General features: G+C 45.3%; 38 protein-coding genes (1 of these 38 cut by a window edge). 19 read left to right on the forward strand and 19 right to left on the reverse strand.

Going from position 1 to position 57,671, the window contains the following annotated elements; translation table 11 throughout:
- Nucleotides 1-446, reverse strand: the 5' portion of a protein-coding gene (locus L6421_RS00470; protein WP_237262011.1) for an ArsR/SmtB family transcription factor. Its footprint begins 205 nt before the window's first position; the window shows 446 of its 651 coding nt (coding positions 1-446); its start codon is at nt 444-446; its stop codon lies beyond the left edge, outside the window.
- Nucleotides 447-470: 24 nt separating this feature from the next.
- The gene (locus L6421_RS00475; protein WP_237262012.1) at nt 471-1,373 is read right to left on the reverse strand and encodes an alpha/beta hydrolase; all 903 of its coding nucleotides are present in this window, start codon (nt 1,371-1,373) and stop codon (nt 471-473) included.
- Nucleotides 1,374-1,500: 127 nt separating this feature from the next.
- Between L6421_RS00475 and L6421_RS00480 the strand changes: the two genes are divergently transcribed.
- The 7 genes from L6421_RS00480 (at nt 1,501) to L6421_RS00510 (ending at nt 10,460) form a co-directional block, all read left to right on the forward strand.
- Nucleotides 1,501-2,787, forward strand: coding sequence for an MFS transporter (locus L6421_RS00480; RefSeq protein ID WP_237262013.1), 1,287 nt, complete (start codon nt 1,501-1,503; stop codon nt 2,785-2,787).
- 162 nt (nt 2,788-2,949) lie between these two features.
- Nucleotides 2,950-3,924 (forward strand): AAA family ATPase, encoded by a 975-nt coding sequence (locus tag L6421_RS00485; RefSeq protein ID WP_237262014.1) that lies wholly within the window; start codon nt 2,950-2,952, stop codon nt 3,922-3,924.
- 43 nt (nt 3,925-3,967) lie between these two features.
- Nucleotides 3,968-5,044 carry a DUF58 domain-containing protein gene (locus tag L6421_RS00490; RefSeq protein ID WP_237262015.1) on the forward strand — a complete coding sequence of 359 codons (1,077 nt, stop codon included), beginning with the start codon at nt 3,968-3,970 and terminating at the stop codon, nt 5,042-5,044.
- Nucleotides 5,037-5,606: a hypothetical protein gene (locus L6421_RS00495; RefSeq protein WP_237262016.1), complete on the forward strand. Its 570-nt coding sequence runs from the start codon at nt 5,037-5,039 to the stop codon at nt 5,604-5,606. Before L6421_RS00490 ends, L6421_RS00495 begins: the two co-directional genes overlap by 8 nt.
- The gene (locus L6421_RS00500; RefSeq protein ID WP_237262017.1) at nt 5,606-6,769 is read left to right on the forward strand and encodes a vWA domain-containing protein; all 1,164 of its coding nucleotides are present in this window, start codon (nt 5,606-5,608) and stop codon (nt 6,767-6,769) included. The genes L6421_RS00495 and L6421_RS00500 overlap by 1 nt, the downstream gene beginning before the upstream one ends.
- Nucleotides 6,766-8,886: a vWA domain-containing protein gene (locus L6421_RS00505; protein ID WP_237262018.1), complete on the forward strand. Its 2,121-nt coding sequence runs from the start codon at nt 6,766-6,768 to the stop codon at nt 8,884-8,886. The genes L6421_RS00500 and L6421_RS00505 overlap by 4 nt, the downstream gene beginning before the upstream one ends.
- Entirely contained in the window at nt 8,880-10,460 is a 1,581-nt protein-coding gene (locus L6421_RS00510; RefSeq protein WP_237262019.1) for a hypothetical protein, read from the forward strand. Before L6421_RS00505 ends, L6421_RS00510 begins: the two co-directional genes overlap by 7 nt.
- 107 nt (nt 10,461-10,567) lie before the next feature.
- Here the strand turns inward: L6421_RS00510 and L6421_RS00515 are convergent, their stop codons facing one another.
- From L6421_RS00515 to L6421_RS00535, 5 genes are all read right to left on the reverse strand, one after another.
- Nucleotides 10,568-10,828, reverse strand: a complete 261-nt coding sequence (locus L6421_RS00515) for a hypothetical protein (protein WP_237262020.1) — start codon at nt 10,826-10,828, stop codon at nt 10,568-10,570.
- Nucleotides 10,829-10,958: 130 nt separating this feature from the next.
- A complete protein-coding gene (gene trxC, locus L6421_RS00520) occupies nt 10,959-11,387 on the reverse strand; it encodes a thioredoxin TrxC (protein WP_237264508.1) in 429 nt (142 codons plus the stop codon).
- 66 nt (nt 11,388-11,453) lie between these two features.
- Entirely contained in the window at nt 11,454-11,918 is a 465-nt protein-coding gene (locus L6421_RS00525) for a hypothetical protein (protein WP_237262021.1), read from the reverse strand.
- Nucleotides 11,919-12,376: 458 nt separating this feature from the next.
- Complete coding sequence (locus L6421_RS00530) at nt 12,377-13,981, reverse strand: dynamin family protein (RefSeq protein ID WP_237262022.1); 1,605 nt, start codon at nt 13,979-13,981, stop codon at nt 12,377-12,379.
- A 231-nt stretch (nt 13,982-14,212) separates the two neighbouring features.
- Nucleotides 14,213-14,554 carry a hypothetical protein gene (locus L6421_RS00535; RefSeq protein WP_237262023.1) on the reverse strand — a complete coding sequence of 114 codons (342 nt, stop codon included), beginning with the start codon at nt 14,552-14,554 and terminating at the stop codon, nt 14,213-14,215.
- Between the two features lie 324 nt (nt 14,555-14,878).
- Here L6421_RS00535 and L6421_RS00540 point away from each other — a divergent pair, with 324 nt between their 5' ends.
- Both L6421_RS00540 and L6421_RS00545 read left to right on the forward strand, forming a co-directional pair.
- Entirely contained in the window at nt 14,879-30,727 is a 15,849-nt protein-coding gene (locus L6421_RS00540) for a retention module-containing protein (RefSeq protein WP_237262024.1), read from the forward strand.
- Between the two features lie 124 nt (nt 30,728-30,851).
- On the forward strand, nt 30,852-32,219 hold the full coding sequence (locus tag L6421_RS00545; protein WP_237262025.1) for a Sel1-like repeat-containing protein kinase family protein: 1,368 nt from the start codon (nt 30,852-30,854) through the stop codon (nt 32,217-32,219).
- Nucleotides 32,220-32,389: 170 nt separating this feature from the next.
- Here L6421_RS00545 and L6421_RS00550 read toward each other — a convergent pair whose 3' ends face one another.
- Nucleotides 32,390-32,797, reverse strand: a complete 408-nt coding sequence (locus tag L6421_RS00550; RefSeq protein WP_237262026.1) for a hypothetical protein — start codon at nt 32,795-32,797, stop codon at nt 32,390-32,392.
- A gap of 172 nt (nt 32,798-32,969) precedes the next feature.
- On the opposite strand from L6421_RS00550, the gene L6421_RS00555 reads away from it, so the two are divergent.
- Both L6421_RS00555 and L6421_RS00560 read left to right on the forward strand, forming a co-directional pair.
- The gene (locus tag L6421_RS00555; RefSeq protein WP_237262027.1) at nt 32,970-33,488 is read left to right on the forward strand and encodes an adenine phosphoribosyltransferase; all 519 of its coding nucleotides are present in this window, start codon (nt 32,970-32,972) and stop codon (nt 33,486-33,488) included.
- Nucleotides 33,489-33,511: 23 nt separating this feature from the next.
- Nucleotides 33,512-34,891, forward strand: coding sequence for a GGDEF domain-containing protein (locus L6421_RS00560; RefSeq protein ID WP_237262028.1), 1,380 nt, complete (start codon nt 33,512-33,514; stop codon nt 34,889-34,891).
- A 79-nt stretch (nt 34,892-34,970) separates the two neighbouring features.
- Here the strand turns inward: L6421_RS00560 and L6421_RS00565 are convergent, their stop codons facing one another.
- The 3 genes from L6421_RS00565 to L6421_RS00575 form a co-directional block, all read right to left on the reverse strand.
- A complete protein-coding gene (locus tag L6421_RS00565) occupies nt 34,971-35,690 on the reverse strand; it encodes a pseudouridine synthase (protein WP_237262029.1) in 720 nt (239 codons plus the stop codon).
- Between the two features lie 148 nt (nt 35,691-35,838).
- A complete protein-coding gene (argH, locus tag L6421_RS00570; protein ID WP_237262030.1) occupies nt 35,839-37,233 on the reverse strand; it encodes an argininosuccinate lyase in 1,395 nt (464 codons plus the stop codon).
- 78 nt (nt 37,234-37,311) lie between these two features.
- Nucleotides 37,312-37,851 carry a thioredoxin family protein gene (locus L6421_RS00575; protein ID WP_237262031.1) on the reverse strand — a complete coding sequence of 180 codons (540 nt, stop codon included), beginning with the start codon at nt 37,849-37,851 and terminating at the stop codon, nt 37,312-37,314.
- Between the two features lie 332 nt (nt 37,852-38,183).
- Here L6421_RS00575 and hemC point away from each other — a divergent pair, with 332 nt between their 5' ends.
- The 4 genes from hemC to L6421_RS00595 are packed head-to-tail and all read left to right on the forward strand — an operon-like array spanning nt 38,184 to nt 42,696.
- Nucleotides 38,184-39,128, forward strand: coding sequence for a hydroxymethylbilane synthase (hemC, locus tag L6421_RS00580; protein ID WP_237262032.1), 945 nt, complete (start codon nt 38,184-38,186; stop codon nt 39,126-39,128).
- A gap of 25 nt (nt 39,129-39,153) precedes the next feature.
- Entirely contained in the window at nt 39,154-39,996 is an 843-nt protein-coding gene (locus L6421_RS00585) for a uroporphyrinogen-III synthase (protein ID WP_237262033.1), read from the forward strand.
- Nucleotides 39,997-40,004: 8 nt separating this feature from the next.
- Entirely contained in the window at nt 40,005-41,483 is a 1,479-nt protein-coding gene (locus tag L6421_RS00590) for a hypothetical protein (RefSeq protein WP_237262034.1), read from the forward strand.
- Between the two features lie 37 nt (nt 41,484-41,520).
- Nucleotides 41,521-42,696 carry a heme biosynthesis HemY N-terminal domain-containing protein gene (locus L6421_RS00595; RefSeq protein WP_237262035.1) on the forward strand — a complete coding sequence of 392 codons (1,176 nt, stop codon included), beginning with the start codon at nt 41,521-41,523 and terminating at the stop codon, nt 42,694-42,696.
- A gap of 315 nt (nt 42,697-43,011) precedes the next feature.
- Here the strand turns inward: L6421_RS00595 and L6421_RS00600 are convergent, their stop codons facing one another.
- The 3 genes from L6421_RS00600 to xthA all read right to left on the reverse strand — a co-directional run bounded on the left by L6421_RS00600 (nt 43,012) and on the right by xthA (nt 46,037).
- Nucleotides 43,012-44,364 carry a GGDEF domain-containing protein gene (locus L6421_RS00600; RefSeq protein WP_237262036.1) on the reverse strand — a complete coding sequence of 451 codons (1,353 nt, stop codon included), beginning with the start codon at nt 44,362-44,364 and terminating at the stop codon, nt 43,012-43,014.
- 152 nt (nt 44,365-44,516) lie between these two features.
- Nucleotides 44,517-45,206 carry an FAD-binding oxidoreductase gene (locus L6421_RS00605; RefSeq protein ID WP_237262037.1) on the reverse strand — a complete coding sequence of 230 codons (690 nt, stop codon included), beginning with the start codon at nt 45,204-45,206 and terminating at the stop codon, nt 44,517-44,519.
- Between the two features lie 9 nt (nt 45,207-45,215).
- Entirely contained in the window at nt 45,216-46,037 is an 822-nt protein-coding gene (gene xthA, locus L6421_RS00610) for an exodeoxyribonuclease III (protein WP_237262038.1), read from the reverse strand.
- A 389-nt stretch (nt 46,038-46,426) separates the two neighbouring features.
- Between xthA and purU the strand changes: the two genes are divergently transcribed.
- The gene (gene purU / locus L6421_RS00615) at nt 46,427-47,284 is read left to right on the forward strand and encodes a formyltetrahydrofolate deformylase (protein WP_237262039.1); all 858 of its coding nucleotides are present in this window, start codon (nt 46,427-46,429) and stop codon (nt 47,282-47,284) included.
- A 117-nt stretch (nt 47,285-47,401) separates the two neighbouring features.
- Here the strand turns inward: purU and L6421_RS00620 are convergent, their stop codons facing one another.
- The 4 genes from L6421_RS00620 to msrB form a co-directional block, all read right to left on the reverse strand.
- Nucleotides 47,402-49,663, reverse strand: a complete 2,262-nt coding sequence (locus L6421_RS00620) for a tRNA(Met) cytidine acetyltransferase TmcA (RefSeq protein ID WP_237262040.1) — start codon at nt 49,661-49,663, stop codon at nt 47,402-47,404.
- Between the two features lie 38 nt (nt 49,664-49,701).
- Nucleotides 49,702-51,708 carry an EAL domain-containing protein gene (locus L6421_RS00625; protein ID WP_237262041.1) on the reverse strand — a complete coding sequence of 669 codons (2,007 nt, stop codon included), beginning with the start codon at nt 51,706-51,708 and terminating at the stop codon, nt 49,702-49,704.
- A 22-nt stretch (nt 51,709-51,730) separates the two neighbouring features.
- Nucleotides 51,731-52,654: a sulfurtransferase gene (locus L6421_RS00630; protein WP_237262042.1), complete on the reverse strand. Its 924-nt coding sequence runs from the start codon at nt 52,652-52,654 to the stop codon at nt 51,731-51,733.
- 149 nt (nt 52,655-52,803) lie between these two features.
- Nucleotides 52,804-53,223, reverse strand: coding sequence for a peptide-methionine (R)-S-oxide reductase MsrB (gene msrB / locus L6421_RS00635; protein WP_237262043.1), 420 nt, complete (start codon nt 53,221-53,223; stop codon nt 52,804-52,806).
- A gap of 103 nt (nt 53,224-53,326) precedes the next feature.
- On the opposite strand from msrB, the gene mnmC reads away from it, so the two are divergent.
- The 3 genes from mnmC to L6421_RS00650 all read left to right on the forward strand — a co-directional run bounded on the left by mnmC (nt 53,327) and on the right by L6421_RS00650 (nt 56,711).
- Nucleotides 53,327-55,369: a bifunctional tRNA (5-methylaminomethyl-2-thiouridine)(34)-methyltransferase MnmC2/FAD-dependent 5-carboxymethylaminomethyl-2-thiouridine(34) oxidoreductase MnmC1 gene (gene mnmC, locus L6421_RS00640; protein ID WP_237262044.1), complete on the forward strand. Its 2,043-nt coding sequence runs from the start codon at nt 53,327-53,329 to the stop codon at nt 55,367-55,369.
- A gap of 185 nt (nt 55,370-55,554) precedes the next feature.
- Nucleotides 55,555-56,451 (forward strand): hypothetical protein, encoded by an 897-nt coding sequence (locus L6421_RS00645; protein WP_237262045.1) that lies wholly within the window; start codon nt 55,555-55,557, stop codon nt 56,449-56,451.
- A gap of 26 nt (nt 56,452-56,477) precedes the next feature.
- Nucleotides 56,478-56,711, forward strand: a complete 234-nt coding sequence (locus tag L6421_RS00650) for a hypothetical protein (RefSeq protein ID WP_237262046.1) — start codon at nt 56,478-56,480, stop codon at nt 56,709-56,711.
- A gap of 72 nt (nt 56,712-56,783) precedes the next feature.
- Here the strand turns inward: L6421_RS00650 and thiD are convergent, their stop codons facing one another.
- Entirely contained in the window at nt 56,784-57,662 is an 879-nt protein-coding gene (gene thiD, locus L6421_RS00655; RefSeq protein ID WP_237262047.1) for a bifunctional hydroxymethylpyrimidine kinase/phosphomethylpyrimidine kinase, read from the reverse strand.
- Between the last annotated feature and the right edge of the window lie 9 nt (nt 57,663-57,671).

Here is a 57,671-nt window from a genome sequence, read left to right on the forward strand (position 1 = left end):
TGTCCTGCCAAATATTCATCTTGTGGACGGACATCCAGCAACTGTACCTGGTCGGTTTTTAGTGCCCGTTTGAGTTCTTTAGGGTTAAAAGGCATGAGGGGTGCGCGCGGCCCCAACTCTTGATTGAGAATATTGGCAACTTCGGTCATTTGGTTTTCAGCAATTTGGCGCATCGCTTGAATAAGCGGGATGATAGCGGTATCGCTAAGCTGATAAATGCGTTGCGCACCTTGCACTTGATTGATTACCAGGCCTGCTTGTTTTAACTGTTGTAAATGTTTAGAAACATTAGCCACACTTAATTGCAGTTTGCTGCTGATGGTGTCGACCTGTGAAGGCGATTGCGCCAAAATGTCTAAAATCAACAAACGATTGGCATGACCCAGTGATTTACCTATTTGCGCAAGTTGCTCAAATAGGCAGATTTTTAGGTTTGTGTCACTCATCTTGATACCAGGCCTGGTGGATATTTATTGGCGAATAAAGTTGACGGCGTTTTCAACCAAATCTTCAGAGAATAAGTCTAAAAAGAAGTGGTCGGAATCTTCAACGACATAAGTACTGACGTTATCATTGTGTACGTTCTCCATCTTTTTCGCTAAATCCGCAACGACCGTGTCGGCTGAACCGATAATGACGAGTGTTGGCTTAACGGCTTTTTTAAGCAGAGTGGGTGTATCCATGCGATTATCATCACGGTAATAGCTTACAAACGCTTCGGCACTTACATTGGTGTCTTTACAGTAGATGAAGTTGATGTTTTCCATTTTGGTATCGCCTTTACCCGCTTTGACCAGTGCGCTGGCCTTATCAAATAAAGGGGCCAACTCCTGATGATATTTCTTTTCATAGTCGGCGTATTCAGCTTGTTTTGACCAGGTTTGCGGGGCAATCAATACCACGTTCTTAATCATATCGCTGTCATGTTCAACGCTATACCAAGCGGTTTGGTTGCCTCCTCGCGAGTGCCCCATCAGGGTCACAGACTTTGCGCCTTGCGATTTTAGCCAATCCAGCCAAAAACCAATCTCCAACATGGCGTCATCGTGCTGATGGGTTTGGTCGATATTGCAATCGATCTCGCCGTGGCGGTTATTCACATCCAGGCTTAGGTTGGGCGCGACAGAGCTAATGCCGTTGTCGGCCAATAGCTTTTGGATGCTGCGGTAGGTTTCACGACCATTGTGAGTGGTGGTGCCGTGGGTTAATAAAACCACTTCATCGGCTAAGGTCTTACCTTCGGCCAATACCACATTGGCATTTACGGTTAGTCCGTTGAAGCTTTGCTTAACTTCTTTTGCCTGTGCTGAAAATGACATAAAAATCATGCAGATAGTAATCAGCAAAGGTTGATTGGCAAGTTTACGTAACATGTTATTCTCCAACTGTTTTTATTAGGTGTTTAAACGTTATTTTACCGCTATTTTATTGAGTAATTGTTGACAATGATAGGTTGTTTTCAATACCATTCAACCATTTGGTTGAATAAGAGAGATAGCAATGCCTTCCTCGATTGTAGAAAACGCCCAAATTTCACACGGTATCAAAGTAAATCGTCAGCAAATCATTCATCAGTTAGTTCAAGTTTTCTTGGTTGGCTGCATGATTGGTTTAACGCGAACCGTTTTACCAGGCCTGGCCAGTGCAGAGTTTGGGCTGGCACAACAACAGTTTGTGTTGTTAACGACTTTTGTTGTGGTTTTTGGATTGGTGAAAGCAGCCATGAATTTATTTGCAGGACGTTTATCAGAACGTTTTGGTCGCCGACCTGTATTGATAGCCGGTTGGTTGGTGGCGCTTCCGATACCGTTTATTCTCTATTGGGCTCCTAACTGGTATTGGATTATTGTCGCAACGGTATTTCTAGGTTTGAACCAAGGTTTAAGCTGGTCAATGGCGTTAAATAGCAAGTTGGATTTAGCTAAGGCTTCCCAGCGTGGTCTGGTCAATGGGTTGAATGAATTTTCCGGCTATGCGGCGGTAGGGATTGCTGGGCTGGTTTCCGCGAGTTTGGCGGTGACATTAGGTGCTCGTGAAGCCTTGTTTGTTTTGAGTTTGGCGGTCATGTTGTTAGGTTTGTATTTGGCGATATGTCATATTGAGGAGACCAAGTCATGGTCGGATGAGCACGCTAAACAAGCAGAGCAAGGTATAGCTGTGCCACGGAAAAATGGTGAAAAATCAGAAAGCCCAGCCAAAAGTTTCAAGCAGTTATTTGCCTTTGCAACATGGCAAGATAAGCCTTTGGTGGCTCTTAACCAAGCAGGCCTGGTAGAAAAGTTTGTGGATGCGCTGATTTGGGTGTTATTGCCCGTTTATCTTTTGGCGCAGAATATTTCACTGGTAGAGGCGAGTGCGATAATTACCATCTATGGTGTGGTTTGGGGTGGAACCCAATTGATTACCGGGCCGCTTTCCGACAAGATTGGCCGTAAGGCTTTGATTGTTGGCGGCATGTGGATTTGCGGTATCGGAAGTTATGCCTTGATTCAAACCAATACGATTTGGATTTGGAGCCTTGAGGCCGCTTTGATTGGTGTAGGTATGGCAATGCTTTATCCAACCTTAGGAGCGGCGGTTGCGGACAACAGCTCAGCGCATGAACGCGCCTCTTTATTGGGTGTGTACCGATTTTGGCGTGATTTTGGGTATGCGATAGGTGCGTTGTTAATGGGCTTGGTGGCTCAATATACGGGACAAATTGAAAGTGCATTTGAACTGGTTGCCGTGTCAATGTTGTTATCAGGCCTACTGGTTGTATTATGGGTGCCAAGTAAAAGGCCGTAAAACTAAGTGGATTGATTTCATAACGCGGATTTATGACAGATTTGGTTTTATGAAAAATATGCCTATTTAGGCATTAAGCGATAGAATAAAAAAGATAAAGATTATAAGTAAGCTTACGTTGACTGATTGGTGGTTGGCAATAGCGTTTTAGGAAGAAAGATTATGTCTATTCAAGCAGAGTTCCAAACATTAAAACAGCACTTACAGACAGTGATTGTTGGTCAAGAAGCCCTATTAGATAAGATGCTCATTGCCTTATTGACTGGTGGACATGTTTTGCTTGAGGGGCCTCCAGGTTTGGCTAAGACCACCGCGGTTAAAACCTTGGCAACGGGTGTGCATGCCAGTTTTCAGCGCATTCAATTCACGCCGGACTTAATGCCGGGTGATGTGATGGGTTCTGATGTTTTAGATGTGAACACCGGGGCGTTGAGTTTTGTTAAAGGACCGATTTTCAATGAGATTGTTTTGGCGGATGAAATCAACCGTGCGCCCCCCAAGGTTCAGTCGGCGTTATTGGAAGCGATGGCCGAAAAACAAGTCACCGCAGGCGGACAAACCCGTGCTTTGCCAGAGATGTTTTTGGTGATGGCCACCCAGAACCCATTGGAGCAGAGTGGAACTTATCCACTGCCCGAGGCGCAGTTAGACCGTTTCATGTTGCATGTGGTGTTGGATTATCCCGATGAAGCCGAAGAGTTGGAGATCTTACGCCGTGACAGAGCCCATCATTTTGGTGAAGATAAAGACGCTTTCAACGCCTTTTTAACCCCAGAGAAAGTCATTCATGCCCGCCACTCAGTAGCCGAACAATATGTGTCCGAATCGGTAGAGCGTTATATGGTGGCACTGATTGCGGCAACACGTAAATTGGGTGAACTGGATAGCGTTATGCAAGGTGTTTTGGAGGTGGGTGCGTCACCTCGCGCTTCGATTGCCCTGTTACATGCCGCTAGTGCTTATGCTTGGTTGCAAGGTCGTGATTTTGTTACGCCTGATGATGTCATCACCTTGCTGCCTGATGTATTACGTCACCGTTTGATTGTCAGTTTTAGCGGCCGAGCGCAAAAGTGGACGCCAGATTCGATTATTCAAAAACTGATTGAATTGGTGCCTGTGCCAATGCTTGAGCAATAGCCAAAAGGCATTGTTTAGGTTGATGGATTGGTAATACATTAAGATGCAACTATTCAAACTGATAAGTCATTTTGTTGCTCTCGTTTGGCGGAAAGTTCGCCAATGGTTGGCTTTGTCTGGCGATATTACACCTTCTATTGGCCAGAGGCTTTACCAACCGATTTTATCGTCTGCCGAAATCACCGACTTTGCCGAGCAACTTGCCCAAGCCAGCAGTAAGGTTTCACCCAACTTAAAGCAGAGTGAGGCTTTAAGGCAGGGTGAGCAAACCTCTCAATTTATGGGGGCCGGTTTAGAGTATGAGGAGAGCCGACCTTATCAACCGGGCGATGAAATTAGACGCATTAACTGGCGCTTAATGGCGCGTACCGGCAAGGCGTACACCAAGCTTTTTCAGGAAGAACGCCAAGAAAACTGGTTTATTTTGGTCGATCATCGAGCCAGTATGCGTTTTGGTACCCGTAAACGTTTAAAGGCGACCCAGGCTGCAAGGGTGGCGGGTTATTATGCCTGGATAGCCCAACAAATGGGCATTCCGGTCGCAACAGGACGGCTGGCAGAAGATTTTGAGCAGTCACGCATTTTTGAAGGTAAATCGCTTTATTCGCATGTCATGGAGTTTGTCAGCAAACCTTGTCCGCCAGCAAACAATGATTCACGGATTGAACCGTCGTTGAACGATCTGTTAGTCAGTTTAACCGCTCAGTTACAACCTGGTTCGAGATTGATTTTGATCAGTGATTTTCATGATGTTGATCAGCGTACCACCGAGGTGTTGACCGCACTGCAAAGCCGCGTGGCCATTAAAGCGGTATGGGTAAAAGATATTGCGGAAACCCAACTGCCGGCGATTGAAGGTTTGCAGCTACAATCCACGGTGAACCAACAAGTTTATGCGATTGCCGATGCCGAGCAAAGGTCAAACTACCAGGCCTGGTCAATTCAATACCAAACAGAAATTCAGCACGCCATGAATCAAGCGGCGGTTGGGGTTTATTCGGTATACGCACATGAATCTTTAGCAGAGATGATGCTGTCGTTAAGTGTTGCAAACAAAAACAACTTGTTTGATAAGGCTTCACAAAAGGTCTCAGAAAATGCGGGGGTGTCTTATGGTTAATGAGCAGTTGACCTTGCCTGAAGCGGCTGATTTGGTGTTATACGATATCGAATTACCGGTTTCTCCCGATTTTGATTGGTTAAGTCTTTTGCAAACCAGTGCTTATTGGCTGGTCGTTTTATTGGTTTTGATGGCTTTGATTGCCTTATGGGTGATGTTTACAACACGTCATCAAGCTTTCGCCAAACAGAGCCTCTTGTTGCATTTTTTATTGGTACGTCGCCAATTGGCTAAACTGCAGAAAGCTACTACGGAGAACCCAGAGGACAAGGCAGCGCATCAGGCAATCTCTGACGCGGAAATCAAGGGTTTCTATCAGCTCTCACAGCGTTTAATGTATGTTGCACAATTACTCGGCCTGCAAGATAAGTCGCCAATAACATCATTGCAGCGTCAAGCTAATGTCGTGGCGTTTTCAGAACAATCTGTTTCACGTGAAACTTATGCGATGAGCCTTACAGAGACCGAAAAGTTTTTGCATAGCCATTTGAATGCTAAAAAATTGGTGGGTTATTATCTGGGTCAGTTAAGTCAGCTAAGGCTTTTTAAGGGTAAGGTTTAATGGAAGTTTGGTTATTGAGTCTCTTTAATTTAGCAGGCCTGGTAGCGGATTCTGAAACAGCCAGTTTGGCTTTTGAATCGCCTATATGGTTGTGGCTGATGGTGCTTTGGCCCATGTTTTGGTGGTTAAGCGGTCGTTTTCATGCCAATAATGATTTAAGCGAAATCCATAGCGCCCGTCAGCTGCGAGTGAAACATGCCTTAATTCATAAGGCACAGCGAGCCAAACCCGCGCAAAATGCGTCGATTTTCTCTGTTAGGTCAATGGTCTTCAACCTGTTACGAGGTTTGGCGATTAGCCTGATTGCCATCGCACTCGCTCAGCCGATTCAAAAGTTGCCTACGCCTTCTGAACCCGATAGCAAAACGGTACGTGATATCGTGTTTGTGGTTGAAAGCTCGGCCTCTTTTTTACTGCCTGATTATGAGATGAACGGTCAAACCGAAACCCGGATGAACGTGGTTAAACAGGTGTTGGATAGCTTTATTGCCAAACTGGAGGGCAACCGCTTTAGCTTGGCCATTTATGCAGATAGTGCTTATACCATGTTGCCATTAACCTCAGACCAAACATTGGCGCGTTTGAGTTTAAAGCGCCTACAACCCTATTTAGCCGGGCGCACCGATACCGCGATGGGTGAGGCGTTAGGATTGGCGCTCAAGCAAACCGACTTCTCCACCGGCGTGACCAAAGCCAGTGCCGACACCTTAAAGCGGGTATTGGTGTTGATTAGCGATGGTTTAAGCCAGCCAAGCAAGATTGAGCTGACCGAAGCGGTGAATTATGCACAGCTTTTACAAGTACCGATTTATACCATTGGGGTGGGCGCGAGCAGTGAAAAAGCCGATAAAAGGCTTTATACCGGCTTGCTTTATCAACCGCTGGAAGCAGAGTCATTAAAGACCATTGCCCAACAAACGGGAGGGCAATATTATCAAGTAGGCAGCGGAGCTGAGATTTCAGCCGTGTTGGATAAAATCAACCAGGCAGAAGGGGTGCCTTATGTCAAACCGCCAAGCCCTCCGCAAAAACAGGATTTATCCCCTTATCCATTGATGGCAGGCCTGTTGATCTTGGGCTTGTATTGGTTATTAAGTCTTATTTGGACTGGCGATGTGCTCAGAAAAACCAAACAAGGCAAGCTTTTTAAGGGGGCGGCATGATTGACGCTTTGTTAAATGACGCTTTAATGTGGCGCGCGCCGATTTGGCTTTGGGGGCTTTTATTACCTCTTTTGATTTGGTTTATTCAAGCGTTGTTACGTTGCCGCCAAAAGCAGGGATATGCCGATGCACATTTATGGCCTTGGGTGGCTACTCAGTCATCTTCTACTAAGCCATTATCCAATCCAACTGCCAAAAACACGACCAGGCCTGGTGACTCAAAGACACCTTTGAGTAAGTGGTTATGGATTGTCATCAAGCCGTTTAAAGCCTTGAACGCAAGTCGTTTGTTGGTTGTTGCCTGGCTCTGTTTTGTCATTGCCTTGGCAGGACCTCGCAGCTTAGACAGCCAGTTTGACACCCAAACTCGCAGTGGTGTCGATGTAATGATCGACTTTGATTTATCCGAGTCGATGACGGCTGAGGATGTGAAGCCCAACCGTTTTTTATTTGCCAAGTCGATTGCTCAGACGTTGGTTTCCGAACTTGAGAACAATGACCGGGTCGCATTGAATGTGTTTGCCTTCCAACCGCATACGGTTTTGCCATTAACCTATGATAAACAGGTCTTCAATCATGCCTTAAACTTGATTGAACCAGGCATGTTGCCAACCCAAGGTAGCTGGTTGGAGCTGGCGTTAATTGGAGCTTTAAACACCTTAACCCAGAGCGGTCGGGGCGCAAAAGTCTTGGTGGTGTTTACCGATGGCGCCCCACCTTTTTGGAAGCCAATGGAATTACCCAAGGTGGTTCAGTCGCTGGAGGTTACCCGTTCTCAAAAGCAGAGCGATACCGGGGTGAAGGTCATCTTTGTCGGGGTTGGCACAACACGCCCAGCAACCATTCCTGATAAAACCCATGATTCTGGGCATCTGCATGTCAATGGCTTGTTGGTGCAAAGCCGTGTGGAAGAGAGTCAGTTGCTCAAATTAGCACAGCAGACCGAAGGGGTTTATTTACGTGCCAGTACGGATCAAGGTTTTATGGAAAAACTGCTAGCCGAAATTGAACAAAGTGCGGCCAGTTATCAAGATAAAACTGTTAAACAGGTGTGGGTGAATTACGCCCAACCTTTTAGGGTAATGGGGATAATCAGTTTGTTGTTGGCGTTTTATTTTTGGCAAATTGGTTTGGGGCTTTTGCAAGGTAGCAGAAAAATGCGCAACAAGTTCATGGCTTCAACCTCAACCACCAATATGCTGTTAATGCTGGTTGTTCCGTTTCTGATTGTTGGCAGTTTATCGATGTGGCCACAAACCTCAATGGCACAAGAGGTTAACAATAGCTTACATGACGCTTATGCGGCCTTTAATGATGAATCTTATGAGTTGGCAGAAACGCTCTATGATGCCAGCCCAAATTATCTGGGGTGGTTTGGCGCGGGTGCTTCAGCTTATAAATCGGGTGATTTAGAAGCCGCTGTCCTGTATTTTAGACAGGCCGCCTGGCAAGCGCCTAATGATCAAGATAGAGCCAAGGCGCTCTATAATTTAGGCAACAGTTATTATCAAGCCAATCTTTTGCCACAGGCCATCGAGTCTTATCAGCAAGCCATGCTGTATCTACCGCCGACTCAATCGGTAACGCAAGCAACAAATCAAATAGCAGAACTATCCACTTACGCCAAAGCCCAACATAATTTGCAGCTGGCTCAGCAGCGTCATCAATTGGAAATACAAGCCAAACAGGGTAAATCAAAACCTGAAGACAAAGACCAGGGTAAAGGCTCTAAAGGCGACAGTGAGGGCGCTTTTTATGGTGGGCAGAAAACGGGCGACTCGGATTCAAAAGAACCCGGTTTTGGCGCTGATGGCGATGCCCTGAGTGGCAATAAAAGCGGAAAGTTATTGAAAATACCCGATGTAGACGATTTGACGGATTTTCGCCTTAACCCAAGCATTGCCAAATTGCGGTTGAATACGGTGGCTCAGCAAGCGGGGGGCAATAAGGTGTTACAAGCACAAGTCAATCAGCAAAGAGCGGAGCAGTTTGAACATCAATTGCAAAAATTGCAAGACGACCAGAAACAGCTTTTAAAAAGGCTGTTTGAGCGTGAAGAAGGTTTTCATGCCGCGCAAGAGAAAGCGCATGTTATTCCAGGAGCGCAACCATGGTAAACACGATGAGGACTTTGGGTTGTAGGTTATTGGCGTTGTTTTTGGTCACGTTTTTTGTCAGTCCGGCCATGGCGTTTGATGCCGAAGTGACCAGGCCTGGTGATTTGGCTAAAGCTGAAGCAACACAAGAGAGTTCACCGATAACGGTGAGGATTCGACCGACCAATGTGCAGCTTGGCGAGCCGGTTTCTCTCGTGATCGAGGGTGAGAAAATCGGTCAGTCGACCGCGTTATTGGATTGGAGCAATCTTAAGCAAGATTTTGTGATCAATGGGGTTGACCAGCACTCATACCTTTTAAGGTTGACGCTGTATCCGCTTAAAGAGGGTGATTTAGTGATTGCCGAGCAAAATGCCGGTAGGGTGCATATCCCGAGAACGGTCATTCAGGTTCAAGCTAATCCACAAGTGAGTATTCAATGGCAAAAGCCTAAAGCCGAATTGTTCAGCACACAACAAGGGGTGTGGCAAGCCAAGGTGGCGGTAGATAATCCGGCGTTCTTAGTGGAAATGCAACCGTCTTCGGAGTCGGAAAATAACGAAATCATTACACATCTGTTAAGTTCGTTAAGTCATCCGCAACTCCATATGGTGAGTTATGAGATGCCGAGTGTTTCAAAGCGACAAACGGTACTTATCAACTCGCCTGTGGTTGAAGTGAAAAACACCAGTAATCGACGTTGGAAGTTTTTCGATTCTCCACAAACCGTGCAGATTAAACCCTTGCCGATTTTTTTACCGATGTCGGCTGCCGTCGGTGAGATCGACTGGAAGATAACACCTTTAAGGCGGTTTTACCAAGTGGGTGATTTGTATTATTGGCACTGGCAATTAACCGGCCAAGGAGTGACCGAGGATTATCTTAAATCCACGGCTTATCAGTTGATTGGTCAGTTAACGCACAATGATCAGCTTGCTTGGCTGGCAGAGTCGATGCAAGCCACACAAATGAGTGATGATAAAGGTATGTTGACGCAGTTGGATGTGCAGATACCGTTTCGGATCAAACAACCAGGCCTGGTTGATTTTCCTGAGCTTGTTTTGCGCAGTTTTAATCCCGACCAGGCCAAGGTGTCGCAACAGACTTTTGCGGTGGCGAGCGTGGTGGTTGTACCAGGCTGGCTGGTATGGATTTTCAACTGGTTGATTTTGTTGCTTGGCATCGTTTCAGGCTATTTTATACTGCTACTTGTTAAGCAGTATTGGTTGAATATCCAGTTGCGTAGACAATTGAAAGAGGCGCAAACCAGTGAGCACGTTTTGCAGGCGATTTTGTCTTGGCAATCGAAACACCTATTGGGTTTAAGTATGACTGGGCAAACCAATCAGATTCAGTCATTGAGACAATTTGAACAGTGGTATCAACAACTTTATGGCGATTCGCCGATATTATCGACGTTAATCGACGAGTTGAATGCCATGCTTTACTCAAAATCGAGTCAAGAGGCGTCGTTTTCAAGCATCAGAAATAATGCCCAGGCCTGGGCATATTCACTTTCCATCATCAAAGGCTCACAACTGGCTTTCAAACGAGTCTTAAGAAAGGTCATGCAAGCCTTAAGGCTTAACCGATAAAACGGCCGTTCAATCCAGAATATAGCCTGCTGTAGAACGGGTTTTGCGTTCCGGATAAGAATTACCAGGCCCGGTGACTTTAAAAATCTTCGTGGCTGATTTTGCTATTATTTTGAACGGTAGGTTTCATCAAACGGTTTGATGATGCGTTGGTATTTTTTCCAAACCAACACTAGGGCATAGACTAAAGAACCCAGTAGAATCGCCAAACCAAGGTAAGCGATACCGGTTGAAAAGGCGTTCTCTCTGAACAAGAACGGAATCATTAAAATCACGCCTAAGATAAAGCCCATTGAGATGGTTTTTAATGCTACTTTAATGATGCCCTGCATAAGTAAATGTTTGTGTTCTGGTGAACCTAATTCCATGCTGTTCTCGCTGTAATGTATAGAGGTTGTTTGATTATACGTTTGTTAGGTTTCTTAGATGGGAAAAATCGATGTAACGGGCGATATGTTTGAATACATCGCCCGATTTTCTGAAGCTTGGCGGCTTGGTCTAGTTTGGCAGGTTTTGCTCAAGCCAGCGGCTAAAATTACCATAATCCATTGCGCCAGACATTCTGGTTAACTCTTTGCCAGACTGGAACACCGCCAGTGTCGGAATAGAGCGAATGCCAAATTGAGCGGCGATTTGCTGTTCGTTTTCGGTGTTGATTTTAATAAAACGTGCTCTAGGCTCAAAGTTAGCTGCGGCTTGCGCAAAGGTTGGGGCAAATCCCTGACAAGGCCCACACCAAGGCGCCCAAAAATCCACTACAAGTGGTTGGTCGCTTTTATTTAAAGCTCTTTGGAATTGTTGGCCGTTCATCTCTATTGGTTTGCCAGGGAAAAGTTCGCCTTTGCATTTGCCACAAGTGGCTTGTTTGGAGAGTTTTTCATCTGGTACACGGTTAAGACCCGCGCAGTGTGGACACATAATAATCATCACTTACTTCCCATTGTTTATGTCGGTAATTCTAAAAATATGGGGGTGTTTCAGGCGTTTTCAAGTCTAGTTTTCATCAAGCCAGCTAGGCTTGGGACTTTCGCGTTTACCTGCATCAAACCCTTCGTTAACAAAGCCATGCAGGGTTTCGTCATGGCAGTGAATCAACTCTACTATTTTGGGATCATCGCTGGTCAGGGTCGCTTCTACACCGTTTTCTATATTACGGTATTCCATTTTGATTTGGTCTTTGTATTCAAATAAAGCGGAAAATAGAGGATCCCAAGAACGGATCGCCCTGCCCATGCCAAAGCGTTTTTCCATGCCGATAACATGTTCTTGAATGATTTTAGCCAACTTGGGAGATGCCGAAGTGGTGCGGCTACAAATCCCGTTGGGAAGTTTTTCCGTAGTGCGCTCTAGTTCAGAATGATGTTCGAGTAGATGGCTGAACAGGGCTTGGTCTTTTTTGTGTTGTTCATCACTGCCGTGTCCGTGTTTGTAATTGCGGTGCTGGGATTTGCTTTCCATAAAATACTCCATATACGGTCAAGGTATTTTAAATAAGTTTGCTTGAATTGTCGTGGTGGAGCCGTGTGCAAAATTGAGTTTGCGCAACTATCAAGCAAAAAAAAACGCGGTATTGGTCGATACCGCGCTTTTCAAGCTGAGGAGCATTAAAAACCCTTTTTTAAAACAGGGAGAGTTTTTGAGGCTTTTAAGACTAAGGAGTAACTCAAATAAATTGATTAGGTTTATTCAAGTTACTGAAGAGTTTAATACTCAGCTTAACTTTGAGCAATAGGTAAAAGTTGAGGAAGTATTGAAAGAGTATGGATAACTAATATGGGTATTAGAATATTTTATACACCTATAGGCTAAAGCCTTATTTTATGTAAGGGTAATTGATTTAATTCATTATTATCAATAAGTTAAAACAGAATGAGTCAAGTATGGTTTTGAACACCATCCTGCTTTGCGTATGAAGGTTATTTTTCAGAAACAACCGTTTTAGAGTCATGCTTTGTTGTCATGGATGCCTCAGTGGTGTTTGTAGCAAGGATTTCAGGTTGAATTTTTTGATTAGTATCGTCTGATTGAATATCGCTGGCTTGGCTTTTTGGGGCGCTCTGCTGAAATTCGACCGGTGTTGTTTCGGGGATATCAATCTCAGCGGTTGTCGTTTCCTGCTTACCTGAAGGGTTTGCAAATTGGTCGTTTAACTTCTGAATGGCTCTTTTACTGGCCGCCACGACTTGGGTTAGTTTGCGACGATTTCGGTTGCTCCAACCTCTCGGCTCTTTAGAGAACATGCGCCGCCAAAAGCGTGTATTGTGACGAAGGGCATTGGCTAATTGGGGATCGTTTTTTTCAATGCGTGCCGCATCCCATTCAGAAAGTTTGGCGCGTAAGAACCAATGGGTGCTGAAAATGATGACCACAGCTACAGCGCTGAAGCCCGCACCATAGATAATCGATTCTTGCATGAGTTGAGCGATTTTCCATTCCAATATAGGTGTATCAAAAGCGCCAAATGTATTAAGGGCAAACAGCAGAGCGAAAAACAGGGTAGCAAACACAGCTATGTCTGCAGTAATGACTTTTCTGCGCCATGAGCGGACGGCATCCTTTATTAGTGGTATTTTGGTTTCATGAATCTCTTCTACAAGGTTTTCCATTGCATTGGCGATGCGGTAGGTACGTTCGATGCTGACTTTATCAATACGTTGTTGAATGCGCTGCATATCCAAATCTTTTTTACGTTTAAAGCGTTCCGCTTTGGCGTCATCATCGAAATCATTGGCAGAAGCTTCGTTATAGATGGCATAGAAATTTCCACCCACCAAGCCTTGACTGGAAATCGCGCGTTGCCATGAACCAATCACCTCTTCAGGGTTATCTTCTTGCGCGGCGGTATCAATTTGATTGAGAATGTAAAGAACCTTGTCAGAATCCTTACGGCCAATGGTGGTCGCAACCAAATGTTGTAATGTATCGCGCATTGCACCTGGCTCAGGGTGACGAGCGTCAAAAAACACCAATACCAAATCAGACATTTCAATAATGTGATTGGTAATCCTAAGGGTTGAGTCTCTCTGCGAATCCGCATCAAAGCCAGGAGAATCAATTAAGATTTTGCCTTTTAACACCTCTGCATTGGTGGTTTTGAGTTGCAGGTATTTATCAATACGACTGCCTTCACCGGTTTCGACCTTCTCAATCTCTTTGCTTATTCCAAAAAAAGGAAAGCGCGGGTCAGAATCCAATGCTAGGCCTGGTAGAGTGGTCACCTCATCGTTCTCACCATAACAAAGAACGGTAAATTTATCGTCAACGGCTTGATTACCGGTGGTTTGAATCTTTTTACCTGTGTAGCCGTTAATAAACGTCGACTTACCTGCCGAAAAGGTACCCAGTACCGAAATAAGCGGCCACCACGAGATTTGCGTTGCATAAGATTGTTCTTTCGTTAACAACCCAGTTTTGTAACCCACTTTATCAAGCTCTTTGTAGGTATTGATGATGTCTAAAAGAACCGGGTTCTCTTCTTTAAGGTGTTGTTGCAATTTAAGATAGCGCTCTTTTGGTGTCATGTTTTCGCTTCCTTAGTGGTGATTAGATGGGCTTGCTTAACACTGGGTTGAACCGTGCATGGGTTGAGCATAGGAGGAGTTTGGATATTTTATCTTGGCATTATTAAGATGGTTGGATATTGCGTTGGATCCAACTTCATATAACATCATCCATGCTAGGTCGCTATCAATCGATTTCAATTACGCCGCCACGGCTTGACGTAGGTTTAACCAGGCCTGGTTAAATCCAAGCTATTCTTTAGTGGAAATAGTCGATTGATTTGATAAAAAATTGCTTTGAGCCTGCAAGTTGGAGGCATAGGTTAAACCGTTTGTGGTTTCGTTGGCTTCGTTTGCGCTATTTTCAACCGCTTCAGTATTGTTGATGGTTTGCTGACGGCTTAAGGATAAATAATCGGTTACCGGATTTTCGGTGCTTGTCGTTAATGTCACCGATGTATCTAGCTTGGAAGGCGTGCGCAAGCTTTCAGAGGATCGTTCATTGGTCTTAGATTCAATTTTAGAATTATTGTTGCTTTGTTGGTTTTGCATTGATAGTGCGGCTGAAGCAAGATTAGGGTTAATTGTAGACATAATAAACTCCTGCAAAACATCTTAACTAAAAGAAAAATCAATTATTGATGATTCAATTATAGGATAAATGAAGGGCAAAAAACCGATTTATAAATCAAATTCAAAGAAAGAGAGTTTGTTTCAATAAGTTTAAAGGATTTATGACACTACATTTAGTGAATTTCTATAATCCTAATCTATATTTAGTGGGTTATAAATTGTTAACTAAAAAAAGATTATTGTATTGTCCTTGGGTACAGTAGGCGTGCTTGAACCTCAAGCGTATGATACGTTTAAATAGAGTTTTAATAGCTTGATATTCAATGCAAAAATTGGAGTGCCAAAATGTCTACAATCGTCGGTGAAGTTTCAAAGTTAGAAGGTGTTGTTCGTGCCATAAATCCAGCGACAGGTGAAAGTCGTGTTCTACAAGCTGGGGATGAGGTATTCGCAGGAGAGGTTATTCAAACCTCCGGTAAGGGTGGCATCGTTATCGATATGGCCAATGGTACGCTTTTAACACTTGGACGCGACACGCAAATGCGTTTGGATGACGACGTGGCTGGACAAGCGAACATGGTCGATTCTGGAACAGAAGGCGCTGTAGATATCGCAGCACTTCAGCAAGCGGTATTGGAAGGAAACTTCGACGCACTTGAAGCCACTGCAGCCGGTGATGCTTTAGTCTTTGGTAGCGCCTCGGATGGCGGTGTTTTTGTCGAACGTATAGCAAGCACAGGCCAAGTGACTTCAGGTTTTGATACGACGACAGAAAATCAAACATTCACTGATGTGACACGTTATACCGGTGAAGAGATCGCTCCTGGTGTTACTCCTGCTACACCTGTTATCCCAACCATCAGCGTAGCGGATGCCGGAACGATCAATGAAGGTTCGGATGCAAGCTTCATCGTAACGTTAAGCAACCCGATGGAAGCGGCACACGACATCAGCTTAAGCACCACATTAGGTACCGCCGAAGCGAACGACATCGGTGCGATGACTGTCAGCTACAACGACGGCGTCAACGACATCGTCATCCCCCAAAACACAGATGGCAGCTACACGGTTCCTGCAGGGGTTACCTCATTGACGGTTGACGTTGCCACGACTCAAGACGATGTATACGAAGGACCTGAAACCTTCAGCTTAACCGCGGGTTCAACGTTGGTTGGCAGCGACACGGGCAGTGCGACGATTGTCGATGACGGCACAGGCACACCGCCTCCAGGCACACCAGTAGACAACGACATCCCAACCATCAGCGTAGCGGATGCCGGAACGATCAATGAAGGTTCGGATGCAAGCTTCATCGTAACGTTAAGCAACCCGATGGAAGCGGCACACGACATCAGCTTAAGCACCACATTAGGTACCGCCGAAGCGAACGACATCGGTGCGATGACTGTCAGCTACAACGACGGCGTCAACGACATCGTCATCACCCAAAACACAGATGGCAGCTACACGGTTCCTGCAGGGGTTACCTCATTGACGGTTGACGTTGCCACGACTCAAGACGATGTATACGAAGGACCTGAAACCTTCAGCTTAACCGCGGGTTCAGCGTTGGTTGGCAGTGATACAGGCAGTGCGACGATTGTCGATGACGGCACAGGTACACCACCTCCAGGCACGCCAGTAGACAACGACATCCCAACCATCAGCGTAGCGGATGCTGGAACGATCAATGAAGGTTCGGATGCAAGCTTCATCGTAACGTTAAGCAACCCGATGGAAGCGGCACACGACATCAGCTTAAGCACCACATTAGGTACCGCCGAAGCGAACGACATCGGTGCGATGACTGTCAGCTACAACGACGGCGTCAACGACATCGTCATCCCCCAAAACACAGATGGCAGCTACACGGTTCCTGCAGGGGTTACCTCATTGACGGTTGACGTTGCCACGACTCAAGACGATGTATACGAAGGACCTGAAACCTTCAGCTTAACCGCGGGTTCAGCGTTGGTTGGCAGTGATACAGGCAGTGCGACGATTGTCGATGACGGCACAGGTACACCACCTCCAGGCACGCCAGTAGACAACGACATCCCAACCATCAGCGTAGCGGATGCTGGAACGATCAATGAAGGTTCGGATGCAAGCTTCATCGTAACGTTAAGCAACCCGATGGAAGCGGCACACGACATCAGCTTAAGCACCACATTAGGTACCGCCGAAGCGAACGACATCGGTGCGATGACTGTCAGCTACAACGACGGCGTCAACGACATCGTCATCCCCCAAAACACAGATGGCAGCTACACGGTTCCTGCAGGGGTTACCTCATTGACGGTTGACGTTGCCACGACTCAAGACGATGTATACGAAGGACCTGAAACCTTCAGCTTAACCGCGGGTTCAACGTTGGTTGGCAGCGACACGGGCAGTGCGACGATTGTCGATGACGGCACAGGCACACCGCCTCCAGGCACACCAGTAGACAACGACATCCCAACCATCAGCGTAGCGGATGCCGGAACGATCAATGAAGGTTCGGATGCAAGCTTCATCGTAACGTTAAGCAACCCGATGGAAGCGGCACACGACATCAGCTTAAGCACCACATTAGGTACCGCCGAAGCGAACGACATCGGTGCGATGACTGTCAGCTACAACGACGGCGTCAACGACATCGTCATCACCCAAAACACAGATGGCAGCTACACGGTTCCTGCAGGGGTTACCTCATTGACGGTTGACGTTGCCACGACTCAAGACGATGTATACGAAGGACCTGAAACCTTCAGCTTAACCGCGGGTTCAGCGTTGGTTGGCAGTGATACAGGCAGTGCGACGATTGTCGATGACGGCACAGGTACACCACCTCCAGGCACGCCAGTAGACAACGACATCCCAACCATCAGCGTAGCGGATGCTGGAACGATCAATGAAGGTTCGGATGCAAGCTTCATCGTAACGTTAAGCAACCCGATGGAAGCGGCACACGACATCAGCTTAAGCACCACATTAGGTACCGCCGAAGCGAACGACATCGGTGCGATGACTGTCAGCTACAACGACGGCGTCAACGACATCGTCATCCCCCAAAACACAGATGGCAGCTACACGGTTCCTGCAGGGGTTACCTCATTGACGGTTGACGTTGCCACGACTCAAGACGATGTATACGAAGGACCTGAAACCTTCAGCTTAACCGCGGGTTCAGCGTTGGTTGGCAGTGATACAGGCAGTGCGACGATTGTCGATGACGGCACAGGTACACCACCTCCAGGCACGCCAGTAGACAACGACATCCCAACCATCAGCGTAGCGGATGCCGGAACGATCAATGAAGGTTCGGATGCAAGCTTCATCGTAACGTTAAGCAACCCGATGGAAGCGGCACACGACATCAGCTTAAGCACCACATTAGGTACCGCCGAAGCGAACGACATCGGTGCGATGACTGTCAGCTACAACGACGGCGTCAACGACATCGTCATCACCCAAAACACAGATGGCAGCTACACGGTTCCTGCAGGGGTTACCTCATTGACGGTTGACGTTGCCACGACTCAAGACGATGTATACGAAGGACCTGAAACCTTCAGCTTAACCGCGGGTTCAACGTTGGTTGGCAGTGACACGGGCAGTGCGACGATTGTCGATGACGGCACAGGCACACCGCCTCCAGGCACGCCAGTAGACAACGACATCCCAACCATCAGCGTAGCGGATGCCGGAACGATCAATGAAGGTTCGGATGCAAGCTTCATCGTAACGTTAAGCAACCCGATGGAAGCGGCACACGACATCAGCTTAAGCACCACATTAGGTACCGCCGAAGCGAACGACATCGGTGCGATGACTGTCAGCTACAACGACGGCGTCAACGACATCGTCATCACCCAAAACACAGATGGCAGCTACACGGTTCCTGCAGGGGTTACCTCATTGACGGTTGACGTTGTAACGACTCAAGACGATGTATACGAAGGACCTGAAACCTTCAGCTTAACCGCGGGTTCAACGTTGGTTGGCAGCGACACGGGCAGTGCGACGATTGTCGATGACGGCACAGGCACACCGCCTCCAGGCACACCAGTAGACAACGACATCCCAACCATCAGCGTAGCGGATGCCGGAACGATCAATGAAGGTTCGGATGCAAGCTTCATCGTAACGTTAAGCAACCCGATGGAAGCGGCACACGACATCAGCTTAAGCACCACATTAGGTACCGCCGAAGCGAACGACATCGGTGCGATGACTGTCAGCTACAACGACGGCGTCAACGACATCGTCATCCCCCAAAACACAGATGGCAGCTACACGGTTCCTGCAGGGGTTACCTCATTGACGGTTGACGTTGTAACGACTCAAGACGATGTATACGAAGGACCTGAAACCTTCAGCTTAACCGCGGGTTCAGCGTTGGTTGGCAGTGATACAGGCAGTGCGACGATTGTCGATGACGGCACAGGTACACCACCTCCAGGCACGCCAGTAGACAACGACATCCCAACCATCAGCGTAGCGGATGCCGGAACGATCAATGAAGGTTCGGATGCAAGCTTCATCGTAACGTTAAGCAACCCGATGGAAGCGGCACACGACATCAGCTTAAGCACCACATTAGGTACCGCCGAAGCGAATGACATCGGTGCGATGACTGTCAGCTACAACGACGGCGTCAACGACATCGTCATCACCCAAAACACAGATGGCAGCTACACGGTTCCTGCAGGGGTTACCTCATTGACGGTTGACGTTGTAACGACTCAAGACGATGTCTACGAAGGACCTGAAACCTTCAGCTTAACCGCGGGTTCAGCGTTGGTTGGCAGTGATACAGGCAGTGCGACGATTGTCGATGACGGCACAGGCACACCACCTCCAGGCACGCCAGTAGACAACGACATCCCAACCATCAGCGTAGCGGATGCTGGAACGATCAATGAAGGTTCGGATGCAAGCTTCATCGTAACGTTAAGCAACCCGATGGAAGCGGCACACGACATCAGCTTAAGCACCACATTAGGTACCGCCGAAGCGAACGACATCGGTGCGATGACTGTCAGCTACAACGACGGCGTCAACGACATCGTCATCCCCCAAAACACAGATGGCAGCTACACGGTTCCTGCAGGGGTTACCTCATTGACGGTTGACGTTGCCACGACTCAAGACGATGTATACGAAGGACCTGAAACCTTCAGCTTAACCGCGGGTTCAGCGTTGGTTGGCAGTGATACAGGCAGTGCGACGATTGTCGATGACGGCACAGGTACACCACCTCCAGGCACGCCAGTAGACAACGACATCCCAACCATCAGCGTAGCGGATGCTGGAACGATCAATGAAGGTTCGGATGCAAGCTTCATCGTAACGTTAAGCAACCCGATGGAAGCGGCACACGACATCAGCTTAAGCACCACATTAGGTACCGCCGAAGCGAACGACATCGGTGCGATGACTGTCAGCTACAACGACGGCGTCAACGACATCGTCATCCCCCAAAACACAGATGGCAGCTACACGGTTCCTGCAGGGGTTACCTCATTGACGGTTGACGTTGCCACGACTCAAGACGATGTATACGAAGGACCTGAAACCTTCAGCTTAACCGCGGGTTCAACGTTGGTTGGCAGCGACACGGGCAGTGCGACGATTGTCGATGACGGCACAGGCACACCGCCTCCAGGCACACCAGTAGACAACGACATCCCAACCATCAGCGTAGCGGATGCCGGAACGATCAATGAAGGTTCGGATGCAAGCTTCATCGTAACGTTAAGCAACCCGATGGAAGCGGCACACGACATCAGCTTAAGCACCACATTAGGTACCGCCGAAGCGAACGACATCGGTGCGATGACTGTCAGCTACAACGACGGCGTCAACGACATCGTCATCACCCAAAACACAGATGGCAGCTACACGGTTCCTGCAGGGGTTACCTCATTGACGGTTGACGTTGCCACGACTCAAGACGATGTATACGAAGGACCTGAAACCTTCAGCTTAACCGCGGGTTCAGCGTTGGTTGGCAGTGATACAGGCAGTGCGACGATTGTCGATGACGGCACAGGTACACCACCTCCAGGCACGCCAGTAGACAACGACATCCCAACCATCAGCGTAGCGGATGCTGGAACGATCAATGAAGGTTCGGATGCAAGCTTCATCGTAACGTTAAGCAACCCGATGGAAGCGGCACACGACATCAGCTTAAGCACCACATTAGGTACCGCCGAAGCGAACGACATCGGTGCGATGACTGTCAGCTACAACGACGGCGTCAACGACATCGTCATCCCCCAAAACACAGATGGCAGCTACACGGTTCCTGCAGGGGTTACCTCATTGACGGTTGACGTTGCCACGACTCAAGACGATGTATACGAAGGACCTGAAACCTTCAGCTTAACCGCGGGTTCAGCGTTGGTTGGCAGTGATACAGGCAGTGCGACGATTGTCGATGACGGCACAGGTACACCACCTCCAGGCACGCCAGTAGACAACGACATTCCTGTAGTTTCAATTTCTGCGATTGACAATTCAGCATTAGAAGGGGATGTCAATAACAGCACAATCGTATTTAAAGTCACGCAAGATAATTTGAGTGATTTTGATTCGGTTGTGACAATCAAACCAGCTTTTGGTGATACAGCGATTACGGATTTTAGTCAGATTAGTTATACCGATGTAAACGGTAATGTTCAGACGTTGACAACCCAGCAAGAGATTGCGGATTTCTTCACTAATGGCGTTGAGGTGATGATCCCTGCTGGTAGCACAGAAGCTCCAGTGATTACGTTTACGGCAGCGGATGATCACTATATTGAACAAGATGAAAGTTTTAGCTTAACGGTTCAATCGGTGACTAATTCTGTTGTCAGCGCTACCCAGAATAGTGCGGATGCCACGATTCTAGATGACGATAATGCTCCTACTACTATAGATGTTACAGCTCGAGTTTCTGAAGAGGGTCTTTCAGGTGGACTTGCTGATACATCGGGTGCCAATGCTGGTGACGATACGACAAATAACACAACTTTCACTGGAACTTTGGCACAGGATTTAGATGGTGATTCACTTTCGATTTCATTTACAGCGCCAACTTCTACTTTGACATCTGATGGGCATCAAATCATTTGGTCAGGTGAAGGCTCGAATCATTTAACGGGTTATACAAGTGAATCGATTGTTCTAGGTCTTGGTGATATCTCATTGGCCGCAAGCGTGGCTATTGGAGATGTTGCTAGTGTTGAGATTACGGCTCTTGCAAGTACGGGTACTTTGGAGTTGTTTGATGGAAACGCTTGGGTTGCAGTAGGTGTTGGTCAGACAATCAGTAATACAGATATTATTGAAGGAAACCTACGTTTTACTCCGAGCTCTGATGCGAATGATTCTCCATTGGTGGATATTGGCGTCAAGGTAAGTGTTCTTGGAGGCGCTCTAGATGTCGATGCTACCTTAGCAATCGATGTTTCTGAGCAAAATACGATTGTTACAGTGGATGCGGATACGTCAGGTGGTTATACCGTCACGTTAAGCGGGCCTGTTGATCATCCTGTGAATTCAGTTGAAGATACATTATCTTTTGACGTAGGTTTTGTCGCTTCAGACGGGTATAACCAATCAACTCCATCTACGTTAACGGTTGTTGTTGAAGACGACATGCCTGATGGCACAATTATTAAAGCAGATTTGGGACTTGATAACTCAGGAATAGATGCATTGGTTGATGTATTGTCTCTGTCTGATAATTTCAGTTTCGACTCTCTAACCAATACGATTTCTAATACCTTAACAATTGATTTGAATAATCTAGTTAAGTTCGGTGCTGATGGCCCAGGAAGTATTTCGTTAAAAACAGGGTTAGGTTGGGCATTAGATGATGAAGGCGTTTTGGTTTCAGTTGATGGTCTAAGTGCAACGATTGATTCAAACAATATGCTATCCCTTACCCAGGCTGATATTTTGAATTCAACGTTAAACGGTAAAGTATATCTTCCTGTTTACATTACTGATGCGGATGGCGATGAAGTCCAAACCAGTATTGAGGTGGATATAAAAGCGGTTATCTCATCTGACCCTGATATCAATGTTTCCGATGTCGCTGTATCGGAAGGAGATATTGCGGTATTTGATATTGATATGCAACCTTCTCTAGTACCTGTAACAATGAATTTAGCATTGGCAGATACTACGACAGAAGCTAATGACTTTGATCATAACACTTCGAATATTGTATTGACTTATCAGACCCTTTTAGGTGAACAAACTATTACTGCAAATCCAGATGGTAGTTTTACCATTCCTGCATTAGTAACTGGTCTACAAGCTAAAGTTCAAACTACCGATGATAATGGAAATCCTGTTTATGAAGGGCCGGAAGGCTTTACTTTAACGGCATCAGTGGGAGCAAACAGCGATTCAGGTGTAGGTACAATCTATGATGATGGTTCTTTCATTGATAATGATATACCGTCATTAAGTATCAACGATGTAAGCGTAAATGAAGACCAAGGCTCAATGACCTTTACGGTTACCTTGAGTAATCCAAGTGATTTTGTCACGACTGTGGATTATGCTAGTTCCAATGGTACTGCGACAGCAGGCTTAGATTACACCGCAGTAAGTGGCAGCCTAAGTTTTGCGCCAGGAGAACTCACCAAAACCATCACCGTCCCTGTTACAGACGACTTCATTGCCGAAGGCTCAGAGACTTTAGACGTTATTCTATCTAACCCGGTCAATGCCACGATTGGCGATGGTACTGGTCTAGGTATTATCAGTGATGAACCAGTGCCTGGCACAGCAGACACGATTACCGTTAGCCTCAGTGGTGATACAACCGTTACCGAAGGCGGTACGGCAAATTACACCGTTACTCTAAGCGAAACCGCGATTACAGCCATGGACGTCGTTGTTGTGACGGGCCACGTTACGACAGACAATGGTGATTTAGTTCCAACCACTATGACCGTAACCGTCCCAGCGGGAAGTGATCACGTTGACTTTAGCGTCAGCAATATCGACGATGCCTATGCAGAAGGCGATGAGAGTTACACGGTTACTCTCTCAGGAGTGACCACGGGCGGAGGTTTTGAAGCGGTTAATGTAAACAAAACCCCAGTTGAAACCGTCATTAAAGACAACACCATTCCAAATACGGAAGTGGATGATGAAGTCATCAATATCACGCTAACCGGTGATGCCTCTGTAGCTGAAGGTGGGACAGCAACATACACAGTGACGCTGGACCAGCCGGCGGCAACAGCTATGCAAGTTGAAGTGCAAACAGGACATATCACGACTGATAATGGTGACCTTGTTCCAACAACGATGATGGTTACCATCCCAGCAGGAGTAAGCAGTGCCAACTTCACGGTCAGCAATAACGAAGACACTACAGCAGAAGGTAATGAAGACTACCAGGTAGCCCTAACAGGCAATAACACTGTGGGTGGCGGTTTTGAAACCATCAACATTAACACTGCGCCGGTTGAAACGACGATTGTGGACAATGATGTACTGTCAATCAGCATTAATGATGTAACTGTCAATGAAGATGCTGGCACAATGACCTTTACTGTGTCATTGAGTACAGACTCTACAACAGACGTCACCTTTGACTATGCCTCGGCTGATAACGGCAGTGCGCTTGCGGGTAGTGACTACACGGCTGTGTCAGGAAGTGGTGTGATTACCGCAGGAAACACGTCAACCACGATTACCGTTCCAATTACGGATGATTACATTGCGGAAAATCCGGAAACTTTCCTAATGAACCTAAGCAACATTTCTCCAAGTGTTGTGGTTGCGGATGCACAAGGTGTGGGAACGATTACGGACGAAGCAACTCCTGGTTCAGAAGATACCATTACCGTGAGCATCGACGGTACAGCCATTGTTGCTGAAGGTGAAACAGCCAGTTACACCGTAACGACTGACAAGCCAGTTGTTACAGACATGACTGTTGACGTTGCTTACAACTACATCTCTGCAGAAACCGGAGATATCGTAGAAGGTATTGCGACAGTTACCATTCCGGCCGGTAGCTCTACCTCAGCACCATTCAATGTTGCAACCGTAGATGATGCCTACCTAGAAGGCGATGAAGTGTTCAATGTCACCATCTCCAATCCACAAGGCGGTGGTGCTGAAAATGTGGTTATCGGAACCGCTGCACAAGCCACAACCATTAAAGACGGTGCTGATGAACCTGATGGTGGAACAGGTACAGACGATACAGCGACTGTATCGATTTCTGGTGATACTTCCGTTATTGAAGGAAATACCGCGGCTTACACAATCAGTGTTGATAAAGCCCCATCAGTGGACATGACTATTGATGTGACCTACACCTACACTTCAGCAGACTCAGGTGATATTAACACTGGAATCACACAAGTCACCATTCCAGCAGGTCAGCTATCAGTACCCCTTAATGTGGCAACGATTGATGACGCCTATGCCGAAGGTGATGAAGTCTACAGTGTCGTTATCAGCAACCCATCGCAAGGTGGTTTTGAAAATATCGTGCTTGGTACAGATACCGCAAGCACCACAATCAGCGATAACAGCACGCCAGGCACCGAACCAAACGATGAAGTCATCAATGTGACGTTGATGGGCGACAGCACAGTATCTGAAGGAGGTCAAGCGACTTACACGATCAGTGTGGATCAACCAACCGCAACGGCAATGGATGTAGAAGTGATTGTTGGCCATATTCAGACTGACAACGGAGATTTAACGCCAGTTACGCAAATGGTTACTATTCCACAAGGCGCAACCTCGATTCAATTTACCGTTGACAACAACGACGACAACCTAACCGAAGGAAACGAGTTGTACAGCGTCGCTCTGACTGGCATCACATCAGGTGGAGGTTTTGAAACAATCAACGTAAATACTAGCCCTGTAGAAACCAATATTATTGACGACGAAGGCACTCCAAGCCTGGTTATCAATAATGTCACGGTTAACGAAGATGCTGGAACGCTAGAATTTACCGTGACGTTGAGCAACCCAACCACTTCAGAAGTGACGTTTGATTACGCCTCATCGGATAACTCTGCGTTGGCAGGTAGCGACTATACTGCGGTAAGTGGTTCTGGTTCGATTGCAGCTGGAACGACTACCACAACGATTACGGTTCCAATTACCGATGACTATATCAAAGAGAACCCTGAAACCTTCTTCATGAACTTAAGCAACCCTAGCGCGAATGCACAAATCGCTGACGCACAAGGTGTAGGAACCATTACAGACGAAGGCACGCCAGGAGCAGAAGACACTGTTACCCTAACGCTAAGTGGTGATGCACAAGTAGAAGAAAGTACTCAGGCTGCGTACACCGTAACGGCAGACAAACCAGTTGTAACCGATCTGACGGTTACGGTTACAACTGGGCATATCACGACAGAAGATGGCGACTATGTTGCTATTACACAAAATGTGACCATTCCTGCTGGTCAAACATCGGTCGACTTTACGGTAGACACGATTGATGACGCCTATGCAGAAGGTAGCGAAGACTTCACGGTCACCATGAGTAACCCTGTAGGTGGTGGTGTAGAAAACATCGTTTTAGGTAGCTCACAAGTTACCACATCTATTGTCGATGAAAGTTCACCAGCTTCTGAAGATACCGCTACGGTCAGTATCAGTGGAGCCACTAGTGTGGTTGAAGGTGAAAGCGCTAGCTATACGGTAATGGTTGATCGAATTCCAACAACGGATCTAATTGTCACAGTACAAACAGGTCATATCACCACAGAAGACGGTGACTATGTACCTCTTAATACAACCGTGACGATTCCAGCAGGACAAACGTCCGTTAACTTCACCGTGAGTACCAACGATGATGCGCTAGCTGAAAGCAGTGAAGACTACAAAGTGAGCCTGACAGGCACCTCTGGTGGAGGTTTTGAGAACACGATTATTGGTGTTAATTCGGTAACGACAGCGATTACCGATGAAACCAATCCATATAATCCAAATGATCCAGATCAGCCAAATGAGAGAGACTCTGGAGCAGTTCTAAGCATCAGCGGTTCAACATCGACAATTGAAGGTGATGCTGTTGAATATACCTTGAGTGTCACTAATGCTCCTGTTCAAGACATGGATGTAGAGGTTAGCATCGCTAATGTGACAACAGATGGCGATGTTGTTGTAGAAACACGTACAGTGACTATTTTGGCAGGCCAAACGACAGCAACATTTACTGTAGATAATATAGAAGACCAAATTAAAGAGAATACGGAATCCTATACAGTATCTATCTCTAATTATGCAACAGGTGGTTATGAGGCTGTAGAGCTTGGTAACAGCAGTATTGAAACCTTTATTACCGATGATGATGAGGCGCCTGAAGTAACAACGATTCCTCCACAAAATGATGAAGATGCAACGGCAGTCAGTTTTGATGTTTCAAGCTTCTTTACTGACGACAGCTCGCTGACGTACAGTGTTACTGGACTTCCTCCAGGGTTATCAATTAACTCTTCAACAGGAGAGATTACAGGTTCTCTAGACAATAGTGCGTCCCAAGGTGGTGCCGGTGGCGTCTATTCAGTCACAATCACGGCAACGGATGGCTTTAACCCTCCAGCCGTTACAAGTTTCGATTGGACTGTGACCAACCCTGGTCCGGATGCGGTTGATGATGGCATTATTTTAGTTGCTGAAGATAGCTTTGGCACTATTATTCATGTGTTAGACAATGATCAAGATCCTGATAGTGATGATTTGTCGATTGTTGCAACGACCAATCCTGCAAATGGTTCGATTATAGTGAATGGTGATGGAACGATTACTTACATTCCAAACCCTAACTATAACGGTCCAGATAGCTTTACTTACACAATTAGTGATGGTGAAGGGGGGATTGATACCGCAACGGTCAACGTGAACGTTACACCGGTTAATGATGCACCTACGATTACACTAGGCGATGAGATTTCTGTTTCTGAGGCTGGTTTAGAGGCTGGCGGTACTGGTGAATTGGCAGATGGGGATGCGTCTAATAACAGCGACACTTCTGAGAAAGCTTCCGGAACGTTCACGATTTCTGACGGAGATGGTTTAGCGGATATCACGACCATAAGTTTTGATGAAACGGGTACCAATGGTTCAACTGCGACCTTTACGTTAGGTGTGAATGGTATTGCCGATTGGAGTGATTTGATTGGCCAGACGTTTAATACGGATAACGGTACTGTAGAAATTACCAGTTATAGTAATGGTCAGTTTGGTTATGACTTTACATTGATATCTTCGGCAACGAATGTGAATAATGCTGATGCTAGCAACAGTTTCCGTATTGGGGTTTCAGATGGGGAATCTGATACGCAGTATGCAACGGTCGATATTAACATTGCCGATGATACGCCAATCGCCTATGACAATGAAGTTACTTTAACTGAAGGTCAAAGTAGTGGTAGTGATGGTTCTACAAATCTAATCTTGACGCTTGATGTTTCCGGATCAATGGATACAGCGGTTGACGGCTCGACTAAAACCCGCTTTGAAATAGCTAGGGATGCGTTAGTTGACTTGATAACGAAATATGATGCTCAAGGTGATACAGCGGTCAATTTGACGCTGTTTGGTAGAGATGCGATGAATATGGGTTGGATGACAGCATCAGAAGCCGTCAATTACCTGGATACTTTGGTATTGCATTGGAATGATAGCGGCTATACAAATGGTCTTTACAGTTCAGGTTCTACCGTTGCTGTTAATGTTGGTGGTACAGATTATCTTGATGCCATCAATTCAACGATGTCGGTAAACGACTTTGTTGATCATCCGGCTTCTCAGACGATTGCCTACTTCTTGTCGGATGGGGATCCAAACGATAATGCAAGCTCTGTAGATAGCGATTCAGATTCGGCGATTGTGAATTGGGAATCATTCATTAGTAGCAATATGGATGATTTACATGTCGTCGCTATAGGTAGCAATGTTCAAAACCCGATTTATTTGAACACGATTCAGGTACTTGCTGATAAAGCGGATACTAGCGGTAAAGAGTATATTGAAGTTACCGATGAAACCCAGTTGTCAGCGACATTGAGTACAACTGTAGTAGAGATCGAGCCAACACAAGGTAGTGTCGTCGTCGATTCGACATCAGGCAATTTGGTCGACCAATCAGGTGCTGATGGTTGGGCGGATGTGAAGCTGGTATCGGTTGAATATAACGGAACAACCTATACCTTTGATGCAACCAATACCGAGTTCACTATCGAGACCGCAGCCGGTACGGTGACTATCGATAACCAAGGTGCTTATAGTTTCACTTCAATTGGTGATGTGGCAGACGATGTGGTTTCCCATGTGACTTATACGGTTCAAGATAGCGATGGTTCGACCGCGTCAGCGGACTTGATTTTGACCACGACGGATAGCAGTGAAGTGGTGGCTTATGACAATACTAACCAAGCTACAGTCCAGTTGGTAGAAGTTCAAGCTTCTGAATCTACAGAACAACTCTATGATCTTACGCTAACGGCTACCGATAAAGGTAGGGGTGATACTGTAACGGGTGAAAGAACCTTTAGTATTGCTGAAGGTACGACCGGTTCGATTGAGTTTGACTTGAGAGTGAATGATTTTGAATTTGTTCTTGGGGATAGTTATACCTGGGCCCTTATGAAAAATGATGGCTCTGGAGAGGTTATTCAAACGGTGACCTATAATCTACCTGATGACGAGTTCAATATTACAGTGAGCAACCTTGTTGCTGGGGACTACAAACTGGTATTGACAGCTAATGATTCAGGTATTGGAGATAAGCGATATGACTTATCCGTGAGCTTACAGAATATTGATGTTGTTTCGACAACACCTCATTCTTGGAAAGTTCAGACTGGTTCCGTTTCAGGTAATGTCATCACCGATGTTAATGCGGCTGGTGAGGTCGATGACAAAGGTTCGGAAGGTGCTTCATTGTCGATTTGGAATGGTACTGAATTTGTTGATGTGCCTGTTTCTGGAACAACCGTTATTGGAACATACGGTACTTTAGAAATCAGCAGCAATGGTTCTTATACCTATACACCAAATGCTGATATTAGCAATACCGGTGAGCAAGATAGCTTTACCTATAAATTGACTCAACCAGATGGAGATAGTGATACTGCACAGTTGACGATTGATATTGTTCAGCCTCCTGTTGCCCCTGTTGTTGATATTCAAGATAGTAATAGCTTACTTGGTTTAATTGGTGTGGAAGCGCTCAATCTACTTGACTTCGGTGCACATCAGACGTTCACCGCATTTGATGCCAATAGCAATTTGAAATCGGTTACGCTGACAACGGGCAGTTTATTAGGTGTCAACTTAATTGACGGTGGTGCTCCGATGACGATTTCCGAGCAACTAGCCAATGAACTTGGCTTGGCGGTTTCATATGATACTGGCGGTTTGAATCTTCTAGGATTAGTGAGTTTAGGTGGTAGTTATTCGATTACCATCACGGCAACTGATGGTGGTGAGATTGATAATCAGGTTATCAACGAGTTATTAGGTACGGTTGAGTTTAATCAAGCGTTAATAGCTGATTTAGGTCTTTTAACTTCAACAACAATCACGGCAACGGATACAACCGGTTTAAGTGATACAGAAACGGTTGGTAATTTAATTGATGTTAACTTGCTGGATAATTCAATTGAAGACAACGGTATTTATGAAGGCACTACCGGCGATGATACGCTTGTAGGAACCAGCGATTCAGATCGTATCTACGGTTACGAAGGTAACGATACCCTAAGCGGTGGTGAGGGTAATGACCTGCTTCGTGGCGGTGCAGGTGATGATATGCTTGATGGTGGTGCTGGCAATGATCTGCTTTACGGTGGTGAGGGCGATGATATCCTGACTGGCGGTACGGGTGCGGATGTCTTTGTGATTGAACCAGATAGCACCGGCGGTAGCACAACGATTACTGACTATAATAAAGCCGAAGGCGACGTTTTAGACTTAAGTGAAGTGATTGATGATTCAGCAACAGAGGGAACGCTGGAGCAGTATCTCAATTTCACTAATCTTGATGCCGATGGCAATGAAGTTGCTGCAGGTGATGCGAATGCGGTTAATACCAAAATCACGGTTGATTCGAATGGTTCAGCGAGTGGTGGTGATATTAGTACCATCTATCTTGATAACCAAGTTATCGACAATATCAATGATTTGAATATCGACTTTCAAAATGACTGATATTTAACCTAAATTAAAAGGGCACCATTCAAGTGCCCTTTTTTTTAGATTCAATTTTATTGAGATATTTTTTAAACCGTTATAATGGTTTAGATATGTTGCAAAGAATGGAGAAAACTAAGGTATGTCTGATGAGGTTTTACCTGTGTTGGAACAACAGCCCGATTTGAGTAAGGTCAAGCTGCTTTTAGAGGGGGATATCGCTTCTATTTATAAGGTTAAGCAAACGACTGAAGCAGGTGTTGTGCGTAAACAGATTGTGCGGGTTATTGACGATATTAGCCACTATCAGGCTGTGAAGCGTGAAAAGGATTTGTTGCATTATTTAAATCAGTTTCCAGAATTCATGCACTTTAATGAAATCCGCAAAGTCGGATTTCGTTACCTGCAGTTTTTTGATTTTGTGGGTAAACGTACCCTTTCCCAAACAATTAAAAAGAAAGGTCCCTTACCGGTCAAGACCGCGAAACAATTGCTGGGTGATTTGCTTGCTATTCTAGAAAGAGTTCACCATGTTGGGTTTGTCCATGGTGATATTCGACCCGACAATATCATTATGGGAGACAAGCAGGCCTACCTCATTGATTGGTCGCATTCGATACCTTCATTAAGTTCATATGACTCGGAAACTATGTGTGGTGATAAACGTTATTTTGCACCAGAGCGTTTAAATGGCCAGGTAGAAGAGGCTAGTGATATCTATTCATTGGGTTGCACTTTGTACTTTGCCTTAACCGGCAAACATATTTATCGCTTAGATAAGGTCAACGATGAGGCTAAACAGCTTTGGGCACATGCACACCACACGGTCCATAAAATGAATAAGTTACCTATTTTTTGGCGTTATCTTATTTTCTGGATGACCCAGAAAGACCCGGAAAAGCGACCAGGCCTGGCTGAATTGAATGCTTGGTTAGAAGATTTCACGGTTCCTGATTGGGTTCGTCAGATGAGTGTTAGGGTCGATAAATCCTATCCTGAAGACCCTATGACGGTTTTGGCAGATGAGCATTATATGTATCCAATCTTTAAAAAGGCGTTGGAGAGCGAACAATCCGGTGATTTGGATACCGCTTTCAACCTTTATGAAAACTGTGCGTTTAGAGATTATTCACGTGCAGAAAATAATTTGGGTCGGATGTATGAGCAGGGTAAACCGGTAAGGGAATCCTATGCGATGGCCGCCAATATGTACCAACAGGCTTTCGAGAAAGGCAACCCTTATGCCGCTTATAATTTGGCGCGCTTGTTTGAACAAGGTTTGGGTATGCCTACCAACTTGGAACATGCTTTTAAGTTGTATCGTTATGCCGCGATGCGGGGTAACTTGGAAGCGCAAAATGCATTGGCGATGATGTATTTAGAAGGAAGAGGTACCGCCAAGAATGTGACTCAAGCCCGTTCTTGGTTTGGTTTGGCCGCCCAATATGGCCATGCCGCCGCAAAGAAAAATATTCGCACCCTCTTAAAAGAGTCAAAAACAATCATTTGATTTGAGAGGTTAGCTCAAGCCAATAAATGAACCTTCAAGGTCAAGACATACTGAGATTTTACTTGGTGGTTTTGGCCTTTTTTTATATCAAAATCATGACCAGGCCTGGTTATCTCTGGTTATCTACTGAGTAGCTGAAAAGTTATCGAGTCATGCTCAAAGGTCAGATTTTAGCGTTTTTGTTTGAGTAAATTGGCAAACGTTTTTAACCATTCACTGAATATCGGGTACTCTTCACGGCTCATTTCAATGACTTCTTTTACCGAATAGAGATTTAACGGCAATCCGATGCTGGAACAGGCCGCTTTCATCAAGTAAAGCAACTCTTCTTTTGTAAAGTTGGGATTGGGTAAAAAGTAAGTCGTTTTGGCTAAGAGCGTCGCATTGATAATCTCTGGCCATAATTTCTCAGGCACACGATGTTCATGCAATAAATCCTGATTAGGTTCATCGGCTTGCCACATTAAAAGCAGTTCATTTAATGGTGTCAATGTTAGCAAATGTTCGGCAATATCCCTTGCATGAGGTGGCAACTTTAAAAGCCCGGCCGTTTCGTATTTATTTTCTATTAGGTGCATAAGATATTTTGCTGATTAAACCATTATTTAGAAAGCCCAAAAGGCAATAGAATTGTTAGAATAATCATTTATTATTACAGAGTAAAGATGGTTTTCATAAGCCATGCTCGATTTTTGTTACTTTGGTCTTTTTTACAATGCGACATTCAATCAATAAAGTGAAAGGAAAATTATGGCCCACCACCCATTAGCGCAATATTTAGACTCTGTTCCGGATTTTCCAAAACCAGGTATTCTATTCAGTGATATCTCCCCTCTTTTAAAAAGCCATTTCGCAGAAACGATTGACGCCATCAGCGACTTGTTTTCACAGCAAGAGTGGGATGAGATTGACTGTTTGGCTGGAATTGAGTCTCGTGGTTTTATTTTTGCCGCCGCTTTAGCCTATAAGCACAAAAAAGGCTTTATCAAGGTGAGAAAACCGGGCAAATTGCCTAATGTCGCCGCATCCATCGAGTATGGTTTGGAATACGGTACGGACAGGCTTGAGATGCAGAAAGGGGATGGCAGTAAGATTGTTTTATTGGATGACTTGATCGCTACAGGTGGTTCAATGGGAGCGGCGGCGGCTTTGTGTGAAGAGGTTGGTTATAACGTTTATGGCATGGCATGCTTAATTGACTTGGCAAGTTTGAACAGCTTTAAATACAACGATATGGTTGTCCGTTCAGTCATACAATTTAACGATTAACCTTGTTGATACAGGACATTTGAATGCAAATCCCTAGACTTACCAAAAGTATCTTTTTAGACCAATTCATTTACATGCAAGTGGTGGGTGTAATCATTGGTTTAGCCTTTCCTCACTTTCTTGTATGGTACGGTTTTCCAGAAAGTGAAGTGCTGACTTGGGAGTTCTATTTGGTCACGCAAATTGCCGGACAAATGGTCGGTTTGCTGAGCTTTTTGATGATTTCGATGGTTATTAGACCGCATTTGAAGCAATTGGCGTTGAAAATGCAGGATATCGCAGAGGGTTTACAGGAAAAGGATTTTATCGATTACTCCGTAAAGTGCCATGAGCAACTTTGTACCATGGAAGTGCTTTCCAATGATGAAATCGGCGTAAGCGCCAGTGCCTACAATCAGCTATTAGCCGCGTTATTGTCCTCTCATGAAAATGAACAGGTCTTCAATAAATTCACTAAGGTTATGTCACAAAACCTTGAAGTGGAGACGCTCTCCGAAGAGACCATTAACCTACTTATTTCAGCAACCAAAATAGAAGCTGCAGCTATTTTATTGTACAAAAATGGTGAAATCGTGGTGGAAGCGACTCAGGGTATATTTCATCCTGAAACGCTCACCGAGCATACCACGGTGCTTGATGCGATTAATAAAGGTAAAGCCCAAAGGATTACCTTGCCCAAGCATATCCAGTTAGATGGGGTTTTAACGCAATTTACCCCAACGGAAGTGTTCATTGAGCCGATTGAGTTTAAAGGGACTCATTTAGGGGTGATGGTTGCTGCAACCGGCTCAGAAATGGCCGATGAACGTACCAATACGACGTTACATTTGTTTGCCCGTAGCATGGGATTGGCACTCAACAATGCATTGATACATTCCAAATTCCAGAGATTGGCGGCCTATGATGGATTGACCAATGTCTACAACCGCCGTTTTGGAATGGCTCGTCTTAAAGAAGATTTTGGCCGGGCAACTCGAGAGCAATCCGCATTGAGTGTGATAATGGTGGATATCGACCACTTTAAGAAAATAAATGATAACTATGGTCATTTGGTGGGTGATAAAGCGATTATTCTGATCGCTTCGATTCTTAAGAAGACCTTGCGTGATGGCGATATTGTGGTGCGTTATGGTGGTGAAGAGTTCTTGATGATTTTACAAGGTGCTAGCACCAAAGACGCGCTTGATGTCAGTGAAAGAATTCGCCATCAAGTTCAAGATACGATTTTCACAGAAGGTGATCAGCGAATCGATATTACCGTCAGTGTGGGCGTCTGTGGTTTCCCTGAAGTCCAAGTGCCTGATGAAGTGATGTTGATTGATAAAGCCGATCAAGCACTGTATCAAGCGAAACAGACTGGGCGTAACAAGGTCATTGCTTATGGAACGGCTTTGGCAGCTTGATGGTTTTTCGCTTCTAAATCAAACCTACCAGGCCTGGTAGGTTTGATTTCTGCAAAAGTTTTGTCTTAAAAAGGCGGGTTTATTCACCCTTTTCTGGCTTTGTCCGCCATATCGAATCGATTTCAGCTTGGCTTAAGGCTCGATAATCTCCAGGGCGTAAAGCCGAGTCTAATTTAATCTCTCCCACGGATTCCCGGTGTAGGTTTTTAACGCGATTGCCAGTTGCAGCAAACATGCGTTTGATTTGATGGTATCGCCCCTCATAAATGGTCAGACGACAGCTTGTTGGGCTGAGTATCTCGATTTCAGCTGGACTGGTGGTCATGTTTTCATAGGCAAAGTAAATGCCTTTGCTGAACAAATTCGCCGTTTGCGGTGAAATCGCATACACGGTTTCCACCCGATAGGTTTTAGGAACCTTTTGTTTAGGTTCGGTGATATGGCGTGACCATTTACCATCATTGGTCAGAATAAGCAGGCCTGTTGTCGCTCGATCCAAACGACCGGCAATATGTAAATCTTCCCGTTCGGTTTCGGCAATTAATTCGATGGCGGTAGTATGTTGTGGGTCAGTCGTGGCGCTCAATATTCCGGCCGGCTTGTTCATTAAAAAATAACGGGCGGGTTTATGTAGATTGAGCAACTTACCTTCAATGTGAATTTTTGAAAAATCGTTCACCGGATGGTCTCGCGATAAAGTGACCTGCTCATCCACTTTAATCTTCCCAAGATTGAGTAAGCGCAAAATCGATTTACGGCTCAATCCTGCATACTTGCTTAAATAACGATCTAAATGCACCGGAAGTTCTCTTAAATGTGAATGATGAATTAGGGTTTTATCAGGAAAGATAATAAAAAAGCCGCTAACAAATAAATGCGCGGCTTGGAAAAGTGACCAGTAAAACTACCACCAGGCCTGGTCGCTTTAGGTTTTGATGGCTTAAATCTTAAGACGCCAAATAGGCCTTAGCTCTTGCAACCGCCGCTCGTACTTGATTTGGAGCGGTACCCCCTAAATGATTACGTGCGGCAACAGAACCCTCAAGGGTTAATACCTCAAAGACATCATCGGTGATTTTGTCACAGAAACCTTGTAAGGTTTCCAATGACATTTCAGAAAGGTCCTCACCTGTCTTAATACCGTGGGCGACCGCCAACCCCACTACCTCGTGAGAGTCGCGGAACGCTAACCCTTTACCTACCAAGTAGTCAGCTAAATCAGTTGCGGTAGAGAAGCCGCGTTTAGCCGCTTCATAAGTGATTTCACGTTTAACTTGAATGGCAGGAACCATATCGGCAAATGCTCTTAAAGATCCTTTAACAGTATCGACGGTGTCAAACAAAGGTTCCTTATCTTCTTGATTGTCTTTGTTGTAAGCCAATGGCTGCGATTTCATCAAGGTTAACAAACTCATCAGGTGACCATAAACACGCCCGGTTTTACCACGAACCAATTCTGGTACGTCAGGATTTTTCTTTTGCGGCATAATCGATGATCCCGTGCAGAAGCGGTCAGGCAGATCAATGAACTGAAATTGTGCCGATGACCACAGAACCAACTCTTCAGAAAAACGTGATAGATGCATCATTAAGGTTGCGGCAAAATGCGTGAATTCGATTGCAAAGTCACGGTCAGAAACCCCGTCCAATGAATTTTCGGTAATACGTTCAAAGCCCAATAATTCTGCGGTGTATTCACGCTCAATCGGGTAGGTTGTGCCCGCTAAAGCGGCTGAACCCAAAGGCATGGTATTGACACGCTTGCGGCAGTCTTGCAAACGTTCTACGTCACGTTTAATCATCTCGAACCAAGCCAGCATATGGTGACCAAACGTCACTGGTTGAGCGGTTTGTAAATGGGTGAAACCAGGCATGATGGTATCGGCTTCACGTTCGGCCAATTCAACCAGGCCTGTTTGTAAACGCTTCAACTCAGGTAGAATCGCATCAATTTCATCACGAATATACAGACGGATATCGGTTGCTACTTGGTCGTTACGTGAACGACCGGTATGCAGTTTCTTACCGGTAATGCCGATCAGGTTGGTTAAACGCGCTTCGATATTCATATGAATATCTTCTTGTTTGATCGACCACTGAAACTCGCCCGCTTCAATTTCTTGTTGAACTTGCGTTAAGCCATTAATGATGTCATTGAGTTCAGCGTCATTCAAAATCCCCACTTTGGTGAGCATTTTGGCATGTGCGATAGAGCCTTGGATATCTTGTTTGTACATTCGGTTATCGAACTGAATCGAGGCGGTAAAGGCTTCTACAAAGGCATCGGTTGATTCACTGAAACGTGCGCTAGATAGTTTTTCTTGGTTGTGTTGATTGCTCATTTTTATCTCAAATTTTATTTAATTCGTATTGGGCATGCCGGATTGATTAGCTTAACCGCCAGTATTCATGCTGTCGTTTTATCGATGTTGTTGCCATTGAATCTCTAACTGTTCTGGTGTCAGCGGAATCTGTTTGTTTAGCCCCATGTTTTTATAGGCGATATTCAAATTTTGGTGAATGATCCCTGCATACATGGTGATTTCGGAAATACCAATGATTCGTGGAGCCACTTCTCTGCCAAAGCCATCAAGGAAAAGCACAGTAGGAGTTAAGTCCGCATTCAATTGGTAAGCCCATTTGTCTTTTTTAACGGGGCTGCCATGCCAATCAATCAAGGGCTGATCTTCATCGATGCCTACATGACGCATCAACACGACGGATTCTTCATATAGCCCACTTAATGCCATAGGATTGAAGACCTGTTCTTTTAATACTTGGCAATATTCACACCATTCAGCCCCAAACATTAACATGATGGGGAGTGCTTGCTGTTTCGACTTTTCGGCTAATGATTGTAAATCGTCCAACTCCTTAAAAGATGCTTCGGCATTTGATAAAGAAGGGGTTATACAGAAAGTGGTGAGCATAAACAGATAGACAAAGACTCTCTTTGACATTGCAAGCTCCTACTGTAATCAAAAGTGTTAAACGTTAGTAAACAAACCTTGTTCTGAATGTGATGTGTAGCGTTCTGTTTTATTCTCTGGTTTTGGGTCGAATAAAAATCCCACCAAACGCGTTCAATTCATTCCAAATTAGCTTAAAGCATTCACTTAAGCTCTTATTTTAACGAAAACTTTAAGAGGATTTTCAGTAAAATGGTTGAATTAATCAATCAATCTTAAAAGAATTATCGTAAACCGCATAAAAGCTTAAATCATAAAATTCAAACAGCTTGGTTTTAATCAAGTTGATTTGGCTTGTTCAGCGCGGAGAATTGGAAAACAGCATGAAAAAAACCTTAAGAATCGCCACCCGTAAAAGCCCATTAGCCATGTGGCAAACTGAATTTGTTAAAGCAGAGTTGGAAAAAGCCCACCCTGGCTTAGAAGTTATTTTGCTGCCCATGTCGACCAAAGGGGACAAGATTCTTGATGTGCCATTAGCTAAAATTGGTGGAAAAGGACTCTTCACCAAAGAGCTTGAAGACCGCATGATGGATGGCGACGCGGATATTGCGGTGCATTCAATGAAAGATGTGCCGATGGAATTGCCGGAAGGGTTTGCTTTGGGTGCGATTTTAGAACGTCATGCCCCCACGGATGCGTTTGTTTCAAACCAATACGACACCTTTGATGCTTTGCCGCAAGGGGCGATTTTAGGGACATCCAGCTTGCGTCGTAAAGCGCAGTTGATGGCGATTAGACCTGACCTGGATGTGCGTGATTTACGTGGTAATGTGGGAACCCGTTTAGGAAAGTTGGATGCGGGTGAATATGATGCGATTATCTTGGCAACCGCAGGTTTGCAGCGTTTAGGTTTGGACGAAAGGATTCGTCATGAACTGTCGCCGGAAGTGTGTTTGCCAGCGGTGACCCAGGGAACAATCGGTATTGAATATTTTGCTAAGGACACGGAAACTTTAGAGATTATTCAGGTTCTGAACCATAAAGAAACCGAAATTCGTACCACTGCCGAGCGCGCCATGAACCATCATTTAGAAGGTGGTTGCCAGGTTCCTATTGGGGTGTTTGCAGAGTTAGATGGCGATGATTTGAAAATGCGCGGCTTAGTTGGGACTTTAGACGGCTCTGAAATCCTAACCGCAAGCATCGAAGGTAAGGCCGAACAGGCTCAGGAATTGGGTGTGGACTTAGCCAAAAAACTGTTGGCGCAGGGGGCTAAAGCCATTTTAGATGAAGTCTATGCCAATGATGCCCATAATAAAGGTTAAGAAAACGTTTGTCGGTTAGCGAAGGATGAACAGCTTATTCGGGTTAACTCTGTTGAATACTCGGCCTGCTCATCAGGCAAAGGTATTAACGGATTTGGTTGAATCGCAAGGTGGGCAGGTCATTGCTTGCCCATTGATGGATATCGAGTGGATGGCGTTGTCCGAGGGCAAGCTCGCCAATTGCCAATCATTTGATAAGGTCATTTTTACCAGTAGCAATGCGGTTGAAGGTTGGCGACGTTTTCAAGAAAAAATCCGCCCGGCGGATAAAGCGTTATTTGCCCATTCAGATTATTATGCCATTGGCAAAGCGACACAAGCTAAAGGTCAAGAAGCAGGCTTGAAGATTCGAAGCCTGTCTTTAAAGCAGTTTGATAGCGAACATTTTTTAGCGCATGAAGAAATGTTGGCGGTTGCTGGTGAATCTATCGCCTTGATGAAAGGGGTGGAAGGGCGCACCTTGATTGAGGATACACTTTTACAACGTGGTGCGAAGGTCACCTCCTTTGAGGTTTATCAGCGCCAAGCTGTAACGTTTTGTGATGTTGCCTGGCAACGGTTTTTAAATGCCAAACAGCCTGTTTTGCTAATCAGTAGTTTAGACAGTTGGCATAAGCTGTTGGCGGCCATTATGAGGTATAGTGGTTCTGAGTATACTGATTTGGATCAAAGCGATAAAAATCAAAACGAGTGTAAGCAAAAAGAAATTATGCAGGCGGAGTTTTGGTCAAAAATTACGAGTGCAGTTGTAATGAGTCAACGCATTGCGAGTGCTATGCAAAACGAAGGTTTTAAACGCCCTATTGCCGTAGTGGAAACCCAAAGCAATGAAGGGATTGTTAAAGCTCTACAGAGTGTTTTAAATTAGGTGGAAAAATGTCTAAACGTATAAAACCGAATGCGGAACATCGCATTGTTGATGGCGAGATCATTCCAGATAGCTTGGCGAGCATTGATGAAAAAATCGAACGCGGCAAGGCTTATTCAGAGCAAAAGGCTGAGCAATCATTGGGTGATGTAAACCTCTCGAGTGAAGATATCAATGACCTGGGTGAAGATGTGGATCCTCGGGCATCGATTTCCGAAGGGATTGATCTGAAGGCAGAAAACAAACCGCATTCGCCAGGCTTTATCCGTAAATATAAGTCTTATCTATTCTCTTTAGTGCTCTTGCTTGCGATTGTCGCCACACTTTATATTACCCGCCCTAATTTGGATTGGGAGATTCAGCGTATTAACGACTTACAGAGTCAGATAGCGGAATTGCGCCAAGAAAATAGCGCGCTAGAAGTTCGCATGCAAGAACAGCAAAAAGCTTTAATCGCCCGGGTTGATAGTCAATTGCAAAAAGCGCTTGATAATCCCGAAAACCAAGTGCTAATCACCCAAGCCGATTTGTCTCAAATCAAAGAACAAACCAATCAACAGCTGGAAAAAATCCAAGAAAAACTTGCCAGTTTAGGTGGTCAAGGTGAAGTCCAGGTAGAGCAAGCTCTTGCACAACTTGAGCAACTGGCTAAAAAGGCACAGCAAGAGTTGCAGCCGAGTGATGAGCAGTTAAAGGCGTTGAAAGAGGTCGAGCAGACTCTACAAGCCCAAATCGACGGCTTTAGCGAAAAACTTGGTGAGTTATTCCAGTTTAAAAAAGAGCAGCAAGTGTTAACCAAACAACCTCCCGTCCTGAAGTTGGATATGCCACTGGACAGTCTGCAAATTCAGCAGTGGATTGTTGAAATCAACACCCAATGGATTCTGAACGGTCGTGTCGAGGAAACGCAACAACAGTTGTTGGCTCTAGAGCAGGCGGCCAGTTTGAGCGATTTTGCACACACCACCCAGTTGGCACGCTTGATTGGTCAGGATTTAGGGTATTTAAACCAAGTGCAGGGAGACGCTTTGAGTTATCCTTTGCCAACTACGGATAAGCTTAAAAAAGCCGTGAATAATTTGAGCGCGGATAATTTATTTACGTCAGCGGATACCACTAAACCACAAGATGCCGAGAGTTCGGATAGCGGCCATGGTTTTGACAATCTGTTGAATAAGTTTAGCCAGATGATTACGGTCAAAAAACGTCCTGAAGAGGGAGCCTTGGCCGAGGTGGATGGTTTGTTGATGAATGATGTGCTCTTGCAAAGGCTTGGGTTGTTGATTGACCGTTTGGATTGGGGTATGCAGACCCACTCTTCACAAATGGTAAACAAAGCCAGTGACGATATTAAGGCTTTCATAAAACGGCATTATGCGAAATCCTTCTCCGAATTCAATCTTTTATTAACCCCTTTTGAAAACGTGCAGTTTACGGATAAACAAACGTTATCCATTGTGACATTGGATCAGGCGGTTAGTGAGTGATTATGGTTTTGTTTGATATCGAAGAGTTAACCTTATCATGCGTTTAATTTTTATACTTGCGATTGTCTTTTTTGCAGCGACTTCTTTAACGACGATGCTGTTGTACGATAACGGTCAAGTCTCTATGGTTTGGGGTGACTGGGTTGTACAGACTAGTGTGAGCTTTTTGATCTCCGCCGCCATCATTGGTTTTATAGTGGTTTATGCGTCAATTCGTTTGTTGTTGAATATTTGGCATATTCCTCTGTTTTGGCGAAAACAGCGTCGATTACGTCAGTACAGTAAAGCGGAAACCGCTATGGCAAAAGGGATGATTGCGCTTGAATACGGTGATTGGCATAGAGCTGAGAAAGAACTGATTAAGAGTGCCAAAAATAGCGAAGCGGGTCTGGTGCATTATCTGAGTGCCGCAAAAATGGCGCACAATCAAAAAGCCTATCATCGTCGCAACCAATACCTTGAACAAGCTAGAGGTGTCTATCCAGATGAATATGTCACTATAGGGTTGGTTGAAGCACGATTACTTGCGGAAGATAAGCCCGATACCGCGTTAGCTATTTTGCAAGCCCTGCATGAACAACAGCCTAAAAATCCGACTATTTTGGCTGAATATGCACTGGGTTTGAAACAGCAGGGCTATTGGGAGACCTTGGCCGAATTGCTTCCGGAAATTAAGAAAACACGCGCTTTGGACAGCACCCAATATGCGCTATTGGAACAGCAATTTTGGTCCGGGAAGCTGGCCTCCGCGGTCGATGAAGAAGCTTTAGCACAGATTTGGCAGTCACTCTCTAAGAAGCAACAGATGGTGCCTGAAATATTGGCAGAATATGTTGAACAAAGAATGGGTTGGAATGAAGAAGTCACCTTGGAATCTTTATTGGAAAAGGCCATAAAAAAACAGTGGGACGACCGCTTGGTTTATCAATATGGTCGATTGACATTGGGGCCGGCTTTCGAGCGTTTAAAAACAGCGGAAAAATGGCGTAGTATCCAAGGGGACGATAATCCGGTGCTGCTGCTCACTTTAGGTAGATTAGCCTGTCAGAGCCAATTATGGACCCTTGGACAGAACTATTTAAAACAGAGTCTACAAATCAGGGCCGAAGTTGAAACCTTCCATGCTTTGGCTCAGTGTTATGAAGCTGAAGGTAAGGAAAACCAAGCGGCATTGACCTACAAAGAAGCGATAATGCAATTAGAAAAGAAGTAATTGCCCTCTATCTATAATCCATTTCAAAAACCCACCAGGCCTGGTGGGTTTTTTTTAGGTTTTTCCTGGTTTTGCAAGGTTTATGAACATCCCGGCATTTCTTGTTATCGGTATGATTGATGCGGTTGTATGTGTAGTTTTTTTACCAAAGTGAATGGGGTTTGATGTTTGAATGTTTACGTGCGAAAGGAAAGGCGCTTGCTGTACTCGCTAGCTAGGTTTGTGGTTATTGAGATAGAGCAGAATTGAAATGTAAAAAAACCAACCGTAAGGGGTTGGTTTTTATGGGTAGATTACACTTCGTGAACTGAATTTTTATTTGTTTTCAGCTGGAGGATAACGTCCGGTCAACTCTTTGGATTCACGCATCGATACCAGTGCGGATTTCAGTAAGTCTTTTGCTGTTGCATGGTCACCTGTATAAGTTGAAGAACCCACTTGAATGGTGAATTCATATTCGGGACGTGCAATCGAGCTCTGAATGTTGCTAGGGATTTCACTGTGTATCAAACGGTGGTAGATGTCTTTTTTCACTACTTCCGCTCCGGCTTCATCGGTTTCCGGCGCAACGACGGCAAAAATGTGTTCTTCTAGCCTGAACGCCATATCGGTTTCGCGGGTGTCATTGTGCAGAATTTCCCCAAATACCAGGTATTTTGAACCAGGAGCTTCCATTTCAATGTTTTTAGCCGTTGCATTCAACACTTTGACATTGACCAGTTTGATCAACAGTAGAGAGAACGAATGTTGGTAACGGTGGCTACGGAACAATTCATATTTCATGACTTCGTTAAATCGTTCTTTATGGAAAAGCCCAGTTTGGTGTTCAGTAACAACCAGGGCATCCAGTTTGTCGTAGATTCCCTTGATCGTGTGTATGTGGGCCGAAATGCTTTCATCGATTTGATCGATTTCTATCATCTTTTGTGGGGTGCGCTCCCAATCGATTTGCTGTTCATGACTACTTAGTCTTAAGCGTTTAACACGCTCATTTAAACCATCCAGTGGTACAAGCAGGTTGGTTTGGACCAGTCTGTTGGTGATGACGGTTGCAACAACAATGAAAATAGTCAGGAAGACGATGAAAAAGGTGATGATTGAGGTAGCCGAGAGCTGGTTAATGGACATTGGAACTTGAAGTACCATTGTTCCGGCAAGTGCACCTGTGTAGATTTCACCTGTTTTCACTTCTTGCGAGTGGCAGACTAAACATTGATTTTGGAATTTGATAGGAATGGCTGCATTGATCGTGCTGTTTAATACATTGGTCTCAATGATTAGACGTTCATTGCGTTGCACTTCTTCAATCAAGCGTTTGAAGGTAGCTGTAGTCGGTGTTGACGGGTCGACAACATCGTCCTCTTCTGGGTTTAAAAACTGCGGCGCTTTTTGCAAGAAGAGTGCAGCATTTGGCATTTTCTCACGAATACGCTGGTAAACCTTATCGATATTATAAGGTTGCCAACCGGTATTCAGGTGCTCATTAACAGCCTCATAACTTTGTGTTTCTAAGTTTTCGATATCGGAGTTAATCGCATGATTAAGCGCAAAAAAAGCTGGAATACCTGTCAAAGGCAAGCTAATTGCAAAGGCTACTGCAATTGCAATAAACAGCTGATTCAGAAGTACCGATTTGAATGTGTATTGTTTAAAGTTAATTTTTGCCATGATCGTCTTTTAAGTTGTTCACTTCTGCATTATAGTTCAGCAAAATGAGTATTTTAATCTATTAGACATCAATAAATTAATAAGGGTATTAACTTGTTCATGATTGCCTTTAAAACAGGCTGTTTTTAACTTTATCCTTACTAACTTACCATTTAGTGTACTAACTTCTCTTGGGATAATCCCGCATCAATGAAAGCCTGTTTTGCCGTTTGTATCATCGCCCATGGCCCGCACATGTAAACAGAGGCATGAGCCAAACTTGCATGGTGTTTCAATACGGTTTCATGTACTAGCCCGGTTTCACCTTTCCAATCTTGAATCTCATCTGAGACAACCGGAACATAATTAATATGAGGTTCTTTTTGCATTAAGTCAATAAGCCAATCATGCATGTATAGGTCATCAGCAGTGCGAACCCCCCAGTAAAACGTGATGGGCACCTGGATATTTTGACGCAAAGATTCAATCAAAAGTGCGCGTAACGGGGCAAAACCCGTACCCCCGGCAACAAAGATAATTGCTTCATGTGCCGGCATTAATGCCATTTGAGGTTTGGGGCCTTGCATGACCAAGTTATCGCCAGCTTGAACAGCAAATAGCTTTTCCATCCATTCGTTATTCGGCTGCTTACGAATATGACATTCAATCAAGCCATCTTCCCTAGGTGCGTTGGCGATTGAGAAAGGTTTGAGTTCATCGGTTTCAAAACCTAACATAATATAATCGCCTGAGGTATAGGAGATTGGGTGTTCAGGCTTTAATAGCAATTGAATGATTTGTGGCGCAAGTGTATGAACGTGAATCACTTTCATTACATGGGTTTGTGTGTCAGTGGTTGACATTAAGTTTCCTTAAAATTTAAATTCGGTCCAAACAGGAGCATGGTCAGAGGGCTTTTCCATACCTCTTACGTTATAACTGACTTCACTTTTAGTGGCTTTTTCATTGAGTGTGGCTGTCGCTAACACGGTATCGATACGCAGACCTCGTCGCGGTTCACGGTCGAATCCTTTGGAGCGGTAATCAAACCAGCTAAAGACATCATTGGTTTCTGGATGAATGGTTCTGAAGGTGTCAATCAACCCCCAGTCCAAAAGGCGTTGCCACCACTCTCTCTCTTCTGGCAAAAAGCTGGTTTTTCCATCACGCAACCAGCGTTTGCGATTAGGTTCACCAATCCCGATATCCAAATCGGTTGGAGAGATATTAAAATCACCAATCACGGCAAGTTGTTGCTTGGGGTCGCAATCGCTATTCAAATAGTCCATTAAATCTTGATAAAACTTCTCTTTAGCAGGGAATTTAACCGGATGTTCGCGGTTTTCACCCTGAGGGAAATAGCCATTGATCACTCTAACGACTTCACTATTTTCAAAAGCAAAATCTCCAATGATCATGCGTTTTTGGGCATCTTCGGTATCGCTCTTCCAACCTTTCTGTGAATCAATCAGCTCAATCCCATTGCGATACAGCAATGCCACACCGTAGTGTGTTTTTTGCCCCATATAAATCGCGTTGTATCCCATTGCATGAATCTCATCGATTGGAAACTCATGGTCTTGTACTTTGGTTTCTTGAAGGCCGATAATATCAGGTGCAATTTGGTCGGTTAAGGCTTGAAGTTGATGTAAACGTAAACGAACGCTATTGGTATTGAAAGATACGATTTTCACTGAGATTTCCAAATGGGGTTTTATGTGTCTGTTAGATGGTTATAAATTATAGCGAAAATTTAGCTTGTAGTGTCTGTAAAAGCCTGGTTGATAATGGTTTTTTATAAAACGAACACTTGCTTGAGCATATACATCTCAATCGGCATGGTTGTGCAAGAAAAGCATATTTTTAGAGTGAGGATAGAGAGCGAATCGCGCTAAATTGCGCCAAGATAATGTCGGTGCTGCCAAGCTGCTGCAAAAACGCTTTATACCTCAATCACTAAGGGGGTAAAAACAGCTATGTATTGCAACTAAATGACTTATAAAGCACCGTTTGTTGTGTTAGATTATCAATCTTGTTATCGACATTATTATATCCATCTTAAATTTTTAAAGAGAGTAGCTTTATGAGCCATGTTTATCGATTAGTGATTTCTTGTCCTGACCAGGTTGGGATTGTTGCCAAGGTTGCGGAATATATTGCTGGGCAAGGCGGCTCGATTGTCGAAGCGAATCATCATACCGATGCCAATAATGGCTGGTTTTTTATGCGCCATGAGATTTTGGCAAGCTCTTTAAACATGAGTTTACATGACTTTGAAAAAGGCTTTCAGCAAGTCGCCGATGCATTTGATATGGAGTGGTATATTTCGGATTCCGAAAAACCGAAAAAAATCGCATTATTTGCCTCTAAAGAGTCGCACTGTTTGGCGGATTTACTGCACCGTTGGCATGAGAATGAGTTGCCGGGCGAGGTGGTTTGTGTGATTGCCAATCACGATGATTTACGCTCTATGGTGGAGTGGTATAAAGTGCCGTTCCATCATGTGCCTGTAACTCCGGATACCAAGCCGCAAGCGTTTGCCGAGACCGAGGCGATTGTTGCCCAGTACGATGCGGACGTGATTGTGTTGGCCCGTTATATGCAAATTCTGCCACCACAGATGTGTCGTGATTATGCCAGCCAAGTGATCAATATCCATCACAGCTTCTTACCCTCTTTTGTCGGGGCAAAACCTTATCATCAAGCGAGTGAACGTGGTGTTAAGTTGATTGGTGCAACCTGTCACTATGTCACCGAAGACTTGGATGAAGGGCCGATTATCGAACAGGATGTGATTCGTGTGAACCACTCCAAAACCATTGAAGATTTAAAGCGACTAGGGCGTGATGTGGAAAAAACCGTGCTGGCACGTGGTTTACGTTATCACCTAGAGGATAGGGTGTTGATTCACGGCAATAAAACCGTGGTATTTGATTCTTAATGGGCGTTTTTGCCTGTTGTAAACCAAAAAGCGACCAGGCCTGGTCGCTTTCACAAACCGCGTTAAATTTGCACTGAAAAACCGCTGACAAAAGCTTTGTCAGCGATTTTTTTATCTTCAATATCTATGTACGCCACTGGCTGGGCTTTTGTTTATCGCCTCCAGTTTGTGGGTTAGGCTGTTAAGGTTATTCCAATCGCTTATTATCTTTTTGAGCGCTTCCTCCACCCCTTTACGACCAGCTAGGTGGTGCTGGTGGGCGACCTCTTGCCATGACATTTTTTTAAGAATCTTGTCACACCAGATTGTTTGTTCAACAATCGAGCTCTGACGGATAACCGGTGCAGACTGGATACTCCATTCCCAAATTCGGCTACTAATCGCCTCGTAAGGTCGTTTGTTGTTGAGGTAGTTCTGTAAGACCCTATCGAGTTTATGGTTGCGTTGCTTAAAGCGAAAGGTTTGAATGATTTGCCAAATCTGGATGGCGGATAAATTGGGTAGCGATTCCAATAAAAGATGCGGGAACTGTTGTTGAAAACGTTCCTGAATCAGCGCTAATGCTTGTCTAGCCATGGCGCTAAGCGGTTTAGTGACCACAATGTTGTGGCTACCACTCGCCTTGTCTCGCTTAACCCCCACATGCAGTGGCCAAAAATTTTGCTTGAACCAAAACGGTAGCAATTCATCACTCGCGCCAAAACTACTGCTGAGATAATCCACACGTGCGTTGGTGGCTAAGGTTTCAATCTCTTTAGTCAGCTGTAAACCAATGCCATTGCGTTGATATTCGGGGTGCACGGCAATGCGCATAATACGCCAGGTGGAGAGCATCAAAAAGTTATCTTGAGCGTAGTTTTTGGTGAGCAGCTGCGGCACCAAATGTCCGTGTGCACGTTTGGTGCTCGGGCCTAGTTTGCCTTCTTCAACACACAGTAGGGCACCGATGATCTGGGTTTGACCGTTTTGTTTGAAGCTCGCCACCAAAATATGAATATTGGGTGCATTCAGCAGTTGTTGCAAATCATTGGGGCTGGTTTGGTAGTGGGCTTGTACCAGTAAGCCAAATAAAGATTCCAATAGTCCGGATTGGCTAAGCAGTTGTTTGGCCGTTAGTTGTTGATATTTTATTTCTGGCAGTCGTCCTGGCTGGGGAGAGGTTTGGCTTTCAGATAATCCGCTATTCAATAACAGAGCTTGGTTGATCGATTTTTCTAAAGGGTCGTTTTCTGCCCAGCGAATCGGTTGGTTGAGTTGGCTCGTTTTCCAGTCGGGGGTATGCTGTTCCAACTGTTTTTTGAAACGCAACTCAAACCCTCTGCCTGACCCTTCATAGCCATGCAGCGTGGTTGCGAATACCAAACGATGATGGCGCATCAACAACTCGGTTAATAGCGGCGTAGGGAGGTGTGCGGCCTCATCAACCAGCAGTAAATCCGCGGTAGTCGGGCTTAAGATGAGAGCATCCGGGGCAATGAATTCAATGCATTTGTTTTGCTGGTTGTATTCAAATTCAACCAGGCCTGGTTTATTGGCGATAATGTTTAAGTTAAGGGTGGCATCTTGTTGCTGTAAGGTTTGTAAGGCGTACTGCGCATGTTTAAATACGGCCTGTGTTTGGTCTAAACGGCTAGCGGTGACCACAATGTGATTTTTACCATCCAATAGGCAGTCTATCGCCGCAATCCCTAAGGCGCTGCTTTTACCGCGGCCGCGGTCGGCAGTGATGACCAATGGGCGTTTGCGATGACCGAAAGCGACGGTATGTATGGCTTTAATCGCCTGCGTCTGGTCTTGAGTTGGCAGTTCAATATCGATAACGGCGCCGTTTATTGCCGGTGGTATCGCAGGGGTGTTTTTGTGTTGTTCCAACCAGACAACGTCATCGGTCTGCCAGCTTTGAATAAGGTGTTGGGTGAAACCATTGTGGGCTTGTTGAATGGTCAGCGGGGTATTTAAAAAACGGCTGTTTTCGGGGTTGACGATTGACGGCCAAATCTGTTTTTTAGGTGTAAGCAACACCAGTAAACCACCTGCAGTGATCATGCCTGCAAGTATGCCCAAAGTGTCGGCGCTTAAGCCTTGCTTAACGTCGATGATGGCACCGCTGATTTCTTGTCCTAAATGGTAACTAAGGCGTTTCGCTTCAAGCGGTTCAACGGCATAATCGAGTAGTGCCTGTGCGTTATGCAACAGCGTATTTTCTTCAGAACCGGATTCGCCGTTCAGTGAAGTTGAACCAATCCAAAAAATCTTTTCATCGGTTTTATACAGCCCTTTTAGTTGTTGCATTTGCCAATGAGTGTCGCCACTTAAAATCACCAGTTTCCGATGCTGTTTTTGCAAAAGTTGTTGACGAAGGTTAATCAGTTCAGACATAAGATAGATTCATTTTCGGTTCAGTGGGTTTTAATGGTTCATTCAAACCAATCGATTAAGGGTTTGGGCTTGCCTAGATAGTAACCTTGTCCGTAAGTAATGCCAATACGTGTTAATTCGACTACGTCGGCCGCCGTCTCCACATATTCTGCTACGGTTTCTTGGTTACGCAGAGCACTAATCTCTTGGATATAGCGAATCACGGCTTTATCAGATGGATCATCATGCATGTCTTTGACAAAGCTGCCATCAATTTTAATGACATCAAACGGTAGGCTTTTCAGGTATTCAAAAGAGGACATACCAGTGCCAAAGTCATCCAAAGCCAATCCTATGCCAACCTGTTTGAGCCATTCAATGAACGCTTTTGCTTGGCTGAAGCTGCCTACCGCGGAGGTTTCGGTCAACTCCAGCTCTAATTTATGCCAAGGGAAGTTGAAGGTATTCACCGCTTTTTTGATTTGAGCTTGAAAATCAGGATGGTTGAGTGATGAGCCTGCCAGGTTGATATGGACCGAATGCAGGTTTTCGATGTGTTCCGGATATCGGCTAACCAGGGTTAGATACTCCCATAAAACATATTGGTCAATTTCAGCCATCATTTGATAACGTTCTGCGGTGGGCAAAAAGTTATCCGGCGGGATGAAATTGCCTTCGCAATCCCACATCCTCAACAACACCTCATAACTGACCTTTGTCGATTTATATTGCAAGGGTTCTATTAACTGTGCGAAAAGTTCAAACCTTGAACTCCCTTTATTCAACGCTTCCTTGATATAGCCAGCGGTAATGACTTCTTGATTCAGACGTTCGGTCAAACTGTCGTCCGGATGGTAAAGGTGTAATTTGTTGCGGCCGGTCGCTTTGGCGGCATAAAGTGCGCTATCGGCGGCTTTGATGAGTTCTTGTAAACTGTAGGCGAAAGATCGAAACATCACCAGACCAATCGATGCTGAAACGGAAAACGCTTGTCCCTCCCAGGAAAAACGGAAGTCATTCAGGTTCTCTAAAACTTGGCGGGCAATGAGGGTCGCCTGTTTTTCGGTATGGTCTGTTAATAAGATTAGAAAATCATCACTTTCCATTCGCGCCATCATCGCATCTTTGGGCAATTCAAGCATGCAGGTCGCCACCAACATTTTCAAGAGCTCATCACCGGCTTCGTGAGATGCGGTGTCATTAATGATCCTGAATTGATCCAAATCCAAGTGTAGCAGAGCATGCGGTGTCTGGTTCGCTTGGCCATCGTTACCGGTCTGTTTTAACAGCGTTTTAAGCTTTGCTTCCATGGCAAAACGGTTGTAGGCACCGGTGAGCATGTCATGGTTGGCCTGGTAGCGCATCTGCTGGGAGGTTTTTGAAATTTGCGACATCATTTGGTTAAACCCCCTAAATAATGCCCCGATTTCATTTTCTGAACGAGTGTTTAAAATCGGAAAGTCATCTTTAGTCGGCTCGCTGTTTTTCATTGCTTGGGCCAAGGTTTCAAACGGCTGAGAGTAGATACGACTCACTCTAAGAGTGAACAGGAAACCAATCAGCAGCTCTAAAGGGAAAGCGATAATCAAATAAGCGAAGTGCTCATCAATTTGAGTGGCAAAGTCCTGCATATCTATCACATAGGCCACGTTGCCGAATTGGTGTCCGTCCGTTACCAAGGGTAGCTTTACATATAAATCCACCCCTTCAAATTGCGGTTCAAGAGTTGATTTATTGATTAAATGGTCATACTCATAGCTGTTTTTTGGATTGAATTCATAAACAGGATGATCTTGCGCATCGTAAAGCACCAAACGGTCGAGAGAATCAAAAGAAGCAAGGCGAAACGAGAGGTCGGATAAAACATCGGTTTGATTATCGACTAACGCTTTGAGCATGTCATGACTCATGGCGTTGTTCAGGGTTTCCGATAATCCTATCGCGAGTTCCTTACGTTCATTTTGATCCATGATAAACGCTAAGAACAGTGTGGAGATGGTGAAGCCGAGCAACATCAATGCGATCAAGCTGAAAAGCTGTATTCGAATGCTTAATTTACGCCACATGTTCCGCTAACACTCCAGCTGTTTATTCAATCGGTAGACTAAAATCATTACCCCATTCATTCCATGAAGCGTCATAGTTGGCAACATTAAAGCCAAGTTCCCTAAGGGTGAGATAGTTGGTTGCCGAGATATGCCCAAGCGAGCAGTATAGAATAATTTTGTGGTCTTTGGAAAGCCCGCCATAAAGCGATTCTAGTTCTTGCTTGGACTTGAAGCGGGTCATGCCTTGCTGTTGGGTTAAATTCTCTTGAGCGGGAATATTGATGGCGGTAATGATGTGTCCAAAACGTTTGGCTGTCGAGACCTTGCCTTCATAAGCCTCTTGGGAGCGGGTATCGATGACTTGCTGGTTGGGGTTTTTAGTTGCAATCAAGGTGCTTAATTTGGTGGCTAAACGCTCATGGTTTATGACCGGTATGTAATGACTGCTTTTGGCTTCAGGCAAGATTGAGGTGGTCGCCAGGTTGAGTTTTTTCCAATGATTGAGCCCCATATCGAGAACCTTAACGTCGTGTAGCCCATAAACCTCCAAAGTCCAAAAAACCCGGGCGGCATCGGTTAAGTTGCCTTGGTCGTAGATGACTAATGACGTATCGACGGTAATGCCTATGGCTTGTAAATAGGTTTGCATTGCCTGCGGTTGAACGATGCGGCCATCGAGGGATTTATCGTGATAACTTTGCGTCTCCGGAAAATTAAAGGCTCCAGGAATATGTTCTTTGGCATATTCCTCCTTTGAACGCACATCTAACACCACCAGGCCCGGTTGGTTTAAGGTTTCTTTAAGTTGCTTCGCGCTGATCCTTAAGGTGTTATCGGCAAAAGCTGGAGGGCTAACCGCTGATAGCATCAATAAAATGATGAAAGCCGGAATCAACAGTAAATTGAGCTCGACCCTAAATGGTCGCCTATCACGATTTGTTTTGCTAAAAGACCATGATTTCATCGTTAGGTTCTCTCCAAGTCGTTATCTTACAAAGGTTGAAGCATGTGTTTGATAAGGCTTTAAAAGCCTTGAATGTTCTTGTCTTAAGAAGACATGTTTTCTTTACGCAAATATTGCAAAACACCACAATCTTGATTACAGACGTGTATTCAGCGGATTTTAAAGTTCAAACTCGCAGAGTTGATGCAAAACCTGAGACCAGTCGGTTCTGGACCATCGGTAAAGACGTGCCCTAAGTGACTATGACACACCGCACATTGCACCTCTGTACGAGTCATGCCATGGGAGGTATCTACTTTTTCGATCACCGCTTCTTGGTTGATGGGTTGCCAATAACTAGGCCATCCAGAACCGGAATCGTACTTTTCATTAGACGAGAATAACGGCGCGTCACAACAGGCACAATGATAGATTCCGGGAGTTTTCAAATCCCAATACTTACCGGTAAAAGCGCGTTCGGTTCCTCCGCAGCGGCATATTTCGTATTGTTCAGGAGTCAGTTTCTGTTTCCAAAAGTCATTGTTAGGTGATTCATTCACAGCACTTAGTGTTTTGTCATCTTCTTTCATGATAATCTCCCGTCCGGCGTATAATATCGGTTTTGATGAGTCGTCGAATTCATCCGATATCCCCATTAAAATAAGCTTACTTAACAGGTTGAATTAATTCGTAATGTCATCAAACAAACTCACTTTAGCACAAGTTAGCTGGACAAATGAAGCCGTTCCGAAGTCACAGCAGTTTGACGACTTCTATTTTTCAACTGATGGTGGTATGGCTGAGGTTGAACATACCTTTATCCTGCCCAACAATCTAGCGGAACGTTTTGCTTCATTAGGTGAACAAGCAACCTTTAGAATTGCCGAAACCGGCTTTGGTTCGGGGTTGAATTTTTTGATGGCAACCGAGTTGTGGCTGACGACAGCATCAGAAACGGCTCAGTTACACTTTATTTCATTTGAAAAATACCCCTTGCATTTGGATGATTTGATTAAGGCGCATCAAGCTTTACCAGGCCTGGTCGATGTGGCTAAAGCTTTGCAAGAGAACTATCCGTTTTTATTGCCGGGCTGGCATGATGTTTGGCTGTTTGAAAAACGGGTGCGTTTAACCTTATGGTTTGGCGATGTGTTAAAAGGATTGCCGGAGTGTGATGGTAGCGACAGTGCCAAGGTGGATGCTTGGTTTTTAGATGGCTTTGCTCCGGTGAAAAACCCGGATATGTGGCAACCCGCTCTCTATCAACAAATGGCGCGTCTGAGTCATCTGAACAGCACTTTTGCGACGTTTACCGCCGCCGGCGATGTAAGGCGAGGACTGGAGAAAACCGGTTTTGAAGTCAATAAGTCCTCTGGATTTGGCAAGAAACGCGAGATCTGCTCCGGAAAATTGGTTCATCAGCGTCCTTATAGCCTAAAAAACCCATGGTTTAGCCGGCCACAAGATGTGTATAGTCAGCCAGGCAAGGCCATTGTGATTGGCGCTGGATTGGCTGGAGGAGCGGTGGTTAACCAGCTGGCACAAGCCGGTTGGTCGGTAGAGTTTCTGGAGGAGCAGGATGAAATCGCTACCCAAGCCTCGGGTAATTTGGCGGGGGCGGTGCATCCGTTGATCACCGCCGATTGGAACCTGCGAAGTCAGTGGTACTTGCAAGGTTTTGAAGCCACCTTGAGAGCGGTTCTGCCGTGGTTGGCGGAATCGCAAACCGACAGTGCGGGTCTGTTGGGCGACCTGAGCGGCTTAGTACAATTGGCGGTCACCGAAACCAGCGCTAAACGGGTTGCTGAGGCGATAGAAAGGGTGGGGTTGCCGGAACAATTCGCTCAATTGGTCACCCAGTCGCAAGCGAGTGAAATGATTGGTGCTCAAGCCAGTGCCTCGGGGGTGTTTTTCCCTCAAGGCGGTTGGCTCTATCCCAAAGCGGTGATTGAGCGTTGTTTACAATACGACAACGTCACCCTGTTTACGGGGCAAAAGGTCTTAGACATTCAGCAACAGGAAAATCAGCAGCAGAGTCGTGCCGTTTGGCAGGTGATTACGCAACAGCAAACTTTTTATGCGGATATCGTGGTGGTGGCCACCGGCAGCCTGGATCAAAATCTCAACCACAAACTCGGACTCCCCATTCGCCCAGTAAAAGGCCAGGTGAGCCATATTTCAGCAGAGCAACAAACCGTGCCGTTAAAAATGGCGGTGACCCACGAAGGGTATTCTGCTCCCTGCGGGCACGCAAGAGCGGTGAGTGGAGCCACGTTTGAAGCACCGGATATGAGTGAATTCTTGTCTCTAACAAGCCATCAAGCCAATTTGGAGATTACGCGAAATGCCTTGCCTGACTGGTTGGATGTCCAGGCTGAATCATTGACTGGACGAGTCGCTTTCAGGCCAACTACGCCAGATCATCTGCCAATTATCGGAGCGGTTGCTGATAATGATTGGATGCAAAAAGCCTACCTTTCGCAATCGCACACCCATGCGGTTTATCGTTATGAAAAACAACGTTATCAACCTGGCCTGTATGTTTCCAATGGACATGGCCCAAGGGGGTTGATGTCGGTGTTCTTGGCTGCGGAAACCTTGCTGGCGGATATCATGGGGCGAGCCTTGCCACAACCCTTATCACTCTATCATGCAAGCCACCCGGCTCGTTTTGCCATTCGTCGTTGGCGCAGTGGCGAGCAAAAATCGGATAAAGATGACGTTGGTGGTCTTTAGGGATATGGGGCTCTGAGGTTAGGCTTTTGATAGTAGGCTCTCCATCCTTCTCGATTGGATTCGGCCTGGTAACCACAGGCAATGTTCCTGTCAGAGTTATCTGATTTAGAGTCAGATAATAAGGTATGATTATGCTCATATTTTATTATAATTTAGCAAGTCATTTTACCAAGGGTTTTCTGTGGATGTTATCCAGTAACAGAGTGATAGAATTGAAGATAATGCAGGCAAAAGGGTTGGCTTTTTACCGTTGGTTGTTGAAAACCATGGCTTTTATGGTTTTGTTTAATCTAGGTTTAGTCTCATCTGGACAGGCTAACGAGCAGATTGCGGGGCAGACTGGCTTAACGATTCATCAGCCACCCTGGAATGCGGTTGTCAAAACGTTGCTTGCCGAGCAAGGTGTGTTCAATCAAAAGCTACGCCAAGCCGTGCTGGAAAATTTGCGACTCCCTATTTTGACCATAGAACAACTGGCCGATAACAAAAAGCTACTTGAGTTGTTGATGCCAAGATTGCAGTTGTTGGATAGGGATTTGTCAAACTATGTTCGCGTGAGTGAATCGGTCAGCCGTTTTGAGCAACTTAAACGTTTGATGCCAGGTCTATACAATATTGAAGAGCGTAAACTGATTGAGGCTTTACTGACTCGTCAGGGTGTGGCCGTGCCGCGTATGAGAAATAGTCGTTTAGTTGGCTTTTTAGATAAACGCATCAGTTTGTTGGCAAATGGTCTGGTTTTCAATATGAAAGCGTTAGTCAGGGAACAGCGTGATTATGAACCAGACTTGCTCCAGGCGATGGCCCAACAAGGTGTAAGCTTTTCTGCCCGTCCGCCCGATTTTGTTTTAGACTACTCGTTAATCGCCAACCCTTCTGCAGAGGCTGGTGAATGGGGGTTTGACAGCCATATCGCTCTGTTAGGAAAATATGAGATACCGCTTGTCGAGGTTAACGAAAAAATCAGAGAAGTAGCGGCTAGCCAAGAGCAAGCGCAAATTAAAACCGTACAGTTCCTAGCCGAGAAAGTGGTCGAGCAACTTAAAGAATTTTTAATTAATCCTTCCCTAAAACAGCCGTAGTGCTCATCATAATTTAAGGAAAAACCATGAACTTATTTGGGAAAATCAGTATCTTAATTTGGCTTATTATCTTTATTGCCGCAGCGATTATGTTCGACTGGTTCGGCAGCAGGGAGATTGCGACAAAGGTTTTGGATTCTTCTCAAACCGCGGTAGAAAAACTTTCCGAAACTGGCGATCACGTTCAAGATGCGATTGATGTGGTCAACGAAAGTACCGCACCGGTACGTGAAGATATCAAAGAAAAAGCGGCCGAGTAATTAGAGAGGCGTATCAAGTCGTGCCTCACCAGGCCTGGTGATGTTGTCGAACACTTTTCCTAAACTAAGCCATTACTCTGCTATAAAGTCTACAAAATGGTTCAACCCACCGTGTCGGTCAGCAGATTCCTTTCTGTAATGTGGTTGTGCCAAGTCGGCTGATTTCAGGGCTTTGAACAGGTAGTCTTTTGCCGATTTTACCGCTTCGGGAAGTATCATCCCTTTAGCCAGTTGAGTCGCAATTGCAGAAGATAAGGTGCAGCCGGTACCGTGATTATGTTGGACCGCTATCCTCTCTGAAGCATACGCCGTTATCGGTTGCGTGTCATCAAGTGGCGGAATCAGTTTTGCTTTGTTCAAAATAAGATAATCGGTTGCTGACGGCTCTTGGCTATGGCCGCCCTTCAATAGGCAATGAGGCCAATTCAACTGGTTGATTCGTTGCCAGATTTCCTCGGTTTCAGCTTGCATACTTGTGTACGAAAAATGGTTATCACGCTGTAGCAATGTATTCAGTTCTGGAAGATTGGGCGTCAGCAGGGTGATTAAGGGGAATAGCTCGTTTATCATGCTGTCGACAGCGTTTTCATCCAACAGAACCTTGCCGCTGGAACTTAAAAACACCGGGTCTAAAACAACCGGTATTCGCGGATGTTTTTTTAAAAAATCAACGACGACTTGAATAATCTCGCGATTGGCTAAGATGCCGATTTTAATGGCTTCAATCTGGTAATCGGCAGCTAAGGATTCCAACTGGCTTTGTACCTGCATGCTCGGCAGAGGATAGCTGTTTTGCACGCCATGGCTGTTTTGCGCCGTGATTGCGGTCGGTACGGTCAAAGCATAACCATGCAATGCATGGATTGTTTTTAAATCAGCTTGTATGCCGGCGCCTGCAGAACAGTCTGAGCCGGCAATGCTGAGAACCGTGGGAAGTGGGTTTGTTGACATAGAGCCCTA

Origin of the sequence: Thiomicrorhabdus immobilis, assembly GCF_021654855.1 — a bacterium.
Lineage (GTDB): Bacteria > Pseudomonadota > Gammaproteobacteria > Thiomicrospirales > Thiomicrospiraceae > Thiomicrorhabdus > Thiomicrorhabdus immobilis.

Bases quoted from the DNA above. Each gene is read 5' to 3' on its own strand.
- L6421_RS00475 (WP_237262012.1), bottom strand. From the start codon at position 1,373: ATGTTACGTAAACTTGCCAATCAACCTTTGCTGATTACTATCTGCATG.
- L6421_RS00480 (WP_237262013.1), top strand. From the start codon at position 1,501: ATGCCTTCCTCGATTGTAGAAAACGCCCAAATTTCACACGGTATCAAA.
- L6421_RS00485 (WP_237262014.1), top strand. From the start codon at position 2,950: ATGTCTATTCAAGCAGAGTTCCAAACATTAAAACAGCACTTACAGACA.
- L6421_RS00490 (WP_237262015.1), top strand. From the start codon at position 3,968: ATGCAACTATTCAAACTGATAAGTCATTTTGTTGCTCTCGTTTGGCGG.
- L6421_RS00495 (WP_237262016.1), top strand. From the start codon at position 5,037: ATGGTTAATGAGCAGTTGACCTTGCCTGAAGCGGCTGATTTGGTGTTA.
- L6421_RS00500 (WP_237262017.1), top strand. From the start codon at position 5,606: ATGGAAGTTTGGTTATTGAGTCTCTTTAATTTAGCAGGCCTGGTAGCG.
- L6421_RS00505 (WP_237262018.1), top strand. From the start codon at position 6,766: ATGATTGACGCTTTGTTAAATGACGCTTTAATGTGGCGCGCGCCGATT.
- L6421_RS00510 (WP_237262019.1), top strand. From the start codon at position 8,880: ATGGTAAACACGATGAGGACTTTGGGTTGTAGGTTATTGGCGTTGTTT.
- L6421_RS00515 (WP_237262020.1), bottom strand. From the start codon at position 10,828: ATGGAATTAGGTTCACCAGAACACAAACATTTACTTATGCAGGGCATC.
- trxC (WP_237264508.1), bottom strand. From the start codon at position 11,387: ATGATTATTATGTGTCCACACTGCGCGGGTCTTAACCGTGTACCAGAT.
- L6421_RS00525 (WP_237262021.1), bottom strand. From the start codon at position 11,918: ATGGAAAGCAAATCCCAGCACCGCAATTACAAACACGGACACGGCAGT.
- L6421_RS00530 (WP_237262022.1), bottom strand. From the start codon at position 13,981: ATGACACCAAAAGAGCGCTATCTTAAATTGCAACAACACCTTAAAGAA.
- L6421_RS00535 (WP_237262023.1), bottom strand. From the start codon at position 14,554: ATGTCTACAATTAACCCTAATCTTGCTTCAGCCGCACTATCAATGCAA.
- L6421_RS00540 (WP_237262024.1), top strand. From the start codon at position 14,879: ATGTCTACAATCGTCGGTGAAGTTTCAAAGTTAGAAGGTGTTGTTCGT.
- L6421_RS00545 (WP_237262025.1), top strand. From the start codon at position 30,852: ATGTCTGATGAGGTTTTACCTGTGTTGGAACAACAGCCCGATTTGAGT.
- L6421_RS00550 (WP_237262026.1), bottom strand. From the start codon at position 32,797: ATGCACCTAATAGAAAATAAATACGAAACGGCCGGGCTTTTAAAGTTG.
- L6421_RS00555 (WP_237262027.1), top strand. From the start codon at position 32,970: ATGGCCCACCACCCATTAGCGCAATATTTAGACTCTGTTCCGGATTTT.
- L6421_RS00560 (WP_237262028.1), top strand. From the start codon at position 33,512: ATGCAAATCCCTAGACTTACCAAAAGTATCTTTTTAGACCAATTCATT.
- argH (WP_237262030.1), bottom strand. From the start codon at position 37,233: ATGAGCAATCAACACAACCAAGAAAAACTATCTAGCGCACGTTTCAGT.
- L6421_RS00575 (WP_237262031.1), bottom strand. From the start codon at position 37,851: ATGTCAAAGAGAGTCTTTGTCTATCTGTTTATGCTCACCACTTTCTGT.
- hemC (WP_237262032.1), top strand. From the start codon at position 38,184: ATGAAAAAAACCTTAAGAATCGCCACCCGTAAAAGCCCATTAGCCATG.
- L6421_RS00585 (WP_237262033.1), top strand. From the start codon at position 39,154: ATGAACAGCTTATTCGGGTTAACTCTGTTGAATACTCGGCCTGCTCAT.
- L6421_RS00590 (WP_237262034.1), top strand. From the start codon at position 40,005: ATGTCTAAACGTATAAAACCGAATGCGGAACATCGCATTGTTGATGGC.
- L6421_RS00595 (WP_237262035.1), top strand. From the start codon at position 41,521: ATGCGTTTAATTTTTATACTTGCGATTGTCTTTTTTGCAGCGACTTCT.
- L6421_RS00600 (WP_237262036.1), bottom strand. From the start codon at position 44,364: ATGGCAAAAATTAACTTTAAACAATACACATTCAAATCGGTACTTCTG.
- L6421_RS00605 (WP_237262037.1), bottom strand. From the start codon at position 45,206: ATGTCAACCACTGACACACAAACCCATGTAATGAAAGTGATTCACGTT.
- purU (WP_237262039.1), top strand. From the start codon at position 46,427: ATGAGCCATGTTTATCGATTAGTGATTTCTTGTCCTGACCAGGTTGGG.
- L6421_RS00620 (WP_237262040.1), bottom strand. From the start codon at position 49,663: ATGTCTGAACTGATTAACCTTCGTCAACAACTTTTGCAAAAACAGCAT.
- L6421_RS00625 (WP_237262041.1), bottom strand. From the start codon at position 51,708: ATGTGGCGTAAATTAAGCATTCGAATACAGCTTTTCAGCTTGATCGCA.
- L6421_RS00630 (WP_237262042.1), bottom strand. From the start codon at position 52,654: ATGAAATCATGGTCTTTTAGCAAAACAAATCGTGATAGGCGACCATTT.
- msrB (WP_237262043.1), bottom strand. From the start codon at position 53,223: ATGAAAGAAGATGACAAAACACTAAGTGCTGTGAATGAATCACCTAAC.
- mnmC (WP_237262044.1), top strand. From the start codon at position 53,327: ATGTCATCAAACAAACTCACTTTAGCACAAGTTAGCTGGACAAATGAA.
- L6421_RS00645 (WP_237262045.1), top strand. From the start codon at position 55,555: ATGTTATCCAGTAACAGAGTGATAGAATTGAAGATAATGCAGGCAAAA.
- L6421_RS00650 (WP_237262046.1), top strand. From the start codon at position 56,478: ATGAACTTATTTGGGAAAATCAGTATCTTAATTTGGCTTATTATCTTT.
- thiD (WP_237262047.1), bottom strand. From the start codon at position 57,662: ATGTCAACAAACCCACTTCCCACGGTTCTCAGCATTGCCGGCTCAGAC.